Origin of the sequence: Nonlabens sp., from assembly GCF_039941875.1 — a bacterium.
In the GTDB taxonomy this organism is placed as follows: domain Bacteria; phylum Bacteroidota; class Bacteroidia; order Flavobacteriales; family Flavobacteriaceae; genus Nonlabens.
This window is the reverse complement of the sequence record NZ_JBDVDQ010000021.1, coordinates 1-57671: the sequence shown is the minus strand read 5'-3', so window position 1 is coordinate 57671 and position 57671 is coordinate 1. Positions and strand designations below refer to the sequence as shown.

General features: G+C 34.8%; 56 protein-coding genes (1 of these 56 running past the window's edge). 20 read left to right on the top strand and 36 right to left on the bottom strand.

Annotated elements, in window-relative coordinates:
* Both ABJF08_RS12555 and ABJF08_RS12550 read left to right on the top strand, forming a co-directional pair.
* Nucleotides 1–303: the 3' end of a DUF4197 domain-containing protein gene (locus ABJF08_RS12555; RefSeq protein ID WP_348116585.1), read on the top strand. The gene continues 408 nt to the left of window position 1, outside the view; only the last 303 of its 711 coding nucleotides appear in the window; the start codon falls outside the window, past its left edge; it ends in the stop codon at nt 301–303.
* 273 nt (nt 304–576) lie between these two features.
* Nucleotides 577–771 (top strand): Lacal_2735 family protein, encoded by a 195-nt coding sequence (locus ABJF08_RS12550; RefSeq protein ID WP_348116584.1) that lies wholly within the window; start codon nt 577–579, stop codon nt 769–771.
* A gap of 151 nt (nt 772–922) precedes the next feature.
* Here ABJF08_RS12550 and ABJF08_RS12545 read toward each other — a convergent pair whose 3' ends face one another.
* From ABJF08_RS12545 to ABJF08_RS12520, 6 genes are all read right to left on the bottom strand, one after another.
* On the bottom strand, nt 923–2230 hold the full coding sequence (locus ABJF08_RS12545) for a DUF58 domain-containing protein (protein WP_348116583.1): 1308 nt from the start codon (nt 2228–2230) through the stop codon (nt 923–925).
* Between the two features lie 26 nt (nt 2231–2256).
* Nucleotides 2257–3417 (bottom strand): MoxR family ATPase, encoded by a 1161-nt coding sequence (locus tag ABJF08_RS12540; protein ID WP_348116582.1) that lies wholly within the window; start codon nt 3415–3417, stop codon nt 2257–2259.
* Between the two features lie 3 nt (nt 3418–3420).
* Nucleotides 3421–4710 (bottom strand): DUF4350 domain-containing protein, encoded by a 1290-nt coding sequence (locus ABJF08_RS12535; protein WP_348116581.1) that lies wholly within the window; start codon nt 4708–4710, stop codon nt 3421–3423.
* Nucleotides 4710–5399: a DUF4129 domain-containing protein gene (locus ABJF08_RS12530; RefSeq protein WP_348116580.1), complete on the bottom strand. Its 690-nt coding sequence runs from the start codon at nt 5397–5399 to the stop codon at nt 4710–4712. Before ABJF08_RS12530 ends, ABJF08_RS12535 begins: the two co-directional genes overlap by 1 nt.
* A 70-nt stretch (nt 5400–5469) precedes the next feature.
* Nucleotides 5470–6399 (bottom strand): hypothetical protein, encoded by a 930-nt coding sequence (locus ABJF08_RS12525; protein WP_348116579.1) that lies wholly within the window; start codon nt 6397–6399, stop codon nt 5470–5472.
* Nucleotides 6377–7348: a stage II sporulation protein M gene (locus tag ABJF08_RS12520; RefSeq protein WP_348116578.1), complete on the bottom strand. Its 972-nt coding sequence runs from the start codon at nt 7346–7348 to the stop codon at nt 6377–6379. The genes ABJF08_RS12525 and ABJF08_RS12520 overlap by 23 nt, the downstream gene beginning before the upstream one ends.
* Nucleotides 7349–7385: 37 nt before the next feature.
* Here ABJF08_RS12520 and ABJF08_RS12515 point away from each other — a divergent pair, with 37 nt between their 5' ends.
* Both ABJF08_RS12515 and ABJF08_RS12510 read left to right on the top strand, forming a co-directional pair.
* Nucleotides 7386–8108: an RDD family protein gene (locus tag ABJF08_RS12515; protein ID WP_348116577.1), complete on the top strand. Its 723-nt coding sequence runs from the start codon at nt 7386–7388 to the stop codon at nt 8106–8108.
* Nucleotides 8105–8731: a trimeric intracellular cation channel family protein gene (locus ABJF08_RS12510; protein WP_348116576.1), complete on the top strand. Its 627-nt coding sequence runs from the start codon at nt 8105–8107 to the stop codon at nt 8729–8731. The genes ABJF08_RS12515 and ABJF08_RS12510 overlap by 4 nt, the downstream gene beginning before the upstream one ends.
* 55 nt (nt 8732–8786) lie before the next feature.
* Here the strand turns inward: ABJF08_RS12510 and ABJF08_RS12505 are convergent, their stop codons facing one another.
* From ABJF08_RS12505 to ABJF08_RS12485, 5 genes are all read right to left on the bottom strand, one after another.
* A complete protein-coding gene (locus tag ABJF08_RS12505; RefSeq protein WP_348116575.1) occupies nt 8787–9659 on the bottom strand; it encodes a rhomboid family intramembrane serine protease in 873 nt (290 codons plus the stop codon).
* Nucleotides 9660–9661: 2 nt separating this feature from the next.
* Nucleotides 9662–10294: a rhomboid family intramembrane serine protease gene (locus ABJF08_RS12500; RefSeq protein ID WP_348116574.1), complete on the bottom strand. Its 633-nt coding sequence runs from the start codon at nt 10292–10294 to the stop codon at nt 9662–9664.
* Between the two features lie 26 nt (nt 10295–10320).
* Nucleotides 10321–12153, bottom strand: a complete 1833-nt coding sequence (mutL, locus tag ABJF08_RS12495) for a DNA mismatch repair endonuclease MutL (RefSeq protein WP_348116573.1) — start codon at nt 12151–12153, stop codon at nt 10321–10323.
* Nucleotides 12154–12161: 8 nt separating this feature from the next.
* Entirely contained in the window at nt 12162–12443 is a 282-nt protein-coding gene (locus tag ABJF08_RS12490; protein ID WP_348116572.1) for a riboflavin synthase subunit beta, read from the bottom strand.
* 192 nt (nt 12444–12635) lie between these two features.
* Complete coding sequence (locus tag ABJF08_RS12485) at nt 12636–14252, bottom strand: ATP-binding cassette domain-containing protein (RefSeq protein ID WP_348116571.1); 1617 nt, start codon at nt 14250–14252, stop codon at nt 12636–12638.
* 140 nt (nt 14253–14392) lie between these two features.
* On the opposite strand from ABJF08_RS12485, the gene ABJF08_RS12480 reads away from it, so the two are divergent.
* Nucleotides 14393–15853, top strand: a complete 1461-nt coding sequence (locus ABJF08_RS12480; protein WP_348116569.1) for a hypothetical protein — start codon at nt 14393–14395, stop codon at nt 15851–15853.
* 76 nt (nt 15854–15929) lie between these two features.
* Here the strand turns inward: ABJF08_RS12480 and fsa are convergent, their stop codons facing one another.
* Nucleotides 15930–16586, bottom strand: a complete 657-nt coding sequence (fsa, locus tag ABJF08_RS12475; RefSeq protein WP_104515457.1) for a fructose-6-phosphate aldolase — start codon at nt 16584–16586, stop codon at nt 15930–15932.
* Nucleotides 16587–16700: 114 nt separating this feature from the next.
* Between fsa and ABJF08_RS12470 the strand changes: the two genes are divergently transcribed.
* The 6 genes from ABJF08_RS12470 (at nt 16701) to ABJF08_RS12445 (ending at nt 23541) form a co-directional block, all read left to right on the top strand.
* Nucleotides 16701–17513 carry an SUMF1/EgtB/PvdO family nonheme iron enzyme gene (locus tag ABJF08_RS12470; protein WP_348116568.1) on the top strand — a complete coding sequence of 271 codons (813 nt, stop codon included), beginning with the start codon at nt 16701–16703 and terminating at the stop codon, nt 17511–17513.
* Between the two features lie 166 nt (nt 17514–17679).
* A complete protein-coding gene (locus tag ABJF08_RS12465; RefSeq protein WP_348116567.1) occupies nt 17680–18213 on the top strand; it encodes a YetF domain-containing protein in 534 nt (177 codons plus the stop codon).
* 96 nt (nt 18214–18309) lie between these two features.
* Nucleotides 18310–19263, top strand: coding sequence for a calcium/sodium antiporter (locus tag ABJF08_RS12460; protein WP_348116566.1), 954 nt, complete (start codon nt 18310–18312; stop codon nt 19261–19263).
* A 116-nt stretch (nt 19264–19379) separates the two neighbouring features.
* Nucleotides 19380–21566, top strand: coding sequence for a glutamine synthetase III (locus ABJF08_RS12455; RefSeq protein ID WP_348116564.1), 2187 nt, complete (start codon nt 19380–19382; stop codon nt 21564–21566).
* Between the two features lie 316 nt (nt 21567–21882).
* Nucleotides 21883–23061, top strand: coding sequence for an AIR synthase related protein (locus tag ABJF08_RS12450; protein WP_348116563.1), 1179 nt, complete (start codon nt 21883–21885; stop codon nt 23059–23061).
* Between the two features lie 132 nt (nt 23062–23193).
* Nucleotides 23194–23541 carry a GIY-YIG nuclease family protein gene (locus ABJF08_RS12445; protein WP_348116611.1) on the top strand — a complete coding sequence of 116 codons (348 nt, stop codon included), beginning with the start codon at nt 23194–23196 and terminating at the stop codon, nt 23539–23541.
* 70 nt (nt 23542–23611) lie between these two features.
* On the opposite strand, the gene ABJF08_RS12440 is transcribed toward ABJF08_RS12445, so the two are convergent.
* Nucleotides 23612–24112 carry a peptide-methionine (S)-S-oxide reductase gene (locus tag ABJF08_RS12440; protein WP_348116562.1) on the bottom strand — a complete coding sequence of 167 codons (501 nt, stop codon included), beginning with the start codon at nt 24110–24112 and terminating at the stop codon, nt 23612–23614.
* A gap of 63 nt (nt 24113–24175) precedes the next feature.
* On the opposite strand from ABJF08_RS12440, the gene prfA reads away from it, so the two are divergent.
* Both prfA and pyrF read left to right on the top strand, forming a co-directional pair.
* Nucleotides 24176–25252 carry a peptide chain release factor 1 gene (gene prfA / locus ABJF08_RS12435; RefSeq protein WP_104515463.1) on the top strand — a complete coding sequence of 359 codons (1077 nt, stop codon included), beginning with the start codon at nt 24176–24178 and terminating at the stop codon, nt 25250–25252.
* Nucleotides 25253–25399: 147 nt separating this feature from the next.
* Complete coding sequence (gene pyrF / locus ABJF08_RS12430) at nt 25400–26209, top strand: orotidine-5'-phosphate decarboxylase (protein ID WP_348116561.1); 810 nt, start codon at nt 25400–25402, stop codon at nt 26207–26209.
* 98 nt (nt 26210–26307) lie between these two features.
* On the opposite strand, the gene ABJF08_RS12425 is transcribed toward pyrF, so the two are convergent.
* Entirely contained in the window at nt 26308–27108 is an 801-nt protein-coding gene (locus ABJF08_RS12425) for a methyltransferase domain-containing protein (RefSeq protein WP_348116560.1), read from the bottom strand.
* Nucleotides 27109–27152: 44 nt separating this feature from the next.
* Between ABJF08_RS12425 and ABJF08_RS12420 the strand changes: the two genes are divergently transcribed.
* Both ABJF08_RS12420 and ABJF08_RS12415 read left to right on the top strand, forming a co-directional pair.
* Nucleotides 27153–28313 (top strand): THUMP domain-containing protein, encoded by a 1161-nt coding sequence (locus tag ABJF08_RS12420; RefSeq protein ID WP_348116559.1) that lies wholly within the window; start codon nt 27153–27155, stop codon nt 28311–28313.
* Between the two features lie 164 nt (nt 28314–28477).
* Nucleotides 28478–29152, top strand: coding sequence for a ZIP family metal transporter (locus ABJF08_RS12415; RefSeq protein WP_348116558.1), 675 nt, complete (start codon nt 28478–28480; stop codon nt 29150–29152).
* Between the two features lie 163 nt (nt 29153–29315).
* Here the strand turns inward: ABJF08_RS12415 and ABJF08_RS12410 are convergent, their stop codons facing one another.
* From ABJF08_RS12410 to mnmA, 9 genes are all read right to left on the bottom strand, one after another.
* Entirely contained in the window at nt 29316–30752 is a 1437-nt protein-coding gene (locus ABJF08_RS12410) for a TolC family protein (RefSeq protein ID WP_348116557.1), read from the bottom strand.
* Nucleotides 30742–33921 (bottom strand): efflux RND transporter permease subunit, encoded by a 3180-nt coding sequence (locus tag ABJF08_RS12405; RefSeq protein WP_348116556.1) that lies wholly within the window; start codon nt 33919–33921, stop codon nt 30742–30744. Before ABJF08_RS12405 ends, ABJF08_RS12410 begins: the two co-directional genes overlap by 11 nt.
* 21 nt (nt 33922–33942) lie before the next feature.
* Nucleotides 33943–35016: an efflux RND transporter periplasmic adaptor subunit gene (locus ABJF08_RS12400; protein WP_348116555.1), complete on the bottom strand. Its 1074-nt coding sequence runs from the start codon at nt 35014–35016 to the stop codon at nt 33943–33945.
* 195 nt (nt 35017–35211) lie between these two features.
* Nucleotides 35212–35556: a hypothetical protein gene (locus ABJF08_RS12395; RefSeq protein ID WP_348116553.1), complete on the bottom strand. Its 345-nt coding sequence runs from the start codon at nt 35554–35556 to the stop codon at nt 35212–35214.
* 114 nt (nt 35557–35670) lie between these two features.
* On the bottom strand, nt 35671–36306 hold the full coding sequence (locus ABJF08_RS12390; protein WP_348116552.1) for a hemolysin III family protein: 636 nt from the start codon (nt 36304–36306) through the stop codon (nt 35671–35673).
* Nucleotides 36299–37255, bottom strand: a complete 957-nt coding sequence (locus tag ABJF08_RS12385) for a nitronate monooxygenase (RefSeq protein ID WP_348116551.1) — start codon at nt 37253–37255, stop codon at nt 36299–36301. The genes ABJF08_RS12390 and ABJF08_RS12385 overlap by 8 nt, the downstream gene beginning before the upstream one ends.
* Before the next feature lie 133 nt (nt 37256–37388).
* A complete protein-coding gene (locus tag ABJF08_RS12380) occupies nt 37389–38168 on the bottom strand; it encodes a hypothetical protein (RefSeq protein WP_348116550.1) in 780 nt (259 codons plus the stop codon).
* 31 nt (nt 38169–38199) lie between these two features.
* The gene (locus ABJF08_RS12375; RefSeq protein ID WP_348116549.1) at nt 38200–39780 is read right to left on the bottom strand and encodes a S8 family serine peptidase; all 1581 of its coding nucleotides are present in this window, start codon (nt 39778–39780) and stop codon (nt 38200–38202) included.
* Between the two features lie 41 nt (nt 39781–39821).
* On the bottom strand, nt 39822–41018 hold the full coding sequence (gene mnmA / locus ABJF08_RS12370; RefSeq protein WP_348116547.1) for a tRNA 2-thiouridine(34) synthase MnmA: 1197 nt from the start codon (nt 41016–41018) through the stop codon (nt 39822–39824).
* A 167-nt stretch (nt 41019–41185) separates the two neighbouring features.
* Here mnmA and ABJF08_RS12365 point away from each other — a divergent pair, with 167 nt between their 5' ends.
* From ABJF08_RS12365 to ABJF08_RS12355, 3 genes are all read left to right on the top strand, one after another.
* Entirely contained in the window at nt 41186–42163 is a 978-nt protein-coding gene (locus ABJF08_RS12365; RefSeq protein WP_348116546.1) for a fasciclin domain-containing protein, read from the top strand.
* Nucleotides 42164–42232: 69 nt separating this feature from the next.
* Entirely contained in the window at nt 42233–42700 is a 468-nt protein-coding gene (locus ABJF08_RS12360) for a transcription elongation factor (RefSeq protein ID WP_348116545.1), read from the top strand.
* 20 nt (nt 42701–42720) lie between these two features.
* Nucleotides 42721–43179, top strand: a complete 459-nt coding sequence (locus tag ABJF08_RS12355) for a hypothetical protein (RefSeq protein ID WP_348116544.1) — start codon at nt 42721–42723, stop codon at nt 43177–43179.
* Here ABJF08_RS12355 and ABJF08_RS12350 read toward each other — a convergent pair whose 3' ends face one another.
* The 3 genes from ABJF08_RS12350 to ABJF08_RS12340 all read right to left on the bottom strand — a co-directional run bounded on the left by ABJF08_RS12350 (nt 43180) and on the right by ABJF08_RS12340 (nt 45331).
* Complete coding sequence (locus ABJF08_RS12350) at nt 43180–44160, bottom strand: hypothetical protein (RefSeq protein WP_348116543.1); 981 nt, start codon at nt 44158–44160, stop codon at nt 43180–43182. It abuts the gene before it with no gap.
* Between the two features lie 168 nt (nt 44161–44328).
* Nucleotides 44329–44694: a hypothetical protein gene (locus tag ABJF08_RS12345; protein ID WP_348116542.1), complete on the bottom strand. Its 366-nt coding sequence runs from the start codon at nt 44692–44694 to the stop codon at nt 44329–44331.
* A 118-nt stretch (nt 44695–44812) separates the two neighbouring features.
* On the bottom strand, nt 44813–45331 hold the full coding sequence (locus ABJF08_RS12340) for a hypothetical protein (RefSeq protein WP_348116541.1): 519 nt from the start codon (nt 45329–45331) through the stop codon (nt 44813–44815).
* Nucleotides 45332–45475: 144 nt separating this feature from the next.
* On the opposite strand from ABJF08_RS12340, the gene rluF reads away from it, so the two are divergent.
* Nucleotides 45476–46231, top strand: a complete 756-nt coding sequence (gene rluF, locus ABJF08_RS12335) for a 23S rRNA pseudouridine(2604) synthase RluF (RefSeq protein ID WP_348116540.1) — start codon at nt 45476–45478, stop codon at nt 46229–46231.
* Between the two features lie 16 nt (nt 46232–46247).
* Here rluF and ABJF08_RS12330 read toward each other — a convergent pair whose 3' ends face one another.
* Genes ABJF08_RS12330 through ABJF08_RS12315 form a run of 4 tightly spaced genes read right to left on the bottom strand, consistent with a single transcriptional unit; the run spans nt 46248 to nt 51402 of the window.
* Nucleotides 46248–47711 carry a TolC family protein gene (locus ABJF08_RS12330; RefSeq protein ID WP_348116539.1) on the bottom strand — a complete coding sequence of 488 codons (1464 nt, stop codon included), beginning with the start codon at nt 47709–47711 and terminating at the stop codon, nt 46248–46250.
* On the bottom strand, nt 47698–49053 hold the full coding sequence (locus ABJF08_RS12325; protein ID WP_348116538.1) for an HlyD family efflux transporter periplasmic adaptor subunit: 1356 nt from the start codon (nt 49051–49053) through the stop codon (nt 47698–47700). Before ABJF08_RS12325 ends, ABJF08_RS12330 begins: the two co-directional genes overlap by 14 nt.
* A 2-nt stretch (nt 49054–49055) precedes the next feature.
* Complete coding sequence (locus tag ABJF08_RS12320; RefSeq protein WP_348116537.1) at nt 49056–50729, bottom strand: ATP-binding cassette domain-containing protein; 1674 nt, start codon at nt 50727–50729, stop codon at nt 49056–49058.
* Nucleotides 50716–51402, bottom strand: coding sequence for a TetR/AcrR family transcriptional regulator (locus ABJF08_RS12315; RefSeq protein WP_348116536.1), 687 nt, complete (start codon nt 51400–51402; stop codon nt 50716–50718). Before ABJF08_RS12315 ends, ABJF08_RS12320 begins: the two co-directional genes overlap by 14 nt.
* Before the next feature lie 161 nt (nt 51403–51563).
* Here ABJF08_RS12315 and ABJF08_RS12310 point away from each other — a divergent pair, with 161 nt between their 5' ends.
* Complete coding sequence (locus tag ABJF08_RS12310; RefSeq protein WP_348116535.1) at nt 51564–52241, top strand: M24 family metallopeptidase; 678 nt, start codon at nt 51564–51566, stop codon at nt 52239–52241.
* 99 nt (nt 52242–52340) lie between these two features.
* Here the strand turns inward: ABJF08_RS12310 and ABJF08_RS12305 are convergent, their stop codons facing one another.
* The 6 genes from ABJF08_RS12305 to ABJF08_RS12280 all read right to left on the bottom strand — a co-directional run bounded on the left by ABJF08_RS12305 (nt 52341) and on the right by ABJF08_RS12280 (nt 57155).
* Nucleotides 52341–52616: an ATP-dependent Clp protease adaptor ClpS gene (locus tag ABJF08_RS12305; RefSeq protein ID WP_348116610.1), complete on the bottom strand. Its 276-nt coding sequence runs from the start codon at nt 52614–52616 to the stop codon at nt 52341–52343.
* Between the two features lie 58 nt (nt 52617–52674).
* The gene (gene prmA, locus ABJF08_RS12300; RefSeq protein WP_348116534.1) at nt 52675–53526 is read right to left on the bottom strand and encodes a 50S ribosomal protein L11 methyltransferase; all 852 of its coding nucleotides are present in this window, start codon (nt 53524–53526) and stop codon (nt 52675–52677) included.
* Nucleotides 53516–54100, bottom strand: a complete 585-nt coding sequence (locus ABJF08_RS12295) for a DUF1287 domain-containing protein (RefSeq protein ID WP_348116533.1) — start codon at nt 54098–54100, stop codon at nt 53516–53518. Before ABJF08_RS12295 ends, prmA begins: the two co-directional genes overlap by 11 nt.
* Nucleotides 54090–54842, bottom strand: a complete 753-nt coding sequence (gene tpiA / locus ABJF08_RS12290; RefSeq protein WP_348116532.1) for a triose-phosphate isomerase — start codon at nt 54840–54842, stop codon at nt 54090–54092. The genes ABJF08_RS12295 and tpiA overlap by 11 nt, the downstream gene beginning before the upstream one ends.
* 151 nt (nt 54843–54993) lie before the next feature.
* Nucleotides 54994–56067 (bottom strand): ABC transporter permease, encoded by a 1074-nt coding sequence (locus ABJF08_RS12285; RefSeq protein ID WP_348116530.1) that lies wholly within the window; start codon nt 56065–56067, stop codon nt 54994–54996.
* Nucleotides 56064–57155: a BT_3928 family protein gene (locus tag ABJF08_RS12280; protein WP_348116528.1), complete on the bottom strand. Its 1092-nt coding sequence runs from the start codon at nt 57153–57155 to the stop codon at nt 56064–56066. The genes ABJF08_RS12285 and ABJF08_RS12280 overlap by 4 nt, the downstream gene beginning before the upstream one ends.
* Between the last annotated feature and the right edge of the window lie 516 nt (nt 57156–57671).

The window sequence follows — 57671 nt, the reverse complement described above, 5'->3', positions numbered from 1 at the left end:
CAAAGAGCTGCTACAGCCTACCTAGAAGGTAGAACGCAAGAAGAACTTTATACTAAGTTCTCTCCAGTTATTCAAAATAGTCTAAGTAAAGTAGGTGCTACAAATTTATGGAGCAATGCTATTACTAAATATAATACGATTCCTTTTACTAATAGTGTTAACCCAGATCTAACAGATTATGTTACTCAAAAAGCACTAGAAGGTGTTTTTAAGGTAATTGCTGAAGAAGAAATACAAATTCGCGAGAACGTAAGTTCAAGAAGCACAGACCTATTAGTTAAAGTTTTTGCTTTACAGGATTAATTAATCATTTTTTCACGCAACCTATTTGCGTTTTAAGAGTCTTATAAATGTCCATATGGACATATTTAAGGGGTAAAAGCTATGGATGTTTACATTCATAGCTTTTTGTTTTTATAATAATTACTCTCAACTGATTTTAACGACACCATATTTTTGACGAAGCCTATCTCAAGTCTTTAATATTACTTTAACCTAAGTCATCTGAAACTTAACAATTTACTAGAATAAAATAATTTACAACTCTACTAATTTTGTACTCTAGAAAAGTATGAAATGGAAAAAGATATCAAATCTTATGAAAGCAAAATAAAGGAGCTGCGTAGGTTAGAAAAACGATACAGCTGTTTAATGAAGCAATCTTTTGAGGCTGGTGTAAATGATAGAGCTTATAGTGATAAGTTAAATCAAATAGCCTTAAAGATTAAACAAGAAATAACGTTACTGCGCTCTAATTTACAAACGCATTAAGAAACAGTATTTTTAAAAAATATAAGAATGCTAAATCTACTTATAAGGTTTAAGCATTTTTTTATGTCTTAAAATTTCTTGATCAATGTCAATAAACTTAAACATACCTATACGATAAGCAGTCGTTTATTACCACACAGATTACTAAGTTTTATAAAAGTCCACGAGCTTTAATCTCTAGGTATTTATTTATGGTATTTACCGTAAGGTTTTGAGGCTCGGTAAGTATGGTTTGAATACCATATTTATTAAGCTCGTTAACGATTAAACGTTTTTCATAGATAAACTTCTCGGCAATGGTTTGTTGATAAATCTCATGTGTGGTAGTAGCCGGCTGTCTTATCAGTTCTTTTAATTCTGTATTATCAAAAAATATAACCACTAATAAATGATTTTTTGCAATAGCTTGTAAGTATGGAAGCTGCCTGTGCAACGCATCCATGGTTTCAAAATTAGTATATAAAAGCAATAAACTACGTTGCGTAATCGTACGTTTAATATCTATGTAAAGCCTACCAAAATCACTCTCTTTAAAATCGGTATCTAGATTATATAGTGTCTCTAGAATTAAATTCATTTGAGAGGCTCTTTTTTGTGCCATCACCTGATTAGATAATTTATCAGAAAAACTAAACATTCCTGCCTTATCTCCTTTTTTTAAGGCGATGTTAGAAATAACAAGAGTTGCATTAATAGCATAATCTACCAACTTCAACTCTTCAAAAGGCATTTTCATGACACGACCTTTATCTATTACAGAATATACCGGTTGTGACTTTTCATCCTGAAATTGATTGATCATTAACTGGTTGCGTTTTGCACTAGCTTTCCAGTTGATATTGCGCACATCGTCTCCTTGAACATAATCTTTAATCTGTTCAAATTCCATGGTATGCCCTATTCTCCTTATTTTTTTTAGTCCAAAATCTCTGAGCTTGTTAGTAAATGCCATTAATTCATACTTGCGCAACTGCAAGAATGATGGATAATTAGGCACCATAGCATCTTGATTAAAAGAAAATTTGCGCTGTGCTAGACCTAGCGGACTTCCTACAAATACTTGTAGACCACCATAATGATACTCACCTCTTTCTGTAGGTCGCACGGTATAAGAAAACGTCTTAGACTTACCTGCATCTACCTCATCTATAATTCTAAAATCACGTTCCTGAAATTGTACAGGTAACTCGTCTATAATGTTGAGAAAAATCTTAGAGTTGTAGTGATTAGTAATTAAAATCTCTACAGGGTTTTTATCACCATTAGATAACTTATCTGGTAAAACACGGCTTGCTTTTATAGCGTCTTTAGTTCTATATAGTAATAAGATATCGATTAAAAGCAACCCTATTATTACAAAGAAGCCTATTTTAAGATAATCAATCAATCGTTCAAAAAAGAACGCAAACACAAATAGCACCACTAGAATACCTAGTGCTATAAAGAAGCGTTTTTGCAAATAGAGGCTTTTGAAAAATTTCTTCACTATCTAGGGATCTCTATGTTTTCTAATATTTGTGCTACAGCTCTATCTGCTGTTAAGCCTTCCATTTCTCTCTCTGGAGTTAATATAATTCTATGACGCATTACTGCAGTTGCGATGTACTTAATATCATCTGGCGTTACAAAATCACGTCCCATAATAGCTGCATAAGCTTTAGAACCATTCATAATCGCGATAGATGCACGAGGTGATGCTCCTAGATATAAATTAGGATTATTACGTGTGTCCAGTATAATCTTTGCGATGTACTTGATCAGGTTATCTTCTATGACGATCTCCTTAACCGTTTTTTGATATTTTTCAATTTCGCTTGCAGACAGTATACCATTTACGGTAGATTCTGCATCGGCATTTTTACGTGCGTGATGGTCTGTTAAAATCTGTATCTCTTCTTCTAGATTAGGGTAACCTACATTAATCTTAAATAAGAAACGGTCTAATTGAGCCTCTGGCAGTCTATAAGTACCTTCTTGCTCTACAGGGTTTTGTGTTGCAAATACTAGAAATGGTGCGTTGAGCTGGTATTCTTTACCATCTATAGTCACCTGACGCTCTGCCATTGCTTCAAATAATGCAGCTTGTGTTTTTGCAGGTGCCCTGTTGATCTCATCAATTAGTATGATGTTAGAGAAAATAGGACCAGGTTTAAATTCAAACTCATTGTTTTTCATAGAAAAAACTGAGGTTCCTAAAATATCTGACGGCATTAAATCTGGCGTAAACTGTATACGCGAGAATTCTACCTGCATAGTTTTTGCAAGCAACTTTGCTGTTACCGTTTTTGCCACACCAGGCACACCTTCTATTAAAGAGTGTCCGTTTGCAAGAATAGAAACGATTAATAAATCAATCATTTCTTCTTGTCCCACGATCACTTTGCGCAATTCTGCTTTGATTTTATAAACCGCCGCACTTAAATGATTTAAGTCTAGTCGGTTTTTAAAATGTAATGACGTTGCTGGATCTTCTACCTGTGGCTGTTGTGGATCTGGAATAGATGGTGGTTGTTCCGCTTTCGCGAAAGCGTTACCATCATTAACATCTTCACCTCTATGAACATATTGCTCTTGCGCAGGTTGCTGTGGTTGCTCGCTAGGGTTATTATCTTGAGGAATCTGTGAGTGGTTATTAGTATCTTCCATTTCTTAATCTTTAAAAAAGGCGTCTATCCTTTTATTGAGTTGTTTTAATTCATGCTCACTATGCACTGGTTTACTGCGCAAGTGATTGATGTATTCTATAATATTTTTAGTCTGGTCGTGTGAAATACCTGCTTTTACCGATAGTCGTTTTATAAAAACATCATCCAGTTGTTGTGTATTTACAAAGTATTTAGTTCTTAATTTTTCTAAGAAAAAATTAATTTTCTTATTAATAATTCCAGATACATCACCACTTTGATAATACAAATTACCTATGGTCTTAGTAAACTCTACGGTACTATTAGTAAGTGGTTTAACCACCGGAATAGCACGTTGTTCTCTTTTTGCTTTAAATATAAAATATAATAAAATAGCCCCTATTGTGATATACCACGACCATTTTAAAGCGCCATTAGTGAGTATAAATCGCATAGGAGAAGCTACTACTCTCCTACCTGACTTTCCATAATCATCAAAGTAAACTGGACCATCATTAAGGTAAGAAAAGATCTCTGTAACGTACTGCTTCTTACCTTCTTCTAGCATGTAATAGTTAGTAAAAGCTATAGGATTTAGGTGGTAATAGATAGCACCTTCACCTACTTTAAGTTCTATAAAATTAGCCTGAGGCACCTGTCTAGATTTAGATTTTTCAATGGCTTTTTCTATAATAGTTTTGGTAGAATCTGCCTGATCACCAAAGTCATCTCCCAAGATATTTTTAAGATATCCTTTTACCGGCTCAAAAGGTAACACCTCTCCTAGAACCGTTGTTCTCGTGGTATCATAACTTGTAAAATGGCGGTAACTGCTCCCTTTTTGATAGATATAGCTGCGGTTTTCAAATAGAGGATTATTTAAACGTACTCTTACCGTATCTTGCTCATAATAGCTATAAAAACGATTTGAATCTACTTTAAGAGAATCTCCTAATGCACCAGTAACACTTTCTGTAGACACAAAAACTTTATTACCACGCTCTGCAAATTCCATTAAATACTTAAGCTCTGTTCTATCAAAGCCTAAGTAATTATTGATAAAAATATAGTTAGCATTTTCTACGTCTTCATGTTCTTTTAAAAACGAGACTGGATCTACTTTAATACTTTCTACACCATCGTCAAATAAATCGTCTAGTTGATCATACAGTATGTAAGCACCAAAGGGGATTTTATCTCCACTGGTGTAACTCTCTTCCCAACTTAAGGGTTGTGGCGTTATTAATTCTAAGAATAATAAAATAGCTACAACACCGAATATGATATAGAGGTATATTTTTGATTTCTTATCCATTATGCAGCTCTGTTTTTAAGAGTCTCAAACTCGGTTACTGCTTCTCTATACGTATGCTCATCAATAGGAAACTCTCCATACCAGACATGATCGTATAGGTAAGATACTTTTTTAAAGTATTCTCTAGTTTCTGGATTTTTAAGTTCGTGTTGGTAATCAGAATTGGTTTTTTGAAAATCCCAATCGATTAACTTTTTTGCACTCAAGGTTTTTAAAAGTGATAGGTATTGATAACGTATCGCGTTTCTATAACTACCTTCTCGTTCACTATTTTCTATTAGTGTAGTAAAATCTATTTCTTCAATATGAGTATCTGCTATTTCTACATTACTCGATTTCTTTGCTGTTTTACCAAATAATTTTGATGCGCTCTCATTACCTACTAGCCTTACTATCATAAAAATAACCGCTGCACCTATGATAAAATAAAATAGATAAGTGAGGATTTTTATGGTTAATGGCGATAGTTGAAAACCAAAAACTCTTTGCAATCCATCCATCATCCAACTGAAGAATCTTGCGAATAAGTTCTGACTAGTTGCCGTGGTACGCTCATAATTAAATTCGCCACCAGAATATTCTTCTTTAAGATCTTTATCGATCTTGCGTACCGTTAATTCTCGAGTGTCGTATTTTCTATTTAATGTATCTACTATCTCTACAGGCTGCTCTTCAATATCTTGAATCACATTCTCTAGTATCTGGGCATTTCCTACATAAGAGAAAAGAATCCAAAAGCATATATGTAATAGATAAGTTTTACTCCTCATCTCTAACTCCTAATTTTGCAATACGATTCTTTAAAAACACATTATACTTCGTCTCATGTAGGTTAAAATATAAATACCCCATGACTAACATGATAAGAAAAAAGGTTAATGAACTAAGAATACTATTAATAGCATAAAAGAAAAACTCTACGGCTTTGATAAAAATATTGCTTTCTAGTTCTACATTATCTTCGGCGCTGTTGTAACCATAAAAGGCAACTATTAAAACAGGTAATAATTGAAAAAGCGTAGATGCTAAATAAATAAGAATAGAAGTCACAAAAGAAACTCCTACGGCTTTCCAGAATTTAGAAAATAGCATTTCCCAACCTTTACCCAGTGCAGCAACAGCATCCATGTGCTCATCATAAGCAAATGCAAACATGCTCAATCCTACCCAGGTAGCATAAGCAATAAGGATTAATGGTATAGCTATTATTCCAACAACTGTAAAAGCACAGATAATTATAATAATCCATATTGGGATAAAGGCAATACCACCTATTAAAACAATTAAGAACATTCCTCCTAATTTCTTTTTGGCATAATGAAATACCTCTTTATAATTAGGATTTCCTTCTCTATCTCTTTCATATAGTCTTAAATATGCACCAGCTAGAGATGCGTTTAATAAGATAACTATAATATTAATTACTATACCTATACCGCTGGCTATATAACTGGTTTCTAAAGTACCATCTATAGCTTGGTCCATATAAGTACCATTTGCTAGTGCAACAACACTAGACAGTCCTGAATTTGCGATATAATTAGTTATAAAAAGAATGATTATAAAAATAAAATTATAGGCAAGAAATACCTTAAATAAATTTTTATGATCCCCTTTTAAAAAATCAAAATAGGCAGTTATAACACCACCAAAGTCCCTACGTAGTCTAGGCTCTATATAATTGTTCATGTCTGTTCTTTACTATTCTAGGATAAATCCCGTAATACCATATAATTAACGCAGCGCTTGCTAATACTATGATCCAATTTAATAGCGCTGGCATAAAAGCATATCTCGTAATAAATCCTTCTATAAAACCTGCAAGTATAAATAAAGGTATGGTACTCACCATAACTTTTAAACCTGCTTTGGCACTTTTTACAAAGGAATATTTACGTTGATAAGTGCCTGGAAATAAAATACCATTACCTAAAATGATTCCAGCAGCACCGCATACTACAATTATAGAAAGTTCTACCGTACCGTGTAGCATGATAACACGCCATGCCTCTATAGTGACACCTTCTCTATAAAACATAGTGAAAAATGCTCCTACCATAATACCATTGTTAAATATAATATATAAAGAACCTATAGAGGTTAGTAAGCCGAAGGCAAAACACATCATACCTACTCTTATATTATTTATGGTAATTCCCAAAAACATACCACCTTGCCCACTATCCTGATATATAGCTGTAGGATTACCATTTGCAATATTTTCAAGTGTCATATTTACGTAGTAATCACCTAGTATTAACCTAACAAAGCTGTCGTCATACAAAGTGCTTATGGTACCTATAAATATCGCTACAAAAAACGCAAGAATGGCATAGAGAAATTCTTTTTGATATCCCGAGAAAAATAATGGAAAATCGGTTTTAAAGAATTCTACTATACTATTTTTACTTTCCTTTTTATTGACATAAATTTTTTGATGTGCCTGACTTGCTAGAGAGTTCAAATACTTTAATGTATTAGAATTCGCATAATAAGTCTGTGCATAAGACAGGTCATTAGTAAGATGAATATATAAATCAGACAGGTGATCTGGATTAATTTTCACATTAGCATCCAGTGCTCTTTCAAAAGCTATCCATTTTTCCTTATTTTGCTTCACAAAAGCAGCTTCACGCATGGGCTATTTTTTTATAAAGATATAAACTTACAACTGTATGTCAAATACTGCAATTAACACAGCACAAAATGTAAACATAGAATATGAATTTGCCGGTGTTGGTAAACGCATGTTAGCCTTTTTATTGGACTTAGTTATATTTGCTATATACCTGATTACCATGTCGCTTACCATATACAAAGCGGTAGGATTATTTGACGATAATAATACTTTAGGAATTCAAGAACTTTCTATGATTCCTATATTTTGTTACTCTCTATTCATGCATCTTATCTTTAATGGACGTACGGTAGGTAAATTTATAATGGGTATAAAAGTGGTAAGAGAAGACGGCTCTCCTGCTCGATTATCAGATTATTTAGTGCGATGGATATTCAGATTAGTAGATATTGTGATCTTTTTTGGAACCGTAGGTGTGGTTTCTATTCTATTTTCAGAAAAAAAACAACGCTTAGGTGATCTAGCGGCAAAAACTATAGTCATTAACACAAAGAAAAGCACAAAAATATCTCATACCATTCTAGAAGAGCTAGATCCTAATTACCAGACTCAATTTCAAAATGCTTATTTATTAACAGATGCAGATGTTAATGAGATAAAAGATATTTACCGCCTTGCTGGAGAAAGTCGTGATTATATGACGTTACGAGAATTGCGTATTAAGGTAGAATCACTATTAAATATAAATTCAGATTTAAGAGATGGTGTTTTTATACGCACTGTGCTCAAAGACTACACCTACCTAACACAAGGACGATGAATTTTATAGAAATAATTGATTTTCTAGGGGTTATTGCCTTTGCCATTTCTGGTGCACTCGCTGCTTTTTCTAAAAAATTAGATCCATTTGGGATAGTCATCATAGCTTTTGTCACAGCCGCTGGTGGTGGTACTTTAAGAGATGTTTTAATAGGAGTGCAACCTATCTCTTGGATGCGCAACATGAACTTGATATACACCATACTAGCTTGTGTGGTCATCACCTTTATTTTTAGGCCTCATTTAGCAAAACTGCGTAAAACCCTATTTTTATTTGATGCCATCGGTATAGGCCTTTATACGGTAGTAGGCCTAGAAATGGGACTTGCCGCTGGTTTACATCCATTAATCTGTATTATTATAGGGTGCATTACCGCTTGTTTTGGTGGTGTGCTCAGAGATATTTTGATTAATGAAATTCCAGTAATTTTCAGGAAGAATATTTATGCAACTGCCTGTATTGTAGGTGGCATGATTTACTTTATACTTTTAAAATTTGATTTACCTAACAACATCGTTTTTACCGCATCTGCAGTGACGGTAATTTTAACGCGTGTACTTGCCGTGGTATTTAAAATCAAACTTCCATCACCATACTCTAAAGATGAAATTATAAATAAGTAGTTTGATAATTCAGCTTTCGCGAAAGCGGAACAATGATCCTATTAAAAGAAATAAACTAGTCTCTTCCTGCTTTAAACAGGTAATCTTTTTCTGATTTTGATAAAGACTCATAACCACTCGCCGAAATTTTATCGAGAATAGCATCTACCTTTTTCTGATCTGTAGAGGTTCCAGAAGTAGATTTTGAACTAGCAGTTTTCCCTTTATAAACTGTTTTCATTTTTGCCTTGCGCTCTGACTTAGGTTTCTTAACACTAGGCTTAAAAAGATTTGCAAAGAAGTCTCCTATTCTAGCAAAACTCTCTAGAATATCATCTCCTTCTTTCATGCGTATAGCGGCAAAATAACCTACTGCAGCACCAGCAAGATGAGCAAGGCTACCGCCTGTATTTACTTGTAACGCAACCATTACTATATTAGTTGCAAGAAAGAAATATGCAAAGTATTTCAACTTAATATTTACAAATATCAATCGATATTCTGACTCTGGAAAATAAGAACATGCAAAGAAAATCAATGCAAAAACACCGGCACTTGCACCTATTAAACCAGGAGATCTAAAAAAAGTAGGAAGTAATCCAGATGCTAGTATAAAAGATAACGCACCAGCTAGAACACCTAAAAAGAATAAGGTTAAAAACTGCCTTGCTCTAAATATATTTAAAATGTACCTACCAGCTATAAAGATACCAAACGCATTACCAACAAAATGCCATAAATCATCATGTATTAAACCATAGGTTACCCAACTCCAAGGCTGCAACAACGCAGGCAAAAAGCCACTTGGTAAAACAAATTGTAAATAAGCAGGTGAATAAGTAAAGTATAAAATCCACCCTAAAATAGAGGTCAAAAATAAAACGGTAATCAACTTACCACTTATATCAAATGCGGCATATTTTGCTTTAAACTGATCCCAAACATTCATATTTAATAGATTCTATATTTATCCATATCGTTTTTCTTCCAGTACCATATCATGATAAAACCAAATATAGCACCACCTATATGAGCTAGATGCCCCACATTTGCAGATGATGCAATGTAGCCTAATGTAGCAAGTAATTCTTTGATCATATAGAACCCTATCAAATATTTAACTTTTATAGGTATAGGAATTGGGAATAAGATCAACTTTTCATTTGGGTACAACCATAAAAAAGCGGCTAGAATACCATAAATAGCTCCACTAGCACCGACAGAAGGAACATTGTAATCTGTCGCCATGAAATGAGCATAATCAAAGGTGAAGTTGTAGTAATTTACCGCAGCTACTGTGAGAAAAGCACCGATACCACAAGCCAAATAAAAGAAAAGAAAACGGTTAGAATCCATCCATCTTTCAATAGCTGGACCTAAAAAAACCAATGCCAGCATATTGTACAATATATGCGTATAGTCATACTGACTGTGCATAAACATATGAGTAAGCGGTTGCCAAATTCTAAAATTAGGGTTCTGAAATGGCCATAATGCAAAAGTGCTAAACAAAGGCTCTGCATTAGGAATAAACATAAACCCAAGGTAAATCACCACATTTAAAATGAGGAGATTCTTAACCATAGGTGATAAATTGAAATTAAACATCTTTAGTTAAATTTTGAATTAAGACTATCGCCAGATAGATTTATAAATATTTTTTTTCCTGAAGAGGTGACCTCAGGTTCTTTACATGCAAATAATTCGTCCACAAGATTCTCCATCGCCTCGCTGTTCAACACCTCGCCTGTTTTAATAGACATACTAGTTGCCATAGTTTGTGCAAGTCTATCTGCAGGAGAATAGGTGTTTTCTGGTAAATCGTGTTGCTCTTTTGCAATAACTGCCTCTAGAACGCCAGGCACATCTTTTTCTTTTAATTCTAGTGGCAAACCTTCTATCTCTACCACATTATTTTCTAAACTTTTAAATAAAAAACCAGTGTGTTCTAGCTCTTCTTGTAAGGCTATAAGTATAGCTACTTCTTCTAGAGGTAAATTAATCTTGATAGGAAAAAGCAATTGCTGGCTCACCCCATTTTGTACCGTAAGCTGTCGCAATAGTTTTTCATAAAGAATGCGCTCGTGCGCTCTTTGTTGATTTATAACTAACAGTCCACTTTTTAAAGTACTGATTATAAACTTGCGTTGTAATTGAAAAATATTGCGTTGCTCAACCTCGTGTTGTTGAAACATAGAAGAAGTAGACTCTTCTGTATGCGTTTCATCAATTAACTGCGTGGTCTCTTCTATACCTGCATAAAGAGATTCCCATGGTTGGGATGGTGGCTTTTGAAACGTAGGCACCTGATACGTTTTTTCTGGTTTTGAATCCTGTTGAAACGGATTAAAATCTGGATCTACCTCAATTTTAGGCGCTTGTGTAAAACCATTTTTTGCTACATCATAAGGTACTTCGTATTGTTTCTCTTGTTGAAAATCGATAGAATTTACAGAAAATTGACCTAATGCATGTTTTACACTTGCTCTAAGAATAGCATACAAACTATGTTCATCGTCAAATTTCACCTCTGTTTTTGTAGGGTGAATATTTATATCAACACTATCAGTCGGTACTGTTAAATAAAGAAAGTAGGATGGATTTGATTTATCCTTTAACAATCCTTCAAAAGCACTTGCTACCGCGTGATTTAAATAATTATGTTTTATAAATCTATTATTTACAAAGAAGTACTGAAGTCCTCGAGTTTTTCTGGCAAATTCTGGCTTGCCTATAAAACCTCTTATAGACATCAATTCTGTTTCTTCTTCTACAGGAACTAATTTCTCATTAGTTTTTGCTCCCATAATACCTACTATACGCTGTCTGTACGTACTCTTAACAAGATTAAAAAGTGAGGTGTCGTTATGAGTGAAACTTATAGCGACTTCTGGGTGCACCATTGCTACACGATGGAACTCGTCTGTAATGTTACGCAATTCTACCTGATCAGATTTAAGAAATTTTCTTCTTGCTGGCACATTGTAAAACAAATTACGAACACTAATCATCGTACCCTTAGAGGTAACCACAGGCTCTTGCTTTGTGATTTTACTTCCTTCTATTTCTAACAACGTACCTAGATCATCCTCTTCTCTTTTAGACTTTACAGAGATTTGGGCAATAGCCGCAACAGAGGCTAGTGCCTCACCTCTAAAACCTTTGGTATGGAGATTAAAAAGATCATTGGCAGTGGATATTTTTGAGGTCGCGTGACGTTCAAAAGCCATGCGAGCATCTGTCATGCTCATTCCTTTACCGTTATCTATAACTTGTATTAATGTTTTACCAGCGTCTTTAATAATCATCTGGATTTGTGTTGCTCCTGCGTCTATAGCATTTTCTAGCAACTCTTTTACCACACTGGCAGGTCGTTGTACTACTTCTCCGGCAGCGATTTGATTTGCAACGTGATCTGGTAATAATTTTATAATGTCTGACATGAAGTCAATTAGAATCTAAAGATGGATAAATCAAAGTCAATGATCCAAAGAAAAATGAGAACAAGAATAGATATGATAATTAAGAGCCTTCTCTTAACTAGCACATCTGCTCCTTGTTTTAAATCTTGAATCGCATTACCGAATTTACCTTTAAGCCCTACATTTTGCACTGTAGAACGTTGATCATCAAACTTATGTTTAATTTCAAAGGGTTTACCGCCCATACTATTTTTATAGTAACGTGGCTCATAATCGTATTTCTTATTCTTTCTGCGACCTATAATTCCCATAACCTCTGGTATTTTACAAATTTAACGAATACTATATAGACAATGAACAAAGATGATGCCTAGTTATCAAGACAGCGCAATTAAGTTGCTCTAGATCTTCTTATCTGATGACAATTGATTTTTATTTAACTTTTAAGCAAAAAAAATGCGGGCTTTGCCCGCATTTTTTTTTACTCTTTTTCAAATTAAAAACTAAGAATACATCTTATCTCTTAATTCTTTAATTTTTTTATCGTCCATATACTCTTCAAAAGTAGTGTAGCGATCTATAACTCCATTAGGCGTTAACTCTATCACACGATTACCTACAGTCTGAGCAAACTCATGATCATGTGTCGTAAGCAAAACAGTACCCTTAAAGTTCTTTAAACTATTGTTTAAAGCTTGTATAGATTCTAGGTCCAGGTGGTTAGTAGGTTCATCCACTACAAGAACGTTTGCTCTCTTCATCATCATGCGAGATAACATACATCGTACTTTCTCACCTCCAGAAAGTACACGTGCACTTTTAAGAGCCTCTTCTCCAGAAAAAATCATCTTACCTAAGAAACCTCTTATATGTACTTCTTCTCTTTCTTCTTCAGTTTGTGCATATTGTCTCAACCAGTCTACAAGATCTAGATCTACATCAAAGAATTCAGAATTATCAACTGGCAAATAACTTTGTACCGTTGTTACACCCCAAGCAAACTTACCGGCATCTGCAGTAGCGCGATCATTTATGATATCATAAAATAAGGAAGTTGCACGACTGTCTTTAGAGAATAAAACAACTTTATCACCCTTAGCAAGATTAATATCTACGTCTTTAAAAAGCACCTCACCGTCTACAAATCCTTCTAGTTTTTCTACATTTAAGATTTGATCTCCAGCCTCGCGATCTCTTTCAAAAATAATTGCAGGATAACGTCTAGAAGATGGTTTTATCTCAGATATATCTAGTTTATCAATCATCTTCTTACGAGAAGTTGCTTGTTTAGATTTTGCCATGTTTGCACTAAAACGAGCAATAAATTCTTGAAGTTCTTTCTTCTTCTCTTCGGCCTTTTTATTTGCTTGCTGGCGCTGTCTCGCTGCTAGTTGAGAAGACTCATACCAGAAAGTATAGTTACCAGAGTACTGGTTAATTTTACCGAAATCAATATCGGCTATATTTGTACATACGGCATCTAAAAAGTGCCTATCGTGAGATACTACTATTACCGTATTTTCATAATTAGCAAGAAAATGTTCTAACCATGAGATAGTTTCATAATCTAGGTCGTTAGTAGGCTCATCCATTACTAACACGTCTGGAGTTCCAAAAAGCGCTTGTGTAAGAAGAACACGCACTTTTAGTTTGTTATCCATGTCTCCCATAAGAGTGTAATGATACTCCTCGCCTATACCTAGATTAGAAAGTAATGATGCTGCAGAGCTGTCTGCATTCCATCCATCCATTTCTTCAAAGGCAACTTGTAACTCTCCTATTTTCTCTGCATTCTCATCTGTATAATCTGCATAAAGAGCATCGATTTGCGTCTTTAAATCATAAAGAGGCTTATTACCTTTAAGTACTGTTTCTAGTACGGTATCTTCATCGTGAGCATTGTGATCTTGTTCTAGAACAGACATTCTTTTTCCTGCCTCTAGACTTACATGACCACTAGTAGGCTCCATTTTTCCGGTAAGAATTTTTAGAAAAGTAGATTTTCCAGCACCATTTGCTCCGATGATACCATAGCAATTGCTACCACCAAATTTTGCATTTACTTCGTCAAATAATACGCGCTTACCGAATTGTACCGATAAATTAGAAACAGTTAACATAGATTGATTTTTGAATTTGCAAAAATACTCATTCTATTGAGTTTAAAAAGAACTCTTTGACATCATTTTAACAATGCATTAACGCCACATGTAAATCAATAAGTCTTTTTTTGTGGCTATCTCTATTATATAGTGCCTTTATGATTGATTATATCTCGCTTTCGCGAAAGCGAAACTATAAAATTCTTTACATCGCTTTACTAGCGGTGTCTTTAGCAGCTTTAATAAGTTGTGAAGAAGAAAATAGTGGCGAGACTTCTATTGTTTTAACTGGTAAGATTATAAATCCTAAGGCCGATTTTATCGTTCTAAGAAACTATTCTGGAGTTAGAGATACTATCAAATTAAATAAAAAAGGTGTATTTCTTAAGGAATATGAATCTATAACGCCCGGATTATACACTTTTGCGCACCCTACGGAATATCAGTCCATATATATAGGATATGGGGATACCTTAAGGTTGAGGTTAAATACAAAAGCATTCGACGAGTCTCTTGCCTTTACTGGTGCTGCTGCAAAGGAAAATAACTATTTGATCAATTTATTTCTAGAAATTGAAAAAACAAATAGAAACTTAATGAGCGAGTACCATCGCGAGCCTGCTGATTTTAAAAGAATGATTGATGATCTTACCGCAAAGAGAATCAAATCATTAAAGAAAACAGCAAAGAAAAATGGTTTTCAAACTGACTTTGTAGAGAACACAGTAAAGACTATCAGATTCAGCTCATGGTCCACACTAGAACGATATGCCTACACACATTATGGTAAAGGTGATATTTTAAAAAGTGATGTTTTACCATCTAACTTTTATGCTTACCGCGATCATCTAGAAATTTGTGATACAAAACTGCTCAATAATTATGCTTATAGACCTTATGTCACCTCACTAGTTTCTAACGTTGCTCTTTATAACTGCGCTCGCAAACATGGTTCTGGTAAAGCTGTAGATAGAAACGGTTATGAATACCGTAAAGAAAAATTACACGTTATAGATAGTCTTTTTATTAATGAAGAATTAAAAGGAATATTTGCTGGTATCGAAACTAGAAACTTTATTAGGAGTAGAAAAAACGCCGGAGAAATTAACGACCTAGTAGCAGAATTTCTTGAAATATCACAAAATGAGCAGTTAAATAATGAAATTACTAAGATAGCTGCGACATATATTAATTTAGATCCAGGAAACAAATTACCAGATTTTAAAATATATGATGATCAAAAAAACGTCACACAATTATCTTCTAACATAAATGGTTTATCTGTACTTTTTTATTGGTCTAGTAAAAATGAATCTTATGCAATAAGAGTGCATAGAAAAGTGAATGAATTGCGTTACAAATATCCAGAGATTAAATTTATAGGCATTAACCTAGATAATCCTGAAAGTGATGCATGGAAAGATGCTAGGGCACAATTTGGTTTTAATATGGCAACAGAATTTCAACTGGTAAACAGTCAGTCCATAAGCAAGCAACTTGCATTAAGAAACGATAACAGAAGTATGGTTATTGCGCCAGGACTTACTATTCTAGACCCTAATATAAACTTGTTTCATTACAGAATAGAAACTACTCTATTGGGTTATTTAAGTAGATAAATAGAACTTTCAATACTTAAAAAAAGGTGCTTAGTAATTTTACTAAGCACCTTTTTTATGTTTAACTAGATAAAGATTAAGCGTTTCCTTTATTGTAATCTTCTAGAAATTTTGCAAGACCTATATCTGTTAATGGATGTTTTAATAAACCTTCTATAGAAGAAAGAGGTCCAGTCATAACGTCTGCTCCTAATTTTGCACAATCAATAACGTGCATAGTATGTCTTACTGACGCTGCTAGGATCTCTGTATCAAAACCGTAGTTATCGTAAATCATTCTAATTTCGGCAATTAGGTTAAGACCGTCTGTGCTAATATCGTCTAGTCTTCCTATAAATGGAGATACATAAGTGGCACCTGCCTTAGCAGCAAGTAATGCCTGACCAGAACTAAAAACTAAAGTCATGTTAGTTTTAATACCCTTATCTGTAAAATATTTACATGCCTTTACACCATCCTTGATCATAGGTAGTTTTACAACTATCTGGTCATTAAGAGCTGCAAGTGCCTCTCCTTCTTTAACCATTCCTTCATAGTCAGTAGAAATAACCTCTGCACTGACGTCTCCGTCTACTAGTTCACAGATTTTTTTATAGTGATTGATAATATTCTCTTGACCAGTTATTCCCTCTTTAGCCATAAGAGAAGGGTTTGTAGTCACTCCGTCTAGGATTCCCATATCCTGAGCATCAGCTATTTGGTCTAAGTTTGCGGTATCAATAAAAAATTTCATCGTTGTGTATTTAGATGTTAAATATAAATCTAGTACAAAAATGGAGATTCCCTTTATTAAATAGGTATTTTTGAATCATTAAATATGATTATTTTTTCAACAAGCTCAAATATTATGAATAAAATTACAAAGCACTCATTTGTAGCACTCTGTATTTTAATAATTACCACCAGTTGTAGTGTTTTTCAACCTGTAGATAGTAACGACCCACTAGTATTAGATCCTTCTACTCCACCTGGCACAATACAACTTACAGAAAATCTATACATAGACAGAGTTCCTGTAACAAATCTTATGTACAAAGAATTTCTAGATAACTTGAGTAACTATTGGTCTTTGAAGAAGCATGAAGAGCTCAAAACATTTCCTAGATTTAATCTAGATGCAGATAGTGTTTTTATTCCATGGACAGGTAACACAAGACTCTTGATGTCCGCAACGCATAGCAAACCACAAGAAATGATTACCTCTCAACTCAGTACTGGTAACTACTCTAGTAGTCCTTTTTTTCAATGGCACCCTGTAGTAAATATTAATAAGGAACAAGCAGAATTATTTTGCCTATGGAGATCTGACCTAGCAAATGCTGTGTATGCGATTAAAAGTAAAAACGAAAGCAAGAGAGCTCGTTTTCCATATAAAGTAAAATACAGATTACCAACAGAAAAGGAAATGATTGCTGCACAGAATAAATTAGAGCGTGAGTTTAAACTGACTAAATATCAAAATCAAATTTTTGCATACACAGGAGATTTCGGATTATTTAGAAGAATGCAAAATGAAACTGAGCAACTTACCATAACTGAAATTAAAGAGATAGGAAAAGATAAAACCTACAACGCTATGCTAGATAGAAATCTTTCTTACTACCAGCAAAACGAATTAAAGACTGGTTTCCGTTGTATTTGTGAAATATTAGAAGAATAATTTAATACCGTTTTACATTTTATCAAAGGCTTAAAAAAAAGCTCCATGAATTCACTCTTTAAGAATTCATGGAGCTTTTACTATTTTAACTATTTGTCAAAACATTAAAGTTTTATAAAAAGCATAGGAATTTCCTGACAAGATTGTAACTTACAATAAAAACAAAATGGAAATCAACTGGGATCACTTTACAAAAGATTGGGATATCATGCCAGAAGTAATAGTTGGGACTATTATCATTTATGCGCTGATTATTATATATACTAGAATTTTTGGTTTAAAGAGTTTTAGTAAAATGACTGGCTTCGACTTCTTAAATACTGTAGCTATAGGTAATTTACTTGCTATGAGTGCAGCTACCAGTTCACCATCTTTATTAGTAGGAGCTTTGCTTATAGGAATTTTCTACTTATTCAATTATCTCATAACCTGGTTCACTTTTAATAGCGAGACCGTAGAAGAGCTCATTGATAACTCTCCTATGCTGTTGATGAAAGATGGTAAAGTATTACATGATAATCTGGAACAAACTAAAGTTACAGAAAACGAATTAAGAGGTAAACTAAGAGAGGCAAATGTTTTAAGACTGAGTGAAGTAAGAGCCGTTATTCTAGAAACGACAGGTGATGTAAGCGTAATCCACTCCTCTGGTAATGAAGAATTAGAGGACTATATAATGAAAGATGTAAGAGTATCATAATTTATGATGAATGCACAAATAACTTTCACAACAAGATTAAATTTCATTAAGGTAGCGATTTTCTTTTGTAGTACATTTGTTCATTAAATTGAGTTAATGAGTTTATTATATTTATTTCTAGGTTTTGTATTATTAGTAGTCGGTGGTGAGTTTCTGGTGAGATCTTCTGTAGGACTATCTCTTAAACTTAGTCTATCTAGAATGATCATTGGGTTAACCGTGGTTTCATTTGCTACAAGCGCACCAGAGCTTATAGTAAGTATACAAGCAGCTATGGACGGCTCTTCTGGAATTGCACTAGGAAATGTAATAGGTTCTAACATAGCAAACATAGGACTGGTATTAGGTGTAACAGCCTTAATCGCCCCACTTGCCATCGATAAAGACTTTTTTAAATTCAACTGGCCTTGGATGATTGTATTTAGTCTATTACTATATATCTTCTTATTTTTTAATCACGACATTAACAGACTTGAAGGTGCTGCTCTGTTATTTTTACTAATAGTTTTCTTGGTATTATTAATAAGAAGAGCTCGTAAAATGCCAGAAGCCGTTGCCGTAGATGATGATCTTAAAGAATCTAAATGGTGGAAAATTTTCTTATTCCTAGGACTAGGTGGCGCAGCATTATGGGTAGGTTCTGAACTTTTAGTAAAAGGAGCTGTGGAAATAGCAGAGAGTCTTGAGATACCAGAAAGTATTATCGCAGTTTCTATGGTTGCCATAGGTACGTCAGTTCCAGAATTAGCAGCATCTGTTATAGCAGCACTCAAAAAAGAAAAAGCTATCTCTTTAGGTAACTTAATAGGATCTAACATTTTTAATATAGCATCTGTTTTGGGTATCACCTCTCTCATACAGCCCATATCCATAAGCGGTGAAAATTCTGGGCTTATAAGTAATGACATCTTTTGGATGTTAGGTTTTGCATTCATCATGCTTCCATTAGCATTTATACCTAAGACATACTCTATAGGTCGATTTAAAGGTATCTTTTTAATGGCTTCGTATGTTCTTTTCGTTTACTTGATATTTATGACCCTAGCATAACAAGGGATATTCACATATTTTAACTGTTATTTTATATCAATACCCTATTTATTTTAGGGGTGTATTAATTATTATACTTATTTTTGCGGTGTATTTTATTAAAATAACACCACATCATGTCTACATTAAGATTTAATGCCTTAAAAGAAACACTCAATCGCCAGCCTATTGAAGTGAATGAACCAAAACGTCGTAGTGATATATTCGGAAAGAATGTATTCAACAAATACGCAATGCGCCAGCACTTAACTAAGCAAGCTTATAAAAGTGTTATAGACGCTATGGAAAACGGCTCTAAAATAAGCCGTGAAGTAGCAGATCATATTTCTACAGGTATGAAAGAATGGTCTATCCAGAATGGTGCAACACACTATACACACTGGTTCCAACCACTTACTGGTGGTACTGCAGAGAAGCACGATGCTTTCTTTGAACTAGAAATGGACGGTGAAGTAATCGAGAAATTTGGTGGCGGACAATTAGTTCAACAAGAGCCAGATGCTTCTTCTTTTCCTAATGGAGGAATAAGAAACACATTTGAAGCTCGTGGTTACACAGCATGGGACCCTACATCACCAGCATTTATAATGGGTACTACTTTATGTATACCTACCGTATTTATAGCTTATACTGGAGAAGCGTTAGATAACAAAACACCTCTTTTAAGATCTCTTCAAGTAATTGATCAAGCGGCGACAGATGTTTGTAAATACTTTGATAAAAACGTTACAAAAACTATCGCAACCCTAGGTTGGGAACAAGAATACTTCTTAATAGATGCTGCATTAGCAGACTCTCGTCCAGATTTACAAATGGCTGGTCGTACCTTACTAGGTCACTCTTCAGCAAAAGGACAACAATTAGATGATCACTACTTCGGTTCTATACCATCTAGAGTATTGAATTACATGCGTGATATGGAAACAGAATGTATGCTATTAGGTATACCTGTTAAAACACGTCACAATGAGGTAGCTCCTAATCAGTTTGAGCTTGCACCTATTTTTGAAGAAGCAAATCTTGCAGTAGATCACAACTCTTTATTAATGGATGTGATGAGAAAAGTAGCTTCACGTCACAACTTTAAAGTATTATTCCATGAAAAGCCTTTTGCAGGAGTAAATGGTTCTGGAAAACATAATAACTGGTCACTTGCGACTAACACTGGTGTAAATTTACTTTCTCCAGGTAGCACACCTATGAAGAACTTACAGTTCTTAACTTTCTTTGTAAATACTATAAAAGCAGTACACGATAACGAAGAGTTAGTTAGAGCAACTATAGCTAGTGCGTCTAACGATCACCGTCTAGGAGCAAATGAAGCACCACCGGCAATTATCTCTGTATTTATAGGTTCTCAATTAACTAAAGTTCTTGACGAATTAGAAAAAGTAACAGACGGAAAACTATCTCCAGAAGAAAAAACAGACCTTAAACTTAATGTGGTAGGTAAGATCCCAGAAGTAATTCTAGATAACACAGATCGTAACCGTACATCTCCTTTTGCATTTACAGGTAATAAATTTGAATTACGTGCCGTAGGTTCTACAGCAAACTGTGCAAACCCAATGACTGTTCTTAACGCAATCGTAGCACAGCAACTGATTGAATTTAAGGAAGAAGTAGACGCTCTTATTAAGGACAAAAAACTTAAGAAAGACGAGGCTATCTTTAACGTACTACGTGAATACATCAAGCAATCTAAGAAGATTCGTTTTGAAGGCGATGGTTATGGAGAAGCATGGGAAAAAGAAGCTGAAAAGCGTGGTTTAAGTAACAATAAAACTACTCCTACAGCTCTTAAAGCAAAAGTTTCTAAGAAAACTATTAAGCTTTATGAAGACTTAAACATCATGAGTAAGGTCGAGACAGAATCTCGTTATGAAATTGAAGTTGAAGAATATGCAATGCGCATACAGATAGAAGGACGTATCCTAGGTGACATCGCACGTAACCATGTAATTCCTACAGCTGTAAAATATCAAAACAGATTGATAGAAAACGTAGTAGGACTTAAAGAAATCTATGGCAAAGACTTTAAGAAAGTTGCTAAAGAACAAATGATTCTTATTGAAGAGATCTCAGAGCATATTGAGAAAATCAACAAAGGAATTACAGAAATGACTGACGCTCGTAAAAAAGCAAACAAAGCTAAAAACGCTGAAGAAACTGCTGCTCAATACTGTGATAACGTAAAACCTTACTTTGATGTAATACGTTACAGCTGTGATAAACTAGAATTATTAGTAGACGATGAATTATGGCCACTTACTAAGTACCGTGAATTATTATTTACTCGTTAATCAACAAGTTTATAAATGATTTAAAAGCCTCTAATTTAATTATTAGAGGCTTTTTTATGTTTCGCTTTCGCGAAAGCGGAAACTAAAGAACACTGAATTCAGTAATTCTCAAAATCATAAATAAGAGAAAAAATCAATTATACTCCTTCTTACTTGCTAGCTTTAAAAAGAGCAACCGTAATCTTATTGAGTATTCTTCATATTTAATAAACAGAACAATCCGATTCAGAATATTTCTTAACAACCTATTCATACTTTTTACTTAATACTTAAAAGTTAATAGCTCTTAATTGCTTGTAAATATTAAATTTGCCATATGAGCCAAGACATTTCCAAAAGATATGCGCAGCGTGGTGTAAGCGCTGGCAAAGAAGACGTACATAACGCGATTAAAAACGTAGACAAAGGACTGTTTCCACAGGCTTTTTGTAAAATAGTACCAGATTCTCTGACAGGATCTGAAGACCACTGTCTTATTATGCACGCAGATGGTGCTGGGACAAAGTCTAGTCTTGCCTACATGTACTGGAAAGAAACCGGAGACATTTCTGTATGGAAAGGAATCGCTCAAGATGCTTTAATAATGAATGTAGACGACTTGCTTTGTGTAGGCGCTACAGATAACATACTACTTTCTAGCACTATAGGAAGAAATAAAAACCTCATTACAGGAGAAGTAATCAGTGCCATTATTAATGGTACCGAAGAACTTATAGCAGATTTAAAATCACACGGTGTAGAAATTATTTCTACCGGTGGAGAAACGGCAGATGTAGGTGATCTTGTAAGAACCATAATTGTTGACTCTACCGTTACCGCGCGTATGAAACGTAGTGATGTAGTTGATAATGCAAATATAAAAGCTGGTGACGTAATAATAGGACTTTCTAGTTCTGGACAGGCTACTTATGAAACAGAATACAACGGTGGTATGGGGTCTAACGGTCTTACTAGCGCTAGACATGACGTTTTTAACAAAAGCCTTAAAGAAAATTTTCCAGCGAGTTATGATGCAGCCGTACCAGAAGATTTAGTTTATTCTGGTTCAAAAAACTTAACTGATGCTGTAGAAAACAGTCCGCTAGACGCAGGTAAATTAGTACTATCGCCTACTCGTACCTACGCTCCTATTATTAAAAAGATATTAAGCGATGTAAATCGTGCAGATTTACATGGAATGGTACACTGTTCTGGTGGTGCACAAACTAAGATTTTACACTTTGTAAACGACTTGCACATCATAAAAGATAACATGTTTGAATTGCCACCACTTTTCAAAATGATACAAGAAGAATCTGGTACCGACTGGAAAGAAATGTATCAGGTTTTCAACATGGGACACCGCATGGAACTTTATGTAAATGAATCTATAGCACAAGAAATTATTGAGATTTCTAAGTCATTTAATGTAGATGCAAAAATCATAGGCCGTGTAGAAGCGGCAAGCTCTAAGAAACTTACTATCGATAGTGAGTTTGGTGTTTTTGAGTATTAGAAATATCACTCTATATGTTTGAAACATTCTCGAATACAGACTGTTTTAAACTTGTCGATAGGCTCGAACTGACATCATTCGATGTCAGTTCGAGCGCAGTCGAGAACGATTACTGGTCTAAAAGCTTTATTAATAAAATACTACCATCTTTACATTCTTGAATGCTCTGATGGCTTGTTATACACAGGAATGACTAATGATCTTGAGAGACGTCTGGAAGAACACCATATTGGTAAAAACCCTAGATCCTTCACTTTCAAAAGAAGGCCACTAAAACTGATTTATAGAAAGCGTTTTATAGATGTACGGTATTGCATTTACTACGAAAAGAAAATCAAGAAATGGAGTGCTGCAAAAAAACGAGCATTAGCTAACGGAGAATTTGACACCATACAAATTCTTGCAGAATGCAGAAATATGACTCATCACAAGTATCAACCTACAAAGCATGAAATCGATACCGCTATTAAGGAGTTTTAGGACTTTTTTTTAATTATAATAACAACTCTTTATTAAATCATTCTCGACTGCGCTCGAATTGACTATCCACCTATTTATTTATTTGCGCATCCCCATAATCCTTCAACATCTCCTTCACAACCTCTAATTTCGGCTCAATATATCGTTTACAGAACGGTGCATCTGATCTCGTCTTGTAATAATTTTGTATAGATTCTCGCGAGGCTTCAAAGGATAAAAAAGGAATGATGTGAGTGATGTATTTTTCGTTCCGCTTTCGCGAAAGCGAGATCACAACACCCTCTATCCTATCTTTTATTTCTTCATCAAAATAATAAATAGCACTGCGATAATCGTGACGCCTGCTGTGTTCCTTAGTCGAAGAATGCGTCTGAAGATGTATATCAATAATTTTTTCTAAAATAGACAGATCCGAAAAATGAATAATAACAGCTTCACTTTTTGTATCATAGGGCTCACGACTAGATATGTAACCTTGCTCTACTTTATGCACACCATCAACTGCCTGAAAAACAGCTTCTGTACACCAATGACAGCCACCACCTAATCCTAGTTTTACTCCTGATTTCATAAGCGAGATTATAATTTAAAATTACGAGCAAATTCCGTATTTTCGCAACACTTGATATAGACCATGATAGATAAATTAAATATTGTAAAAAATCGTTTTGACGAGGTAAATGACCTAATCATTCAACCAGATATTATATCTGACCAAAAACGATACGTACAACTGACTAAAGAATATAAAGATCTTAAAAATCTCATGGATAAACGTGAGATTTATATAGAATTAACTGCAAATCTTGACGAGGCAAAAGAAATCATAGCAGACGGTAGTGATGCCGATATGGTAGAAATGGCTCAAATGCAACTGGATGAAGCTAAAGAGGCTATTCCTGCTCTTGAAGAAGAAATACGCATGATGCTGGTTCCTAAAGATCCAGAAGATGCCAAGAATGCAGTAATGGAAATACGTGCTGGTGCTGGTGGTGATGAGGCGAGTATTTTTGCTGGTGACTTATTTAGAATGTATGAAAAATACTGTTCTAGTAAAGGCTGGAGTACGAGTGTAGTAGATACTAGTCATGGTACTAGTGGTGGTTATAAAGAAATCATTCTAGAAGTAAATGGTGAAGATGTGTATGGAACACTCAAGTTTGAAGCTGGAGTACACCGTGTACAACGTGTACCACAAACTGAAACTCAAGGTCGTGTACACACGAGTGCCGCTACGGTTATGGTACTTCCTGAGGCTGAAGAATTTGACGTAGAACTGGACATGACAGAAGTACGTATAGAACGTACCACCTCTACTGGTCCTGGTGGACAGTCAGTAAACACTACTTATAGTGCAATAAAATTACACCACGAGCCTACTGGTATGATCGTGAGTTGTCAAGATCAAAAATCTTCTCATAAAAACCTGGAGAAAGCCTTAAAGGTTTTACGTTCTCGTTTATATGAAATGGAGCTTGCAAAGAAAATGGAAGCTGACTCTGAAAAGCGTAAAAGCATGGTGAGCTCTGGTGACCGTAGTGCAAAGATTAGAACTTATAACTATTCACAAGGTCGTGTGACAGATCACCGTATCAACCTTACTTTATATGATCTAGATAATATTATCAATGGTGATATTCAAAAAATTATCGACGAGCTTCAACTGGTAGATAATACCGAGAAGTTGAAAATGACTGACGAAGGTTTATAACGGCGCATAACATACGACGGAGCATTCCTTGAGTATGTCTGCACCTAAACTTTTTTTGTTCATTTGATGTATCTGCACCGGTATTGACAGAAAAGATACATCAAACTCAGTAAAGGGTGGATCGCATCCGCCGAAATAACTATCTCTATGACCTTAGATAAACTTCATTCTCAAATCAACAAAAAGAAATCCTTCCTATGCGTAGGTCTAGATGTTGATTTAGAAAAAATACCAGCTCATTTATTAAAAGAGGAGGATCCTATTTTTGCTTTTGCAAAGGCTATTATAGATGCTACTCATGACCTTTGTGTAGCTTATAAACCTAACACAGCATTCTTTGAGGCATATGGAGTAAAAGGCTGGATGGCTTTAGAAAAAACGATCCATTACCTCAACGAGAATTATCCAGATCATTTCACTATAGCCGATGCTAAACGTGGCGATATAGGAAACACGTCTACTAGATATGCAAAGGCTTTTTATGAAGACCTAAACTTTGATAGTGTAACGATTGCTCCTTATATGGGAAAAGATTCTGTAGAGCCGTTTTTAGCCTTTGAAGATAAGTTTGCCATTTTACTAGCGCTTACTTCTAATCAAGGTGCTTATGATTTCCAGACTAAAACTGTAGATGGAAAACCTCTATACCAGGAAGTTCTTAAAACAGCGTCTCAATATGAGAATAGTGATAGATTAATGTATGTAGTAGGTGCTACAAAAGCAGAATATCTAGCAGACATTAGAAAAATAGTTCCAGATTCTTTCTTGCTAGTTCCTGGAGTTGGTGCTCAAGGTGGCTCACTTGAAGAAGTAGTAAAGTATGGAAAGAATGACCAAATAGGGTTGTTAGTAAACTCTTCACGTGGTATTATTTATGCCTCAAACGGGAATGATTTTGCCGAGGCTGCAAGAGCAAAAGCGCTCGATTTACAGCAACAAATGGCTGATTTGATATAGAAAACAGTTTTAATAAAAAACTTAAAATAAGATAATCCCTTATTTAATTCGTGTAAGAATTAAATAAGGGATTATGCATTTATAATAAAAAGGTTGTTTTAATTTCTAAAAATCATGATTAAACGATCTGATGTTTCTTGATTATAGTCTTCTAACTGGTAATTACCATATACATCTATTAATTCCACTCCTGCTGCTGCAAAATAACTTTGAAAATCTTCTAAGGTTAATGCACTTACACGCTCTGTAAAATGGTAATCATGATCGTTATCTGTAAATTTTATGTCTTTGTAGATAAAGCCATTTTCAAAACGTCGTGAGTTATGAAAGGTGATTCCTTCTTCTGTTTTAGAGTTTTCTTTTACTAGGTTTTCAACTACATAATGTGCGTTCATAAAATCAATAACCGCATATCCACCTGGTTTCAGGTTTGACTTAATCGCCTCGATGGTTTTAAGATTATCTGCCGCATCATCAAAATACCCAAAACTGGTAAACAGATTAAAAACAGCATCAAAAGTCTGGTCATAAGGAACCGTCATATTGTGCACATGAAACTCTATTCGAGAAGCATCGATAGGATTTAATTCTGTATTTTCTTCATTAATGGAAGGTGTAGAAGTGGTTTTTCTTAATTCCGCTTTCGCGAAAGCGATACTACTATCACTCAAATCAACACCAGTTACACGGTATCCTAATTTATTAAGATACATGCTATGACGTCCACGACCACAAGCTAGGTCCATGATATGAGCGTCTTTACTCAACTTTAAACGCTGTGTAAGTCGCTGCATAAACTGTCCAGCCTCTGTGTAATCACGGTCTCTATATAGGATGTGATAATACGGTGTGTCGAACCAACTAGCGAACCATTGATCTGATGTGTTTACATTGCTCATAGACCGCAAAAATACCTTAATTTTGCCGTTCAAATCTCACGAAAATGTCTCAAAATTTTAAGATGATTGCCAAAACGCTTTTTGGCCTAGAAGAAGTACTTGAAAAAGAGTTGCGTCAACTAGGTGCCATGAATATAAAGCGTGGTGTCCGTATGGTAGAGTTTACTGGTGACCAAGGCTTTATGTACAAAGCAAACATGATGTTGCGTACCGCTATTAGAATTTTAAAACCTATTTATAGTTTTAGAGCACGTAATGAGGTGGATCTTTATGATGGAATTTATCAATATGACTGGTCTAAACATTTAACACATCATGACACGATTGCTGTGCATGGTACGATTGCGTCACAGTATTTTAATCATAGTCAGTATGTGGCTTTAAAGACTAAAGATGCAATAGTAGATCAAATACGTCGCAATACAGGACAACGTCCAGATGTGGATACTAAACATCCTGATTTGAGAATTTCTGTGCATATAAATGACCAAAACGTAGACGTATCTTTAGATACGAGTGGTGATCCATTATACAAGCGTGGTTATAGAAATATGACTAACGAGGCTCCTATTAATGAAGTGCTAGCTGCTGGAATCATATTATTAAGTAACTGGGATCAACGTTCTACTTTTATAGACCCTATGTGTGGTAGTGGTACGATAGCTATCGAGGCTGCTATGATAGGTGCTAACATTGCTCCTAATATAAACCGTCCTGAATTTGGCTTTGAAAAATGGCCTGATTATGATAATCAGTTGTTTGAGAATATTCAAGAGAGCTGTTTAAAGAAAATGCGCGAGTTTGATGGTAAAATAATCGCACGTGATACAGATGGTTACACGGTAGAAAAAGCTGTTGAAAACGTGAAAAATGCCAATCTAAGTGATTTTATTACGGTAGAAAAAGGAGATTTTTTTAGAGATCATCAAAGTGCAAGTGCTTTTATTTTATTTAACCCACCGTATGATGAGCGTATATCTGTAGATGTAGAAGAGTTTTACAAGGAGATAGGTGACACTTTAAAGCAACGTTATGCTGGGTCTACTGCATGGATGATTACTGGTAACATGGAGGCTCTTAAATTTGTAGGTTTGCGTCCATCACGTAAAATCCAATTATATAACGGTAAAATAGAGGCGAGACTAGTTAAATACGAGATGTATAAAGGAACTAAGAAATTGCATAAAATAAATAAGGAGCAGTAGCTTATGAGTTAGTGAGTCGTGAGTATTTGAGTTTTGAACCTTGTATAAGCTCCTTTATTTCAATAGACATATAACGCTAAGGAAATACTATGAACTAAATTTGCGATGCTCTAATCAAACAATAGTCACTCTGAAATTATAACTTTGAATTCTCAATTCTTTAAATGAATATACTTCTTCCTTTTCTTGCTGTTATTTTAGGATTTGTGGCGACGTTGCTATTAAAGCCTCAGTCTCAAAAGAAGATCAAGTTATTGCTTGCCTTTTCTGGGGCGTTTTTGTTGAGCGCTGTAGCAAGTGAGTTTTTACCAGAAATCTATGAAGTAGGTGATAGCCGTTATGGGGCTTATTTACTAGCTGGTATGTTTGTACAGATTGTTCTGGAATTCTTTTCAAAAGGTGCTGAACATGGACATTTACACGTGAAAAAATCTGGCACTTCTTTTCCTACTGTATTATTTGTGAGTTTGTGTTTTCATGCATTTTTAGAAGGAATGCCTTTACAAGAAACTCATGATCATGGAATGCTATATGGTATTGCAGTTCATAAATTACCTATTGCATTTATATTCGGTTCCTTTTTGTTAGCCAGTGGTTTATCAAAGATAAAAGCTTTATTGATCATTTTATTATTTGCAGCCATGTCACCACTGGGAAGTTTAATAGCTGGAAACCTTCCTTTCTTACAAGATATGATGTTGCCTCTCAAAGCAATAGTGGCAGGTATTGTTCTTCATGTTTCTACTACCCTTATCCTAGAAGCTAGTGAAGGTCACAGATTTAATCTCGCAAAAATCGTTGTGATGCTTATAGGTGGTATTTTAGGATTTTTATTGTAAAGCAACTATAAAAATATAATAACATATAACTATTAGGTTTTATTAATTCCGCTTTCGCGAAATCAGAACTACAAAAAAGCTATTTCTACATAAAAAAGAAATGGGTAATGCCATCCACATTACCCATCTCTAATCACTCCAATCTAATAGTCTTACTTACTACTTAGCGCCAGCCACCACCTAATGCTTTATAAAGATCTACAGTTGCTATCATTTGCTCTTTTTTAGTATGGATCAACTCCTTACGAGCCTCTAATGCATCACGTTGTGTTAAAAGCACCTCCATATAATCTGCTCTTGCGTACTGAAATAACTGGTTTGCTATCTCTATGGATTCTGTTAATGACTGTACTTGTTGCTCTTTTAAATCATAACTTTTAACTAAATAATCCAGATTAGAAACTTGGTTAGCAACTTCTTTATAAGCATTTAATAGTTGCTGCTCATACTCATATGCGGCCTGTATCTGTCGCGCATTTGCATTTTTGTACGCTGCCTTAATAGCATTTCTATTCACTAACGGCGCCATAACGTCTGCCGCGGCAGAGTATAAAAGTGACTCTGGTGTGTTTAATAAAAACTTAGGGTTAAAGGCATTAAAACCTACACCAGCTTTGATTCCTATGGATGGATAGAAATCTGCCTTGGCAACTTTTATATTTAAACGGCTTGCTGCTAGTTCTAATTCGGCCTGACGTACATCTGGCCTGTTTTGCAACAGTTGTGATGGGATACCAGTTTGAACGATTTTAGGAACCAGATCTATAAAATCGGTCGCATTTCTAACTATAGGTTGCGGTGTGCGACCTAGTAGAAAATTAATTTCATTTTCTATCTCACGTATTTCTTGTTTTACGAGATACACCTCACTTTTGTTCTTTTGAACTTCTGCCTGAAAACGTTTTACTGCTAGTGAAGTGGTACGCGCTCCTTCTTTTAAGAGCTTAACGACTTCTAGTGCATTTTCTTGAATTTCAATATTTTGATTCAAATTTTGTAATTCGTTATCAAGTGCTACTAGTTCATAATAAGAACGTGCTACTTCAGAAACAAGATTAGTAATCAGTAGGTTTTTACCTTCTGTAGTGGCTAGATATTCTAGAACAGCAGCTTTTTTCGCGTTTCTTAGTTTTTTCCAGATATCTAGTTCCCATGATGCAGTAGCTCCTAATTTAAAATCACCTAATGGATCTGGAAATGCTTTTCCGTCTCTGATGTTTAAACTTTCTTCTACAGCACCATTGCGTGTATATTCACCAACTTTTTCTACCTCAGCTCCTGCGCCTAGATTTACAAATGGTAGGTACTCTCCTTTTCTAGTCTGAATCTCATTTTGAGACATCATGATCTTTTGGAGCATAATGTTTACCTCTTTATTATTTACAACAGCCTCATCAATAAGGTCTGTTAAAGCAGGATCTTCAAAGAAGGTTTTCCAGTCTGCCTTTGCAGAGTTTACAGAATCTGTGACTTCATTTTGATATGTAGCCGGCAAGTTCTTATTAGGGTCTTTTTGAGTCACTTTAGGTAATGCACAAGAATGCACTAATAGTACAATCAGTACAGCGACTAGAGTTTTTATAATTGAATTAGTCTTCATTTTTCTGATCGTTGTAGTTATACTCTTCCGTTAATGGTTCAAAATCTTCGTCCTTAATCATAGAACGTTTATCTGCTATAGTTGCAAAAATGTAATACAGCCCAGGAATTACTAAAACACCGAATACAGTACCGAATAACATACCACCCATGGCAGATGTTCCTATGGTACGGTTACCTACAGCACCTGCTCCACTAGCTATTACTAGAGGTATAAGTCCTGCGATAAAAGCAAACGATGTCATTAAGATAGGGCGGAAACGAACCTTTGCTCCCTCTATAGCTGCTTCTCTTATAGACATACCATCGTTACGTTTTTGAACGGCATATTCTATAATCAACACGGCATTTTTACCCAGTAGTCCTACCAGCATGACCAGACCTACTTGTGCATAAATATCATTTGCCAGACCTAGTGTTTTTAACAAAAAGAATGATCCAAAAATCCCAACTGGTAAGGATAGAATTACTGCTAGCGGTAGTATAAAGCTCTCATACTGTGCAGCAAGTACGAAATAAACAAATATCAATACGATACCAAAAATGATAATTGCTTCATTACCTCTTCTAGCCTCGTCAAAGGAAAGTCCTTCCCATGCAATATCATAACCTCTAGGTAGGGTTTCATTTGCTACTTCTCGAACGGCTTTTATCGCATCATCTGTAGTAAATCCCTTTGCCGGATTACCTCTTATCGCTGCAGAGTTGTAAAGGTTATACCTTGTCACTTCATTAGGCCCTTGTTTTTTGTTCAATTTCATAAATGCAGAATAAGGTACCATTTCACCAACATCATTCTTTACATAATAATCCAGTATATCGCTAGGATACCTTCTGTATTCTGGACCAGCCTGAGTATATACTTTGAAGAAGTTATTGAATCTTGTAAAACCTTGTTCATAGGTACTACCTATTAGAATGTTTAGATTTTCCATTGCTACACCTATAGAAACTCCTTTTTGCATAGCAAGGGCGTTATCTATTTCTAACTCATATTGAGGATAATTTGCTGCATAGAAGGTAAACAGACCACTCAACTCTTCTCTTTTACCTAGGGCATCCATAAAATCTTGATTGATTTTATCAAATTCCTGATAATCAGTTTCATTGTTTTGATCTATTAAACGTAAGGCTAGACCACCAGCTGCTCCATAACCTGGTACTGCAGGCGGCTCAAAAAATTCAATGACCGCACCCATCTTTTCAGTTTCCTCTTCTAGTTGTTCAATGATTTCGTGCACAGAATGCTCTCTATCTGTCCAGTCTTTTAAGTTGATCAAACAGGTACCAGCATTAGAACCACGTCCTTCAGTTAAGATTTCATAACCTGCTAGAGATGACACAGACTGAATTCCATCTATCTCTTCGGCTATGGCTTGTAACTGTCTAGAAACTTTGTTAGTTTCTTCTAGAGTAGACCCAGGTGGTGTTTGTACAATAGCATAAATCATCCCTTGATCTTCATTAGGTATAAACCCTGCAGGAAGTGTTTTATTTACAAAGAATGTAGCGGCTATAAAAGCTCCTAACACTACGATAGTTAATAAACGTCTAGAGACTATTTTCTCTAAAACATTAGTATATCTACCTGTAAGTTTTTCAAATAGATTATTAAAACCATCTAATAAATAAGTGATAGGTGTTTTACGTTTTTTCTTACCATGGTTATTTTTCAAAATCATAGCACACAACACTGGTGTCAAAGTAAGTGCTACCACTGCAGATAAAGTAATCGCCGAAGCCATAGTTATTGCAAACTGTCTATAAAATACACCTACCGGACCACTCATAAATGCAACCGGCACAAATACAGCTACCATAAGTAAAGTAATAGCTACAATTGCTCCACCTATTTCTCCTAGAACCTGCTGGGCTGCTTTATATGGGGAAATACCAGGTATTTCTTCCATTTTTGCATGCACTGCCTCTACCACTACTATGGCATCATCTACCACGATTCCTATAGCAAGAACTAACGCAAACAATGTAATTAAGTTAATTGTTAACCCAAACATTTGCATAACAAAAAAGGCCCCTATCAATGATATAGGTACAGCAAGTACAGGAATTAATGTGGAACGCCAGTCACCTAAGAATAGAAATACAACTAGAGATACTAGTATGAAAGCCTCTCCTAGGGTATGTATTACTTTTTCAATAGAGGCATCTAAGAAGTTAGAAACATCATAACTCACTTCATATTCCATACCAGCAGGAAAGTCCTGCTTCATGGTTTCCATCTTTTCTTTAATCTGGTCGATAACGTCACTGGCATTACTACCATAAGACTGTTTTAAAACGATTGCTGCAGATGGATATCCATCTTTATTAGAATAAATATCAAAGAATTCACTTCCCAATTCTACACGAGCAAGATCTTTAAGTCTTAATATCTCGCCATCAGGGCTTGCCTTTATAATTATATCTTCATATTCTTCTGGCTTATTGTACCTTCCTTTGTAAACTAATACATATTCTAGTGATTGTGCTTCCTGACCAGAACTACGACCTAATCGTCCCGGTCTACCTATGACACTTTGCTCATTAATAGCTTCCATGATCTCTTCTGTAGAAACATTATATGCTCTCATGCGGTCTGGTTTTAACCATAAACGCATCGCATACTGTCTACTACCTAATATCTTTGCACTAGATATACCGTTCACCCTTTTAATTTCAGGTATTACGTTTGCATTTGCATAGTTGTACAAGAACTTTTCATCGTCATTTTTGTTTTTACTATAGAGGTTTACGTACATCAACATACTAGGTTGTACTCTAGAAACTACTACACCTTCTAGCTGAACTAGCGGTGGTAATTTATTGATAACCTGATCTACACGATTTTTTACGTTAACCACCGCTACATTAGGATCTTCACCTAATTCAAAAATAACTTGAATGGTAGCTTCACCTGCACTAGTTGCGTCAGACACGATATATTTCATTCCTTGAACACCATTTATCGCTCTTTCTAGCGGTATAAGTGTCGTATTAGTAAGTACCTCAGCACTAGAACCTGGATAAGCTACAGTGATAAGTACACGTGGTGGCGCTATTTCTGGAAATTGTGAAATAGGAAGGCTCTTAATCGATAATCCACCGATAATCATAATAATCAACGAGACTACTATGGCCAATACTGGTCTTTTTATAAAATTTTTAAACATCTTATTATTTTTTGAAACCGATTATTCAGCTACTAGCTTTAAGTCTGCTAGTACTGTTTCTGGCTCTATGAAGTCTGCATTAATTTTTTGCCCATTACGCACTTTCCTTAATCCATCGATTAATATGCGGTCATTAGGATCTATACCGTCTTTAACGATATACAGATAAGGCAATTCTTCTAAGATGGTAATTTGTCGTTGTTCTACTTCTTCTTTATCGTTCACGACGAAAACGTACTTTTTATCAAGTATCTCGAATGTTGCTTTTTGCGGAATTATTTTAGCATTTTTAAATGGTATATCCATCAATATGTTCCCAGTCTGTCCATGTCTTAAAAGACTTTCTGGATTAGGAAATGTAGCTCTAAACTCAATGTTACCTGTCTCGTGATTAAACTCACCTTCTATAGTTTCTACTTTTCCTTTATGATTAAAAATAGCCGAATTTGCCATTTGTAACTGAACATTAGAGGCGTGTGTTGTGGTATCTGTAACATAATTAATATACTCAGCCTCAGGAACATTAAAATACACCCACATCTTACTATTGTCAGATATTCTAGTTAGCAATTCACCTTCATCAAGTAAGCTACCTTCTCTTGCTTCCAGATGATCCATTATCCCAGTAAAAGGAGCATGAATTGTGGTAAAATTTAAATGTGTTTGTGCCATGTTAACTTCGGCATTTGCTTTTGCTAGACGAGCCTCAGCAAGAGCTAGTTCATTTTTAGAAACTACATTTTTATCAGATAACATTTTTGTGTTATCATATTCTATTTCTGCAGCTCTCGCTTCAGACTTTGATTTTTGAAGTTCAGCTTTGTAGACGTTTGCATTAATAGTAAACATCGTTTGACCTTTCTCTACTTTCTGCCCTTCGTCGACATAGATTTTTTGAAGATAACCACGTTCTAAGGCTCTTAACTCTATATGACGCATCGCATGGATTTGACTCACATACTTTCTAGTTATGGTAGTATCCTTTGAGATTAGATTTGTTACTCTTAGAGTAGGGATGGATTTATGTTTTTCTTCTTTGTGCTGACAGCTCACTATGAGTAAGGCCATTACTATAAAAGGAATGATTTTTTTCAATGGAATGATGTATTAATTGATAGATAAATTGAGTGAGTTTAATTCAAAACATAGCAGTATATAGAAAGCAAAACACTTTCATAACCAACTAATTACTATAATAAATTAAACTGAGTATCGAAATCACAGATAGGAACAGCAAAGCGCTGTCTACAAAATACCTCTGATGGCGAGGTCTGTGATGAATTAATAATACTAGACTCTAATATCTTCGTAAATAAGATACAAATTCTGTTGAGAGATTAAACAAACACCTTCTCTTGTAGTGAAATTATCTTTTTGAAGAGAACTGATTTCTGCAAGAAAATTACTTGAGGTGGAATGAAATAAGTTAGAAAGAGTATCAGTAGAATTTTTCTCGCTGATCTCTTCTTCCTCACCTACCTCTTCGTAAGCGTCTATCTTTTCTTTAGAATCGTGATCTTCTTGCTGTATTGTAACTAGATGACTCAACGCATCCTCATATGATGAATAGTCACCATTTGAGGCTAGATTAAGAAAACTAGCAAATAAGAATAATAACAGCGTACTATATTTCACGTCTTTCTATTGAGACCTCAAAATTATACAAGAAGAAGTTAAGATGATGTGCCTTAATAGTTTTTTAACACAAAAAATAAGTGTAAAATATAATTAAGAAATTCAAACACCTGATTATATGGTCTGTACTATACTCCAAACCATAGCTGCATGACTAAGACTGCCTCCTAAAACAAATAAATGCCAGATCACATGATTAAAATAAAGCTTATTCCATGCATAAAAAATGATTCCTACAGTAAAGAAAATACCACCAGCAATTAAAAGATTCATTTGTAAATCTGTAAAAGCATCATTTAGAGTTTGTAAATCAAAGACAATCATCCATCCCATAACTAAATATAGAATGCTAGAAAATGCCTCGAATCTACCTGTAAAAAATAATTTCCAAACAATTCCAAATACAGCAATTCCCCAAACTGCAGCAAGTATATACCAGCCACTTGATTGTTCTAAAGTAATGAGACATACTGGTGTATAAGTACCTGCTATAGAACCATAAATAGAGATATGATCTAATTTTCTCAGTTTAAACTTTAATTTACCTGGCTCTACTTTATGATAAGCTGTAGAAGAAAAATATAAAAATAATTGAGACATAACGTATACAAGAATAGCCGGCAGCATGTAGTCTACTGACCAGTCAGCCTCATATACTAACCCTATGGTAATCGCTATGAATAAAAGGAAACCAAAACCATGAGTAATTACATTCCACTTTTCTTCTATTGCTGTTTGAGCTCTAGCCATTTAAAGAAAAATTAGATAATTCTTTTCTAGATTCTTCAAATTCTGAAACCATATCCTCTACCACTTGTGCTGCGGGAATAATATCGTTTATTAATCCAGAGACTTGCCCTATTTCTAATTCTCCTTCTATTAAATCACCTTCAAACATTCCTTTTTTTGCTCTAGCTCTACCTAAAAGCTCTTTTAAATCTTCTGGAGTTGGTGCTTTTTTATAAAGTTCTTGAACATCGTTCCAAAACTTATTACGCATTAAACGCACTGGTGCGAGTTCTTTTAAAGTTAAATGAGTTGCTCCTTCACCTGCTTCTACTACCGCATTTTTAAAGTTTAAATGACTACTTGCTTCATGGGTTGCAACAAATCTACTACCTACCTGGACAGCGTCTGCCCCTAAAGTCATGGCTGCTAACATACCACGACCAGTTGCGATACCACCTGCAGCAATCAAAGGAATATCTATGGCTTGTGCTACTTGCGGTATAAGAGTTAAAGTAGTAGACTCTTCTCTACCATTATGTCCTCCAGCTTCAAAACCTTCAGCAACTAATGCATCCACACCAGCTTCTTGAGATTTTAATGCAAATTTTACCGAACTCACTACATGAACTACGGTAATTCCAGCATCTTTTAAACGCTTTGTGTAAGTCTTAGGGTTTCCTGCACTTGTAAAAACTATAGGTACTTTCTCTTCTATTATTATTTGAAGAATTTCTTCTAGATCTGTATAAAGTAGTGGAACGTTTACACCAAAGGGCTTATCTGTTCCTGCCTTTGTTTTTTGAATATGTTCTCTCAATACTTCTGGATACATAGATCCAGCTCCTATTAAGCCTAAACCACCAGCATTACTTACAGCAGTGACTAATTTATGACCACTTGTCCATATCATACCACCCTGAATAATAGGGTATTTAATTTTGAAAAGCTGAGTAATTGCGTTTTTAGACATAGTGTTTGCTACTTAAATTGGATAGTAATGCAAATTTAAGGAAGTTGCTCTTCTTACTATTAAATTTTAAATGTTGTTTCGCCTCCAAAAAGGCCTCAATTAAATACAATTATTGAAGCTAATAAACAGATGATTAATCTGAAGTATGTTTTACATAATCCTCTTTGAACTTCAATTCTTCTGTATAATCCGTTAAAGTAGCATCGCTTTTTTCCGTGGAAATTATTCTAATGATATCATCTTTTAAAACACCTTTAGTTAATCTACGTACCGTTTCTTTTCTAGGATTTTCTATTAGAGTAATTTGTATTTCATTTGGGATATGTTCCGTTCTTACATTTACCCTGTCAGATGTGGTAATATATCCAGTACGCTTGCCTATAGTTGTTAAATTAAATTCATACCTAATCGATGCCAGTCTATCTAAATTAGGAATTTTATCGTAAGGAATATTTAATGAGAAATCATCAGATAATTGCCATACAGATTTTACATTATCTAGCTGATAATCATAATCATAAACAAAATCGATTTTAATTTCATCATCCAATAATTTTGAGTTGCGATCAGTTTTAAATTTTAAATGATAAAATTTATTTTGATTGTTATTAGAGAATTTAAATCGAACATCTCTCTCGTAAACCTCATACTGATCGTAGAAAAAAATAGTATCATTTCTTTTTTTCCATTTCCCATTAAGTTCTCTCCAAGTCAAGCAACTAACATTAGGCATAACATGAAATGTAAAATCAGTTTCTGAATTAAAAGTGATTTGAGAAACTCTGTCATCCCAATCTATAACAGCAGTATCTACCGCATGGTTATCATTTGCAAAATTCACATAAGAATGAGAAACAATCTGACTTTGAGCAAGTGTCCCTAAGAGAAAAATAAGTAAAAAGTAAAGTCTCATAATCAAATATAAAAACCTAAATCTAATTCAATTACCTAATCACCACTTTATAAGTAACATCACTTTGATCTAATGTAAATAGATAGAGTCCACTAGAGACTTGGTTAAGATCTATAAAGCCATCTTGTGTTGTCGTTTTTTTAATGACCTGCTGCCCTTGTAAGTTATAGAGCTGGAAAGAAGTTAGGTTTTCGCCTTGAGTGGTATTAAAAAACAAAATTTTATCCTTTACATAGTAATCAAAATCTTGTGAATTAAAACTGACAGAACTAAGTGTCTGTTGTGCTGCGCCAAAATCAGGAATTCCATAACCTAATAAATTATCGGGCAACGTGGACTGATCACTACTAGCGCGCACGGCATCTATAATTTGTTGTGGTGTTAGATTAGGAAATGCCTGCATGAGGCATGCCATCGCGCCACTTATCATAGGTGCACTAAAAGATGTACCGCTAGTAGTCACAAGGTTACCAGACTCATCTATACTAGCAGTCGCGCTACCTTGTGCCGCAATATCTGGACGTATGCGACCGTCTACCGTAGGTCCTATGCTTGAGAAACTAGATTTTGCTCTTGTGTCGGTTACCGATCCTATGGCAAATGCTCCTATCGCATCTGCAGGAGAGGCAACATAAGGATGTGTGGTACTGTTACCAGAATTCCCAGCACTGGTGACTACTATTATCCCTTTTTCAAAAGCAACGTTAGTCCCTTGAGAGATAAAAGATGTGACACCATTCATGTCTTGGTAGTCGAGACTTTCTGCCGTGTTATCAAATCCTAAATAGCCTAAAGAAACATTAATGACATCTACCCCAAGAGAATCTGCACGCTCTGCAGCCTGCACCCAGTAAGACATCTCTGCTGGTGTTTCTTGCGCTCCTTCTTCTGTACGAAACAGGTAATAACCAGCGTCTGGTGCGGTACCTTCAAAATTATTAGGATCATTTCCTGCCATCACACTCAGTACTCTAGAGCCATGAAAATTATCTTCATAAATAGAATTATCTCGTTGCACAAAATCCCAAGTTCCTTTGATACCGTTATTATTGCGCAATTGTGCAAAACCTGTATTTACGTCTACATTAGGAAAACCAGAGTCTGTTACTGCTATTAACATTCCTGCACCGGCGTTACCTGTATTGTGCAAATCATCTAGGCCTATCATTTCTATCTGATTTCTTGCTGTTCCATAAACCAGTGGTGTGGTAACCATGTTTGCATACTTATCATGATTGCTAACAGACGCACTTTTTGTAGGATCTGTATAATCTATACTAGAGACAAAAGGTAGACTAGCTAGCGCATCAATATCTGTAGTAGCACCTACCACATGCACACAGTTAAACCACTTAGACTGCGCTTTATAACTTATACCTGGCTGACTTTTTATCTGTGCCACATATGCTTGATTCATAGGCACATCGCGATCATCTATCGCGATGTTATGTCTCATTTTACGGTCTATAGATCTTTGAGTTAGTATACTCTGCGGATTTGCCAACGACGTAGCGACATTAGGTTTATCTACAAAATAAACCAATGCATGAAAATCTTGTGCATTTGTAGCTATAGAAATAAATGCAAAAAGAATAAGTATTATTTTTTTCATAGAAGTAAATTTACACTTATTCTATCACAATTTGCGTGATACTAAGCTATTACCCCAGAACCTAAACAGTCGTTATCCTGATACCATGCTACAAACTGACCTGGTGATATCGCGCTTTGCTCGTCATTAAAAATAACATAAAGACCATCTTCTGTGCGGTGTAAAGTTGCCGGCTCTAGAGTCTGTCTGTATCGTATTCGCGCCATAACTTCTAAAGTCTCACCTACTGCTATTTCTAAATCTTCTCTTATCCAGTGCGTCTCTGCAGCTGTGACAAATAATCCACGACGGTATAAACCTGGGTGTTGTTTTCCCTGACCTACATAAATAGTATTGGTATTTACATCTGTCTCAATTACAAAAAGTGGCTCTGGAGTACCACCTACAGCTAGTCCTTTGCGCTGTCCACGAGTAAAATAATGAGCACCTTGATGTACTCCTACTTTTTTCCCGTCTGTAGGTTGATATTTACGCTTTCGCGAAAGCGTAACCAATTCATTCACCTCGCTAGAATCTATTGTACCATCAACTTCTAACATTTTATCACGACTGGTTTGTGCGTCTATCTCTACGATGTCACCAGCTTTTGCTTGCAACTTCTGTTGTAAAAAATCTGGTAATCTTACTTTACCTATAAAGCACAACCCTTGAGAATCTTTCTTTCCTGCAGTAATTAAATCTTGCGCAGCAGCTATTTCTCTTACCTCAGGTTTTTGAAGATGACCTATTGGAAAAAGAGTTTTGGCTAGTTGTTTTTGAGACACCTGACAAAGAAAATAACTCTGATCTTTATTTGCGTCTGCTCCACCTATTAAGTGATGTATTTCTTTACCGTTTTCTACGGTGGTTGTTTTCTGGCAATAATGTCCAGTGGCAACATAATCTGCACCTAGTTCTAGTGCAATATCCATGAACACATCAAACTTAATCTCGCGATTACACAACACATCTGGATTAGGCGTGCGCCCACTAGCATACTCGTCAAACATGTAATCTACTATGCGCTCTTTATATTGCTCACTTAAATCTACTGTTTGAAAAGGGATACCTAGTTTATCTGCAACCAGCATTGCGTCGTTAGAGTCTTCTAACCACGGGCACTCGTCACTTATAGTAACGGTGTCATCATGCCAGTTTTTCATGAAGAGACCTATCACTTCATGACCTTGTTCTTTTAATAAATGTGCCGCTACACTTGAGTCTACGCCACCAGAAAGTCCTACTACTACTTTTGCCATAGTGCAAAAATACAATAAGAGTCAACTATAAGAGTTTTTAACGTGTTAGATTTTTCTTATCGTTACAAGTATTTTCTCTATCAAAATTCATAGAGAGTTTCCATTCCATACAAGCAATATAAATGCTTTGATTTCGTTATTTTGCAAGCTGAAAAAGAATATTGAAAATGATGAATACTTTTAAGAAATACACCATAGCTATTTTTGCTACTGTAGCTATATTATTTACCGCTTGTGAAGATGCAGATGATGGTGGTAATATTATACCAGGCGTTAACTCGATACTAGATCAGACAGAAAACAATGAAGATCTAAGCATGTTAAATGCCGCACTTATAAGAACAGGATTAAATACTACCTTTAATTCATCTGCCACTTATACTTTATTTGCTCCCAATAACACTGCCTTTACAAATTATCTTACCGCAAATGGCATTGCTAGTATAGATGACATTCCTGTAGCAGACTTAAGGGATTTACTTCAGTATCATACATTAACTACCGAAGTAACTACCGAGGTAATGACTACCGATTATATAAAAACACTAGGTAAAGATGACGAGATAGAATTTCTAGATTTATTTATAGAAACAGGTACTTCTATCCTATTAAACGGTAATGTAACTATTATAGATGCAGATAGCGATGCAGATAATGGCGTTGTACACATAATAGACGCTGTAATTGAGCTACCAACTGTCTTTTCTTTAATTGCTGCAAACCCAGAATTCAGTGAACTGACTGCAGCTTTACAAACAAATGGATTAGAAACTGACCTTTCTAATACTGATGGTACTTTAATGGATCCTTATACTATTTTTGCTCCTAACGACGCTGCTTTTCAGGAACTGGTAGACTTAAACACTACAGACGAGTTTGATTCTATTGCAGACATAACGAGTCAGACAGACATAGAGGAAGATTTATTATATCACGTAAAGGGTGTTGACCGTTTACGTTCTGGAGATCTTAGTACTGGTTTAAGAGTAAACACTTTAAGACCTGGCACATCTTTTACTGTAGATATTAGTGCTGGTACGGTGATCACAGACGGCACAATGAACACGGCAAATGTTACTACTACAGACATTACAGCTATTAATGGTGTAGTACACATTATAGATTTATTTATACGTAGTAACTAATTACACACTATTCTTATTTTAAAAGTCTCGTTATACACGAGACTTTTTTTATTCTATATTTACTGTTATATGAGTACTATCGATTTTCCTAAATTTAAAAAAGCTATCAATACTTACTGTCTAGAAACTGTAGGTGAACGATTAACTATCATAAAAAAAAATCTAGATTCTTTAATGGATGCTAAGCGTAATGAAACTAAAAGTAGCGCTGGTGATAAGTACGAGACTGGAAGAGCGATGATTCAAAATGAAGAAGAACTCTATAAAAGACAACGTGCAGAAACATCCATTATCTTAGATCAACTGCTGCGCATCGATCCTGATAAAGAATGCTCCTTTATAGAACCTGGAGCACTTGTTGTACTTCCGTCCGGTTATTTTTACATAGGCGCAGGAATGGGAAAACTAGTGGTTAATGATATAGACTGCTTTGCAGTATCTCTATCATCTCCTATAGGACAGGCTTTAAAAAGTAAAAAAAAGGGAGATACTATTCTTTTTCAAAATAAGGAAGTCATGATCCTTAACGTGTATTAATATTAAATCACCCTTCTATTATGTCAGATCAATTAAATGAACAATTAATCGAAATCAAATCCTTTATTTATAAAGGAGACCTTATAAATGATAAGGTCTCTAAAAAAGGAACTTACTGGCACATAGATCATAGTTTACAAATATTGAACTCTATTTGCGAGGTATTAGAACACTCTAATCCTGGAGACTACCAACCTAAATTTTCTTTTACCAAATTCATTATAATGAAAACTGGTTACATACCTAGAGGTAAAGGCCGCGCACCTAAACAAACCTTACCGCAAAATATAAAGACTAAAGAAGATCTACTTACAGAACTCAATAAAGCAGTAAATGCGATTAAAAGTTTAGACGCATTACCTAGTAATAAAACTTTTAGACACCCACTTTTTGGGTGGTTAAATCTGGAGGACACGATTAAGTTTATGGGAATACACACACACCATCATATTAAAATATTGAGGGATATTGTGAAGTAATTATTTGCTTAGTTTATCATAAAAGAGAAAAGCACCATCTTCAGCTTTACTACCGAATAATTCCTTGGCCATGGCTTCTTCAACATAAACACTATGCATAGATTTAAAATTTATGTCAGTGTCCTTACCATACCTGTTTCTTTTAAATTTGCTATAAGTTACTGTTGCTCCGTTTACTAGCACTAAAGGTTGAGGATCCTCGTTTCTATAATGCCCAATACCTCCTAACATCATTACCATATAGTTAGCTAGAACATCTTGACTCTTTCCTAAATCAGTTTTTGCGATAATTACGTTTTTAAGTTCAAAATGAGCATTATATATAAGACCGTTGTTTTCTCTTTCTATTTTTTTAATTTCATGAAACTCATAAGTCACTAAGTTTTTATCCTTAATTAAATGAGCAGGGACTTTTAAAACATAATTTCCTTGCGCGTCAGAATAGGTGGTTACATAATCAGTTAGTCCATAAAAAGTGATTTTTGCGTTTTCTATGCTTTTTCTTCTTTCTTTAGATTTTATAGTTCCTTTTATTTGAACCATTTCTTCAACTTTTGAAGTAGCAGCAGCTTCTTCTGAAGTATTATTTAATGAAGTAGTTCTATTCTGTTCACCATTCTCATAAGCGTCGATCACTTTTTCAAAAGGTTCTCTTACGTTTAATGGATTAGTTTGCGCATTACCTAAAGTGACTGCGCCTAAACTTGCTGCCATCATTAAACTGGCTGCTGTCTTAGAATAAGGGATTTGAAAATAGTTTTTATCTGCTATTATTACTGGCTGTCGCAACTGATTAGAAGACATTCTACCACAAGTGTTTTTATTTGCTTTTAAATACACCAATACTTCTTCAGGAGTTTTTCCTGTAAAATCGATAACGCTTTTTGAACATAAATCACAAAACCTACCTTTTTGATCTGGTGTCATCTGGCTCCAGTCTTCGTCACATGTATTGTCAAATTTGATTTGGTATGATTTCATAATATTTCTATTTTACAAGTAACTATCTAGGTGTTACTAAATTTACAAAATAAAAGTATATGATTTACGGCGTCCTTTCTACTCTAATTGAGTGAACGCTGCATACCAATGAGGGAAAACAAAAAAACCAGCCTAACGGCTGGTTTTTAAATACTATAATTAAGAAGATTACTCTTCTTCTTCGTCTTTTTTCTTCACTTTAGGAACAAACAGAGCCGCACGCTGTAATAACTTTTCAGATACTTTAAACTCTCCACTAAATTGATGGTTTGCATCTTCTCGAGCATATTTAAAATAAGCTGTTTTTGCCCATCTTAAGTCAGTTGCTTTTTTAAGAAACTGATCGTGAGTAAGTATTTGTTCTACCTCATCCTTTTTCCACACAAGAACTTTATACATTCCTACACCGTTTTTCATACCTCTTTCTATCACCTCTCTAAAGGATTCTGATGGAAAAACGTGCACGCCATCTTCAGTGACTTTATAGTCTAGGTCTTTGAATAAGATGTCAGTAAGGAATTGTTCTAAAGTCATTATCTATTTAATTTCTAATTGCAAAGGTACTGCTATCATCTCTCAAATTGATTAAAGAAATAGGTAATTAATTAAAGATGGATGTAGATTCCGCTTTCGCGAAAGCGAAACACAACTATTACTGAATATTACTTAGCGGATTTAAAGGATCATATCCAGGTTGAAACTGGGCTTGCACATGAGGTTTATTCAAGTCTAGTATGGTAAAAATACCCAATACAATACCTAGAACTCCCGTAATACAGTTGATAATAGCTATCGCAAAAATGAAGTTGTAATTGCGTCTTTCCTTAATATACTTACCTGCAAGAAGTGTCAAAATACCAATAGTTACAGTTATTAAAAACCCTAAACCACCTATAATAACAAATATATTACCTGGATGAAAAGGCATATCTACATCGCCATTCATAGGTGCAAATGTCATTGCCGTACCTATAAACATGTATAATAGAAAGAATAATGAAAACAGTATGGTCAGTATACCTTTTACTAAATGTAATGTTGCAAAGGTGCTTAAATTATCTGTAGGCATGTAATTATAAAAATGCTGCTGGTATTGCTGTGAACCGGCTTGCTGCCTAAACTGTTGTTGTTGTTGATTGGGATTATTGTTTTGATTTTGATTCTTTTCCATAATGATAGCATTTAACTATAAGTAGCATCTATACATTTTTTGTTACATGAGTATATTAATCATTAAGGATTTATCAATTATATATAATCTTTAAAGTCTAAAAAGTAGAATGTAAAATATAGTTCAAAATCCTACCTTTGCAGCATGTCAGAAACTACAGGAATACGTATTAATAAATACCTAAGTGAGCAAGGTTTTTGCTCTCGTCGCGCTGCAGATAAGTTAATCGAGCAAGAACGTGTAACTATTAATGGTAAAGTGCCAGAAATGGGTACTAAAGTAATGCCACAAGATGCTGTTGCTGTAGATGGCGAGTCTATTTCTAAAAAGAAGGAAAAGCCTGTCTACATTGCTTTTAACAAACCTGTAGGTATCGTGTGTACCACAGACACACGTGTAGAAAAAGACAACATTATAGATTTTATCAACTACCCTACTCGTATTTTTCCTATCGGCAGACTGGATAAAATGAGTGAAGGACTAATTTTACTTACTAACGACGGCGATATCGTGAACAAGATATTGCGCTCTCGTAACAACCATGGTAAGGAATACATAGTTACTGTAGACCGCACGATTAATGAAGATTTCATTAAAAAAATGGCTTCTGGAATCCCTATTCTCGATACGGTTACTAAGGAATGTGAAGTGGAACAAATAGGTCGCAAGACTTTTAAAATAATCCTCACACAAGGACTTAACAGACAGATACGTCGCATGTGTGAATATCTAGATTATCGCGTGACTAAATTAAAACGTGTACGCATCATGAATATTCCTCTAGATGTAGCACATGGTACTTATAGAGATCTTACTAAAGAAGAATTAAATAAACTTAACGAACTGACTAGTGAGAGTTCTAAAGAATACCATAGACAAAAAGCACAAGGAAATAACTAACTGTTTAAACAGCTAGTTATAAATTCTCAGGCACTATAGCAAGGCTATTAAATAATCGGGCTTTTGAGCCCAATAATTTCATACCTACTTCTAGCCTTTTAAGACTGGCTTCTATTAATTTAGTCTCTCTAGAGTTGATTAAAAAAAGAGAGCTATCTCCTAATTCAAATTTACGCTCCTCTGCAGTGAGCATGAGTCTAGAATCTTGTTCTATCTCTTGTGTGATGTCATTTTGCACTAGGTAAGAATCTATCTCACTAAATATCCCTTTTATTTTATTCTCTATAGCTAGACTAGAAGATAGAATATCGTATTCTGCGTCCTGTAATTTAATTTGAGCTAGCTTTAAATCACCACGCTCTTTTCTTAAAAATAAAGGTACAGAAAATTTCACTCCAGCTTTATAATCACTTAATTTATAAGAACTAGCATTGTTCCAGTCTGGCGATAAGACATCATATCTTGCTTCTATTTTAGGCAACAACTTATTTGCTTTGAGCTTTTTATCTACCTCTAATTGATCCATTTTAAGGTTTAAAGCTAGAATTTTAGGATGATTATCTACAGTAAAAAGATCTAGAGACTGTCCCATAATTTCTAGTGCCGCATCTATTTGAGAGATAAGCTCTTCTTCTGGTATCACATTTTCTTGTAGCTCTACCGGCACATCGTCTATCCATAGATAATTGGATAGTTCTAGGCTTTTCTTTATAAAATCTATCTTTGCCTGCTCATAACCTAAGAGTCTTTTCTTAACCGCAATACGCGCTTCTACAGAATCTATAACAGCCTTATCTCCAGTTTCTACACTGCGTTTTATACCTCTTAATCTAGTTTTGGCATTTTTTAAAATACCATTAAATAGATCGATCTCTTGAGATGCCTGCCACCATTCAAAGTAAACTTGTGTCGCGTCATAAATAACAGCATTAACCAGTAAATCTTTTTCTGACTGGGTTTGTTGTTTAAATAACTTTGCTTTTCTCAAGGTTGCCATGCGCTCATTGATCCATAATCCCTGACCTAATTGCACGCTAACACCAGCACTGTAAAGTCCATCTTCTGGAACAGTCAGTGATGGATCTAAAAATTCACCTTTATTACGTTCTGCGCCGGCTTTAAACTCTACACCGTACCATGTAGGAATTTTAAAAGCACCGCTTAATTCATCATAATATTCAGTTCCTTTAAAATCTTTACGATTATAATCTACCTCAATTTTAGGATCAAAACCACCACGAGCTTTTAATAATTGCGCCTGACCTTCGTCTATTACTAGATTTGCCTGTTTCACTACTGGATGATGTTTTTTTACGTAACCTAAGAACTCTCTAAGACTCATTACCGTAGTATCTAGAGATATAGTTTCTGGAGGTTGTTGTAGGTCTCGCTTTCGCGAAAGCGGAACCGCCATCATACTAAGAGAAAACAAGAATAACACTATCGTAAAACAAATAGAGAATGATTTATTTCTTCCCATTCTGATCTTTTTTAGTAGTTTGAGGTGTGTAATAATTAGGTGGGAAACCGTTGAGTTTACGCCACATTTCATACCAGATAGGCACATCTTCTAACAATGCAATGGTGCGCGCACCGGAGCCTGGACGCAAAGCATCTGGCCATTCATGATCTTCCTCATCTGGTGCGAGTAGTACGCGGTATTTTCCATTATCACTAATGAATGTTTCTACTGCTACAACTTTTGCACCATAGGTACCATAAGACGCATTAGGCCATCCTGAAAATATAATCACCGGCCAGCCATCGAACTGTACACGCACCTCTTCTCCTACGTGCATAAGCGGTAAATCTATAGGTTCGATAAATGTTTCTACAGCTAGGTCATAATTAGTAGGCATGATATTGATAAGCGGCTCTCCATCTTTAAAAGTCTCGCCTATACCACCTTTTATTGCTTTATTGATAAAACCATCTTGTGGTGCAGTTACAAAATACAGATCATTTCTAATTTGATAATTAGTACGGTCAGATTCTAACTTGCTTACTTGTGCTTCTACATCTAACTGACTCGATTGTGCTGTGAACTGGTCACTTCTAGCCTTTGCGATCTTCTCAGCATATTCTTGTCTTATACGGTTAAGTTCTATCTCTGCATTGATTAATGCATTTCTACTTTGCAATAATTTTTGCTGTTGAGATATCGTTTTAGAAGCAGTAGTTCTAGCTTTTAGATTTTTCTCTTCTACGTCTGCCTGAGATTTAAAACCTTCTTTTTCTAAGGTCTCGGTACGTGTTAATTGTGTTTGAGCAATTTGCTCGTCGTTTTTTGCTGCTTCTAAATCGGTACTGTCTTGAATTATTTTAAGTCGAGACTGGATCAACTTATTTTTTGCCTGATCTAACTTTAACTCGCGCTCTCTTTTTATGGCAACTATCTGGTTATCTAGAGCGCCTATTTTCTCACGATAAGATTCTACACTAGCAGATTTTGCATCTATTTGTTGTCCCGTGCGATCTACTAGATTAGGGTCAAAGTATTGACTTTTAACCTCGCTTATTTTTAAAATGGTATCTCCTTTTATAACTCTATCACCTTCTTTTACATACCATTCTACGATGCGACCGGCGATGGGCGACTGTAAGGTTAGTGGTCGTTGTTCTGGTGTTAATGTGGTAATATACCCATTACTACTCACGTTTTGAGTCCAGGGAAAAAACATTAAAATGATGGCAAATATGGCAAACCCACCTAGAAATCTATTGAAGAATTTAAAATGCTTGCGCTTCAATACTCTTCTACCAGCCTTAAAATCATTTAAGTCCAGATCTTTTGAAAGTTTATTTTTAGAAATATTAAGCATAATTATTGATCTAAAATTAATTTACCGTTGTGCAATGTGATCATTCTGCCACATCGCTTCATCCATTCTCTATTCTGACTAACCACTACAATAGACCAGCCATTAGATTTATCAGTTAAAAAGTCCATAATTCTAGCAGACTCTTCTTTTTCAAATTGATCTAATGGATCTTTGAGAATAAGCATCTTAGGATATCTGACAATGCTACGTGCCAAAACAATTTTCTTTGCTACCGTATAACTTAACTGTTTACCCTCTGGAAATATAACCGTATCCAGTCCTTTCGGTAATTTTTTGAGATAATTAACCAGTCCTAATTTTTCTAGTGCCCAGTATATACGCTCGTCATTAACTGAAGCATCTCCAAAGGTTATGTTATCCCTCAAAGTACCTTCAAAAGGACTTTCTTCACTTAAAGACTGCCCTAAATTTGCTCTATAATAATTAAGATCCAAACCTCTTAAGTCTGAATTATTCACGTAAATACTACCTTGTGTAGGTTCTATAATACCAGCAATTAACCTTAATAGAGTAGCCTTACCACTACCGTTTGCACCATTTACTAAAATGGTACAATTCTCTGATATTTTTAAGGATATATTATTGAGAATAGGTTGTGTTCTTTCTGGTACTGTATAGGTTACTTGATCTAACTCTACACTAAAACTTTGATCCTGAGCAAAGGGATGCTCTCCTGATTGAGGTTCTAGTTCCTTATCTACTACCTCACCTAGTTTTTCTAAAGAAGTAAGCATATCGTAAAATGATTCTAGCCCAGAAATTATCTTTTCTACTGCACCTATAATAATTAGGATAATAAGCTCTGCTGCGACAAATTGCCCAATGTTCATCTCCTGACTTAATACTAGCAAACCACCTATTAAAAGTAAACCTGCGGTTATTAAAACCTTAAAACCTATAAGCTGAATAGCCTGTCTTACTAAAACTTTAAAATGTTGTTCTCTATAATTAAGATAATTAGAAACTAGCGTGTCGTTTTTGTCTACCGCATGGTTAGTCACGCCAGAAAGTTTAAAACTAACTAATGATCTAGCAATTTCCTGCAACCAGTGAGCGACTCTATACTTACTTTTAGACTCTAAAATACTGGTTTCCAAACCTTTTTCGGCTGTAAACTTAAATAATATATAAGCCAGACCTACTAGTAAAACACCGTAAACGATAAAGAATGGGTGGTAAAACGATAGTAAAAGCAATCCTAATAAAATTTGTAATAATGCCGTAGGATAATCTACTAATAATTTAGAAAGACTTTTCTGAATGGTCAGTGTATCAAAAAATCGATTAGCAAGTTCTGGTGGGTATGTACCACGCAGCTCGCTCATTTTAATTTTAGGAAATCTAAAAGCAAAATCAAAAGAAGATCTTGTGAAAATTTTCTGCTGTATGTTTTCAGTTATTCTTATTTGCATAATTTGCAGTACACCACCGAAGGCAACACCTGCGGTTACTAGAACAACAAGAAGTATCCACGATGTACTAATTTGAGCACCTTGTATAAGATTAATAATGGCCTGTATCCCTAAAGGCAAGGACAACCCCACTACTCCAGCAAAAATCGCATAGTAAAAAATCTGTCTAATATCTTTTCTATCAACTTCTAACATGCGCATTAAACGCTGCCATGCTGTGAGTATATTTTTATCTTTTTTCATTTGTGATGATAAGTTGATTAATTAAATCTAAAAAGTAATGGGTAGGCGTAGTATAACTATTACAGTCTGTGATGGCTGAAAAATGATCCTTTAAAAAATGTTGATGTAAAGCACCGTCTATAATCATGCTGCTTAACGAAGAAGGAAATTTGTAACTTGCATCTACTGCTATTATTAAATCCTTAAGTCGCACCACTAGACGTTTATAAATAGCAAAAAAACCTTCTTTATTCTCTTGATCTACTGATTTTGTTAGATAGGATTTAGAAAACTCTGAAATGATTATTTTATTTAAAAGCACTTCATTTATATGACTAAAGTTAGAATCTTGAGAAACTTCTTGGGTTAAAATTTCTACTGCTTTAACTAATTTGTCCTGATCTGTAGTCATTACCATGGTTTCTAAAATCAGCTGGTATTCTATCCAGCTCCAGTACCATGATGTGAGATACAATAAAAGCTTATGCTTACTTTCAAAATACCTATAAATAGAACTCTCATTAGATTTTATAACTACTCCTAATTTCTTAAAAGTGAATTGTTCAAAACCTAAGTCATAAATCATCTCTATACTGTGACTAACTATACGTTTACCTAGATCAGAACTTTCTGGATCTTTAAGATAAAGCTTATCGTTGATCTCAACTTTAAGATTTTTTAAAAGTGAATGCATATTTTTTAATTGTCAAACAAACATAATAGTAATACTATTAATCGTAGTTAGTTTATATATTAATTAACACTAACTAAACCAATTAAAATAATAGAACTACTGCTTAGTTAATTTAAAGCAAATTATAATGCTGGACATTAATGGAACATTATTTTTACTTTATGACAGACACATTACTAGAACTTCAAAAAGCTGAAAAAAAAGCAGCTATTTTATTTCAAGAAATTGAAAATAAAAGACTTATAAAAGCAGGTAAAACTGAAAAGCAAATTAATACTGAAGTTTTTGAACTGGCAGATGAGTTATTTGGAATCAAAAAATACTGGCACAAACGCATAGTTAGAGCAGGTAAAAACACGCTGCATCCATATGATGAAAATCCGGAAGATCTTACTATTAAAGAGGACGACATAATATTTATAGACTTTGGTCCTATTATAGAAGATTGGGAGGCAGACTTTGGTAGAACTTATGTAGTAGGTAATGATATACGTAAGATAAAATTAATGCACGATGTAGAAAATATGTGGAAAGATGCAAATAACTATCTAATTAAAAACCCTAATATAACCGGCGCACAACTCTACCAATATTGCACGATTCTAGCATTAAATAATGGATGGGAATATGGCGGCCCTATCGCTGGTCATTTAATTGGGCATTTTCCTCATGAACAACTGGACGGTGAGGATAAAACCAATTATATACATCCTGAAAATCATTCACCTATGAATCAAAAAGATACGAATGGTAAAGATCGCTACTGGATTATAGAGATTCATCTAATTGATAAAAAGAATGAAATAGGTGCTTTTTATGAGCAGCTAGCAGGTTTTTAACAATGTAGACTGAAATTATGTAATACACAAAATGCCTGCTATAAACAGGCATTTTTTATGTTTTTATTCTACTTGAATAAAAAGGGGAAAGCAAGATCTTTATTGAATCTCTGCGGTTAAACCAGCTTCTAATAAAGCGGTACAACGCGGTTCTAAATCATCATAACCACCTGTTTTTACATTACATTTTCCTTTATAGTGAACTATAAGAGAACATTGCTCTGCCTGTACAGGCGTGTGATCACAGGCAGCTACTAGCATGTCTATCACGTGATCAAAGGTATTTACTTCATCATTAAAAAGGACTATTTTATTTTCCTTTTGCTCCAAGACTTCCAAATCTAGTTCTGGAAGAACCTGGTCTTGTGTGCTCATTTTCATAGGCTAAATTTAATCAAATACATTGAAACTTTTCGACTTTTAAACGATTATATTAAGATTTTATCATTTTTGCGGCTATCCAATTGTCTTTTTTAAGGTGAGTATCATAAACAATATTGTTTTCTTCACATTTATTTTTAATATGAACTAAGTCATCTTCATAAAAACCACTGAAAAGTATGGTTCCTCCTTTTTTAAGACTCTTTGCATAAACAGGAATATCCTGTAACAGTATATTTCTATTAATATTTGCGATTATAAAATCATAAGTTTTACCTTCTAGCTGCTCTGCTCCTCCTAGAATCACAGCTACCTTATCTGTTTTATTACGCTCCACATTTTCAAGTGCATTCTCATAACACCAGGTATCTATATCGATAGCATCTACTTTGGCAGCACCTCTCATTTGTGCAAGAATACCCAATACACCTGTACCACTTCCCATATCTAAGACCTCTAGATTTTCTACATTTTCATTAAGTAAATGTTCGATCATCATGTGTGTTGTTTGGTGGTGCCCTGTACCAAAACTCATCTTAGGTTCTATAACAATGTCATACTCTACACCACTAGCTTCATGAAACGGCGCACGCACTTCACATCTATTATTAACTGTGATAGGGTTAAAATTCTTTTCCCACTCTGCATTCCAATTCGTTGGTGGTATTTCCGCTTTCGCGAAAGCGATATCACATAAATCATTATTCATAATATCTACTGTATCGAGAATAGTAGGAGCATCTGTAGTTTTTAAAACATATGCCTTGATCCCTGTTTCAGTCTCTATAAAGCTCTCAAAACCTACCTCACCTAGTTGTGCCATAAGAACATCATTCCATGGCAATTGTGGTGTAACTGTAAAGTTGTACTCTACATAAATCTGGTCTGTGGTGTTATTTTCCATAACGGTAATGTCCTGTAATTTTAAAATTAAAAAGGCAATCTTCTAGCACTTGCCCTGCTCCTATATTATGTACCATTAGGTACCTTTTTTGATTTTTTGATTTGGTTTTAGAAACCATTCCTATATGAGTAAGTCCATTACTCAAGGTCCAGCTTACAATATCACCAGGTAAATAATCTTTTGCATTTTGGGTTACCGCAATACTTACACCTTTACGTTTAAAGAACGTACGCAGGTTGGGTACTCTTCTATGATCAATATTAGTATCTGTTTTTTTCAATCCCCAATTATTTGGGTAAAGAGAAAAATGTCTTTTCATGTCCTCATGAACTTCTTTCTGTAAATCTACACCTAGTTTTCTGTACGTTCTTATGACCACGTCTGTACACACGCCATACTCTGCAGGCACATCACCACCAGGATAAGGAATACTAAAATAACTACCGTTATAAATCACATGATCTTTGGTTAATTCTTGAGCAGCCACAGCTACTTTTAAACCATAATCAGTCTGTGCTATTGCTGGTAAGCCAATAGTGAGAAATAATAATAGAATTAGTTTCTTAAAAAGCATTTGCGATATCTAGGAAAGATGCCCCATCTAGAGATGCACCACCTACTAATCCACCGTCTACATCTGGTTTTGCAAAAATCTCAGCAGCATTTGCTGGCTTTACACTACCACCGTAAAGAATACTGGTATTAGTTGCCGTTTCTTTTCCAAATTTAGTTTCTATAAAAGAACGTAAATGTGCATGCATTTCTTGTGCTTGCTCTGGACTTGCCGTTTCTCCTGTACCTATAGCCCATACTGGTTCATAAGCTATTACTACATTTTCCATTTGTGCGGCAGTTAAGTCAAAAAGACCTAGTTCTATTTGTTTAGTTACCGTATCAAAATGGTTACCATCTTTACGTTCTTCTAGGTGTTCTCCACAACAAAAAATAACTCGCAATCCTTTTTCAAGAGACGCTTTAGTTTTGGCAGCAATTAATTGATCTGTCTCACCATAACTATCTCTACGTTCAGAGTGACCTATAATAACTGTCTTAATACCTATACTTTGCAACATAGGTACAGAAATCTCTCCTGTATATGCACCACTGTCTGCTTCACAAACATTTTGTGCTACTACCTCGATAACCGTATCGCAAGTACTATTAAAGGCATTGTATAAAAAAGGATGAGATGGCGCTATCATTAATTCACAATTAACGTCATTAACTAGACCTTTTTTTAAATCTGTTATTAAAGCTTGTGTCTGTGCAAGATCACAATTCATTTTCCAGTTTCCGGCTACTATATTTTTTCTCATCGCGTTTGTTTTTAGGTCGTTAACTTATCAATAATATCAAAATTGATTATTTTAATACTCTTGTGCAAGCGATTGCAAAGGTATTGCCTTTTAATTATTGAATAAAGTTTGTGTACAGATGTTTATTAAGAAGACTATAAGAATTTATAATTTACTCCAACTTCACTCGAGGGTCTAACCATACATAAATTAAATCGACCATAATATTGATAAGAATAAATAACGTTCCTATTACAAGAACAGCCCCTGTAATAACAGGTAAATCTTGTGTGTTGAGTGCCTCTACTATTTCCTTGCCTATTCCATTCCAGTTAAAAATATATTCTACAAAAACTGCTCCTGCAAGCATGCTTGCAAACCAACCGCTTACTGCAGTAATAACTGGGTTAAGTGCGTTTTTAAAAGCATGTCTTTTTATTACCTGTAGAGTGGTAAGACCTTTTGCATAGGCTGTAGTAATGTATTCTTGCCCCATTACCTCTAATAGACTGTTTCTCATTAATTGAGAAATTACCGCTAGTGGTCTTATTCCTAAAACTAATGCTGGCAATATAAGGTTGCGCCACTGTAAATGCATCGCCTCACCATAATCATCCATCTCATATAGACTACCACTCATTTTAAGACCGGTAAATTCATGAAGCACATAACCGAAGATAAAAGCAAAAATAATAGCACTAAAAAAACTAGGCACACTCATACCCATGGTACTTACTACCTGTATCGATTGGTCTATCCAGCTGTTTTTATAAAGTGCAGAAATAACTCCTAAAATCAATCCTAGAGCCAAAGCCACACTAATAGCCGCAAGTGCAAGAATCATCGTGTTAGGCAAGGTCTCTCCTATTATGTAGCTTACCTTTTTACCTGTTTTCTGAAACGATTCTCTCAAATAAGGCCATTTAAAATAAGTAGATGTAGTCTCTATAGTAAAGAGATCTACACCAGTATATTTACCATTATCATAAGTAAAATCACTCTCGCTAGTACTATGAAAAGAAACTGGAGACAGGTCATTTAAAAAATACAAATACTGCGTGCCTATAGATTTATCCAGCCCATATTTGGCACGCACATTTGCCAGCTGTTCTTCAGACTCATTTTGTCCCAACATCATTTGTGCAGGGTCACCAGGTAAAAGGTAGAATAATAAGAATATAACAGTTACCACTCCATAAAGAGTCAGTAATGCATATCCTATTTTTTTAAACACATAGTTGATCATAGAGATAAACTCTCAAAATCATTCCAGTGAGATTTACCTGCAACTACTCCTTTTTTAATAGTCATAACAGCTGGTGTAGAACGTACAGCAGTTTTTAATTGTGTTCCATCTGTCGTGTAAAATGGAATGCTAAAATTATAAGATTCCATTAACGGCTCTAATTGCTCGATACCATTTGCGCTTAAACCTATAACTTCATAACCAGCAGCTTGTGCTCTCGCAGTAAAACTAGAGAGCTTTTCCATACCACCTTCTTCTATTTTTGAAACATCATAAATCATAACAAAGGCAACTTTCTCCTTATCCAGAATCTCTTGCGTAAAATCTTCTCCTCCTTTTTCTATAGAAAAGTCATGAATTTTAGGAAGCGCTGCTTCTTGAATAATACGTGTTTCTACTTTATCATATCCTGGACGACCTTCTGGCACCTGACCATCTGTAGTAATTATTTCTTCTTTACCATCTACGGTATAATACCAGTCATAACCATATATATCTGGTTGATTAGGGTCTTCTTGCATGGCCACCTCTATATCAGTACCTATTTTATAAGCTCTGAAATCTAGAATAGGTAAATGCATCAATACATAGTAAGCGATTATAAAACAAATGATGGTAGAAACGAGAATGATTATGGAGGATTTCGCTTTCCCGAAAGCGGACTTCCATTTATCCATATTGAAAAACAATATCAATATCATAACTAACAGCACCACGTCTTTTGCAAAGGATTCCCATGGCACTAGTGGTATAGCATCACCAAAACAACCACAGTCTGTTACTTTATCAAAATAAGCAGAATAAAAAGTTAGGAATGTAAAGAAACCGATCATCAATAAAAGTGACCAGATTGTAAATTTTCTTTGAAATCCTATTAATAACATGATTCCTAAGATCACCTCAAAAATCACTAAAAAGATAGCCAGAGGTAATGCAAATGGCTGTAAGAATTCTAAACCTAATACCGCTGCACTAAAGTATTCATCAAGTTTATAAGAAAATCCTAAAGGGTCATTTAACTTAATTAAACCACTAAAAATAAATAATACCCCAACGAACCAACGGCAAAATGTAACTAATCCTTTCATGCTTTTTTCTTTGTTGAGACAAATATAATGAATAGCTATGAGGCTTGTGGTATGTGGTATGAGGAATTAGGGCTTTCTCATGGATAACAAGATTTTAGATTTAAAAAGAATTTTATTCAAAAAAAAATGAAAATGAAAAGAGGTTTGTCTTGATTATAATTCACCTATATTTAAGCTTAGAAATTGATAATATGAAATTTTATAGCAAGCTCTTTTTAGTAACTGAATTACTCATTTTAATATCGGTAATCACTTTATATTATTTTAACGGAATTGATGGACTTTCTTGTTTTTTCATCTCAATGTCAATGGTCTTTTTAATCATGAACCACTTCTACAAGATGTACTATAAGGCAAAATAATTTAGATCATTCCATGTCTAGTCCTAAATAACCGATACAGATTATTAAAGGATTAAATTTATTATTTAAATCTCAATGAAGCTAGCTTCGTTGAGATTTTTTTGATTTGTATGTTTTTCTTGTTAATTGATTTTGTTTGTGCATTTGAATAGGT

Coding starts and splice junctions, on each gene's coding strand:
- mutL (WP_348116573.1), bottom strand. CDS start 12,153: ATGTCAGACATTATAAAATTATTACCAGATCACGTTGCAAATCAAATC.
- ABJF08_RS12360 (WP_348116545.1), top strand. CDS start 42,233: ATGAGTACTATCGATTTTCCTAAATTTAAAAAAGCTATCAATACTTAC.
- ABJF08_RS12450 (WP_348116563.1), top strand. CDS start 21,883: ATGAGCCAAGACATTTCCAAAAGATATGCGCAGCGTGGTGTAAGCGCT.
- ABJF08_RS12295 (WP_348116533.1), bottom strand. CDS start 54,100: ATGCTTTTTAAGAAACTAATTCTATTATTATTTCTCACTATTGGCTTA.
- mnmA (WP_348116547.1), bottom strand. CDS start 41,018: ATGGCAAAAGTAGTAGTAGGACTTTCTGGTGGCGTAGACTCAAGTGTA.
- ABJF08_RS12505 (WP_348116575.1), bottom strand. CDS start 9,659: ATGAATGTTTGGGATCAGTTTAAAGCAAAATATGCCGCATTTGATATA.
- ABJF08_RS12285 (WP_348116530.1), bottom strand. CDS start 56,067: ATGATCAACTATGTGTTTAAAAAAATAGGATATGCATTACTGACTCTT.
- ABJF08_RS12550 (WP_348116584.1), top strand. CDS start 577: ATGGAAAAAGATATCAAATCTTATGAAAGCAAAATAAAGGAGCTGCGT.
- ABJF08_RS12375 (WP_348116549.1), bottom strand. CDS start 39,780: ATGAAAAAAATAATACTTATTCTTTTTGCATTTATTTCTATAGCTACA.
- ABJF08_RS12520 (WP_348116578.1), bottom strand. CDS start 7,348: ATGCGTGAAGCTGCTTTTGTGAAGCAAAATAAGGAAAAATGGATAGCT.
- ABJF08_RS12480 (WP_348116569.1), top strand. CDS start 14,393: ATGATTGATTATATCTCGCTTTCGCGAAAGCGAAACTATAAAATTCTT.
- ABJF08_RS12320 (WP_348116537.1), bottom strand. CDS start 50,729: ATGAAAAAAGATAAAAATATACTCACAGCATGGCAGCGTTTAATGCGC.
- ABJF08_RS12385 (WP_348116551.1), bottom strand. CDS start 37,255: ATGTCTAAAAACGCAATTACTCAGCTTTTCAAAATTAAATACCCTATT.
- prmA (WP_348116534.1), bottom strand. CDS start 53,526: ATGGAAAATAACACCACAGACCAGATTTATGTAGAGTACAACTTTACA.
- ABJF08_RS12420 (WP_348116559.1), top strand. CDS start 27,153: ATGTCTCAAAATTTTAAGATGATTGCCAAAACGCTTTTTGGCCTAGAA.
- ABJF08_RS12465 (WP_348116567.1), top strand. CDS start 17,680: ATGGAAATCAACTGGGATCACTTTACAAAAGATTGGGATATCATGCCA.
- ABJF08_RS12280 (WP_348116528.1), bottom strand. CDS start 57,155: ATGAAAGGATTAGTTACATTTTGCCGTTGGTTCGTTGGGGTATTATTT.
- ABJF08_RS12340 (WP_348116541.1), bottom strand. CDS start 45,331: ATGGAAAAGAATCAAAATCAAAACAATAATCCCAATCAACAACAACAA.
- ABJF08_RS12330 (WP_348116539.1), bottom strand. CDS start 47,711: ATGGGAAGAAATAAATCATTCTCTATTTGTTTTACGATAGTGTTATTC.
- ABJF08_RS12415 (WP_348116558.1), top strand. CDS start 28,478: ATGAATATACTTCTTCCTTTTCTTGCTGTTATTTTAGGATTTGTGGCG.
- ABJF08_RS12325 (WP_348116538.1), bottom strand. CDS start 49,053: ATGCTTAATATTTCTAAAAATAAACTTTCAAAAGATCTGGACTTAAAT.
- ABJF08_RS12510 (WP_348116576.1), top strand. CDS start 8,105: ATGAATTTTATAGAAATAATTGATTTTCTAGGGGTTATTGCCTTTGCC.
- ABJF08_RS12535 (WP_348116581.1), bottom strand. CDS start 4,710: ATGGATAAGAAATCAAAAATATACCTCTATATCATATTCGGTGTTGTA.
- ABJF08_RS12390 (WP_348116552.1), bottom strand. CDS start 36,306: ATGGCTAGAGCTCAAACAGCAATAGAAGAAAAGTGGAATGTAATTACT.
- ABJF08_RS12350 (WP_348116543.1), bottom strand. CDS start 44,160: ATGAAATCATACCAAATCAAATTTGACAATACATGTGACGAAGACTGG.
- prfA (WP_104515463.1), top strand. CDS start 24,176: ATGATAGATAAATTAAATATTGTAAAAAATCGTTTTGACGAGGTAAAT.
- ABJF08_RS12365 (WP_348116546.1), top strand. CDS start 41,186: ATGATGAATACTTTTAAGAAATACACCATAGCTATTTTTGCTACTGTA.
- ABJF08_RS12490 (WP_348116572.1), bottom strand. CDS start 12,443: ATGGGAATTATAGGTCGCAGAAAGAATAAGAAATACGATTATGAGCCA.
- ABJF08_RS12540 (WP_348116582.1), bottom strand. CDS start 3,417: ATGGAAGATACTAATAACCACTCACAGATTCCTCAAGATAATAACCCT.
- ABJF08_RS12455 (WP_348116564.1), top strand. CDS start 19,380: ATGTCTACATTAAGATTTAATGCCTTAAAAGAAACACTCAATCGCCAG.
- ABJF08_RS12460 (WP_348116566.1), top strand. CDS start 18,310: ATGAGTTTATTATATTTATTTCTAGGTTTTGTATTATTAGTAGTCGGT.
- ABJF08_RS12310 (WP_348116535.1), top strand. CDS start 51,564: ATGACAGACACATTACTAGAACTTCAAAAAGCTGAAAAAAAAGCAGCT.
- ABJF08_RS12425 (WP_348116560.1), bottom strand. CDS start 27,108: ATGAGCAATGTAAACACATCAGATCAATGGTTCGCTAGTTGGTTCGAC.
- ABJF08_RS12525 (WP_348116579.1), bottom strand. CDS start 6,399: ATGAACAATTATATAGAGCCTAGACTACGTAGGGACTTTGGTGGTGTT.
- ABJF08_RS12500 (WP_348116574.1), bottom strand. CDS start 10,294: ATGGTTAAGAATCTCCTCATTTTAAATGTGGTGATTTACCTTGGGTTT.
- ABJF08_RS12345 (WP_348116542.1), bottom strand. CDS start 44,694: ATGACTTTAGAACAATTCCTTACTGACATCTTATTCAAAGACCTAGAC.
- pyrF (WP_348116561.1), top strand. CDS start 25,400: ATGACCTTAGATAAACTTCATTCTCAAATCAACAAAAAGAAATCCTTC.
- rluF (WP_348116540.1), top strand. CDS start 45,476: ATGTCAGAAACTACAGGAATACGTATTAATAAATACCTAAGTGAGCAA.
- tpiA (WP_348116532.1), bottom strand. CDS start 54,842: ATGAGAAAAAATATAGTAGCCGGAAACTGGAAAATGAATTGTGATCTT.
- ABJF08_RS12440 (WP_348116562.1), bottom strand. CDS start 24,112: ATGAAATCAGGAGTAAAACTAGGATTAGGTGGTGGCTGTCATTGGTGT.
- ABJF08_RS12485 (WP_348116571.1), bottom strand. CDS start 14,252: ATGTTAACTGTTTCTAATTTATCGGTACAATTCGGTAAGCGCGTATTA.
- ABJF08_RS12405 (WP_348116556.1), bottom strand. CDS start 33,921: ATGTTTAAAAATTTTATAAAAAGACCAGTATTGGCCATAGTAGTCTCG.
- ABJF08_RS12410 (WP_348116557.1), bottom strand. CDS start 30,752: ATGAAGACTAATTCAATTATAAAAACTCTAGTCGCTGTACTGATTGTA.
- fsa (WP_104515457.1), bottom strand. CDS start 16,586: ATGAAATTTTTTATTGATACCGCAAACTTAGACCAAATAGCTGATGCT.
- ABJF08_RS12305 (WP_348116610.1), bottom strand. CDS start 52,616: ATGAGCACACAAGACCAGGTTCTTCCAGAACTAGATTTGGAAGTCTTG.
- ABJF08_RS12315 (WP_348116536.1), bottom strand. CDS start 51,402: ATGCATTCACTTTTAAAAAATCTTAAAGTTGAGATCAACGATAAGCTT.
- ABJF08_RS12355 (WP_348116544.1), top strand. CDS start 42,721: ATGTCAGATCAATTAAATGAACAATTAATCGAAATCAAATCCTTTATT.
- ABJF08_RS12380 (WP_348116550.1), bottom strand. CDS start 38,168: ATGAGACTTTACTTTTTACTTATTTTTCTCTTAGGGACACTTGCTCAA.
- ABJF08_RS12470 (WP_348116568.1), top strand. CDS start 16,701: ATGAATAAAATTACAAAGCACTCATTTGTAGCACTCTGTATTTTAATA.
- ABJF08_RS12515 (WP_348116577.1), top strand. CDS start 7,386: ATGTCAAATACTGCAATTAACACAGCACAAAATGTAAACATAGAATAT.